Consider the following 46,185-nt stretch of genomic DNA (forward strand, 5'->3'; position numbering starts at 1 on the left):
CTGGAAATCCCGTATCCGAAGACCGGCGGCCCCGGCGGCAACTTCATCATCGTCGGCAGCTACACGCCGGTTTCGACGTCGCTTTCGTGCGCATTCCATTGGCGCGTGCGCAAGCTGGCCAAGGGCTGGGAGCGCGACACGTGGCGCTTCCTCTACAAAAACCGCCTCGAAGCGCGCCACTGGCACGTGCTGGAGCAAGACCGCGTGCTCATCGAGAACATGGAGCCCGATGCCAACCAGCACGAGCAGCTGTACCAGCACGACCTGGGCATCGTTCGCCTGCGCCGGCATCTGCGCAACCTGGCTTCGGAGCAGCTCGAAGGAACGACGGCCTGACCGCCGCGCCTGCCGTCGTGCGCACCGCCCCCTGAATCCGACTTTTCCCGAGGTTCCGCCATGTCATCCCCCACGCTGAACGCCCTGGTGCACACGATGCGCTACGAAGCGGACGGCATCGTCAGCGTCGAGTTCCGTCCGGCCACGCCGGCCGAGGACTTCCCCGCCTTCGAAGCCGGCTCGCACATCGACCTGCACCTGCCCAACGGGCTGGTGCGCAGCTACTCGCTGTGCAACCCCGCCACCGACCGCCAGCGCTACGTCGTCGGCGTGCTGAACGACCGCAAGAGCCGCGGCGGCTCGCGCTATGTGCATCAACAGTTGCGCGTGGGCATGACCTTGCCGATCTCGGTGCCGCGCAACAATTTCAAGCTGCAGGAAGACGCGCCGCGTTCGGTGCTCGTGTCCGGTGGCATCGGCGTCACGCCCATCTGGTGCATGCTGCAACGCCTGGTCGCGCTCGGCCGGCCGGTGGAAATGATCTACTGCGCCCGCGCCCGCAAGGAGGCCGCGTTCTGCGAAGCCATCACGACATTGGCGGCGGAGAAAGGCATCACGCTCACCTGGCACTTCGACGAAGAAAAGGGCGGCCCGCCCAAGCTCGCCGAACTGCTGGCAGGCAAGGGCGCCGACAGCCACTACTACTGCTGCGGACCCACGCCGATGCTCGACGGCTTCGAGAAGACCTGCGAAGAACTCGGCTACCCGAACGCCCACATCGAACGCTTTGCCGCAGTGCACGTGGAGGCGCCCAGCGCCACCGAAGCCTACGTGGTTGACTGCAGGAAGAGCGGCAAGAGCGTCGAAGTGCCGCCGGGCAAGTCGATTCTTGACAGCCTCATCGATGCCGGCATCAACCCCGACCACAGCTGCAAGGAAGGCGTGTGCGGCGCCTGCGAGACCAAGGTGATCTCGGTCGGCGAGATCGAGCACCACGACGGCATTCTCAGCAAGGCCGAACGCGCCGCCAACAAGACCATGATGATCTGCGTGTCGCGCTGCAAGCGCGGGCCGCTGGTGCTCGACATCTGAAAGAAAGCAGCCCATGCAGCCCAAGGCGTTTCGCTGGTATGGCGTGATCACGCTGTTCGTGATCGTGGCCATCTCGTACATCGACCGCATCAACATCGCGGTGCTGATCACCGACCCGCATTTCCTGCAGCACATCGGCATCGGGAAGTCGGACCGCGTGAGCCAAGGCCTGCTGGCAACGGCCTTCATGGGCGGCTACGGCATCTCGGCCTTCGTGCTGACGCCCTTCTGCACGGCCCTCTTCGGCGTGCGCAGGAGCCTCATCTACGGCCTGATCCTGTGGGGCCTCGTGACCTTCATGACGCCGTGGTTCAGCGGCTACGGAGAAGTGCTGGCGTCGCGCATCCTGCTGGGCGTGTCGGAAGGGCCGCTGTTCTCGCTGGCGTCCGCGTACATCAAGGCCCATTTTGAAAGCCGCGAGAACGGCAAGCCCAATTCCTTCGTGAACATGGGCACCGGCCTCGGCCTGGCGATCGGCTATCCCTTCATCGGCTATCTGCTCGCCACGTTCCACTGGGACACCTCGTTCTACGTGCTGGGCCTGGTGAACATCCTCATCGGCATTCCGCTGGTGCTCGCCTTCGTTCGCATGCCGCAGAGTGAAGTGGCCGTGAAAAAGCCCGAGTCGGTCGGTGCTGCGCTGTCGCAGGTCGGTGACATCGTGAAGGGCGCACTGCACACACGCTACCTCGTGCTGATCACGGTGCTGACGGCGGCGGCGCTGGCCTATCTCTGGGGCAGCAGCAACTGGCTGCCGACCTATCTGAAGGAGGCGCGCGGCTTCTCGCTCAAGGAAATGGGTTGGCTCGCGTCGCTGCCGCAATACGCGACGGTGCTCGCGGTGCTGCTCGGCGGCGTGATTATCGACAGGATCGAACGCCGGCACGTGCCCTTCATCTTCATGGCAGCGAGTGCGGGCGTGGCGCTGGCGGTGCTCACCGCCATCGAGGTGACCAACCCCTACGCCGCGGCCTACAGCCTGATCGCCGCCAACTTCTTCTGGGGCCTGATGAGTCCGGCCATTCCGAGCACGGTGCAGTACTGCTCGCGTCCGGAACACGTGGCCAGCGCCTTCGGCGTGGTCAACGGCACGGGCAGCCTGGTGGCGGGATTCATGCCGGCGCTGATGGGCGGCGTGATCGGCGCGGTGTCGGCCGGCGGCGCCGCGGGCAGCACCGCATCGGCGTCGGGCTTCTTTGCGGGGTTTGCGCTGCTGATCGGCACGCAACTGGTGGTGTTCGTCTGCGGCTTCATCCTGTGGGTGCGTGAGCGCCATCCGGTGGCGCCTGGAATGAGCGCAACGCCGGCCTGACGCATTCCTCGCTGAACTGCCGCGCCGTTCACGCAGGAGGCGCTGCCAAGTTCACCAACCAAGTTCACCATCCAGGGGCCGGGCGGGTCGCGGTCCCGCGGTATCTCAGTACGGCGTTCCGTCGTTCGGCCGCAGCTTCATGACGAACCAGTCCGAATGCACGGTGTTCGGATTGGGATTCGGCGTGCCGAATGTACCCAGCACCTCACCGGCGACGAAGACGTCGCCGTTGCCGTCCAGCGCGATGCCATGGCCGCTGTCGGGGTGGGTGCTGCCGACCGCCTGCGTCCCGCCGAACTGCTTGACCCAGACGCGCGTGCCGGTGGGCTCGTAGCGCGCCACGAAGATGTCCTGCGCGCCCCTGGAAGTGTCGCCCGGCATCACACCCAGCGTGAAGCCGGTGACGAACACCGCGGAGCCGGTCGCGTTGGTGGTGATGCCGCGCGTCTCGTCGCGGAAGTAGGTGGGACCGGGCTGGGTCACGGACGACAGGTTGGTGGCCCACTGGATCGCACCGTTGCCGTCGAGCCGGACAACAAAAGCGTCGTCGTGGCCGCAACACAGGAAGTCCAGGCTCGGGTACCCCGGCAGGTCGAAGTTGCTGTTGGTCTGGCCGGTCAGGTAGATCGAGTTGCCGTCGGCTGCCGCGGCGATGGCGAAGCCCTCGTCATGGTGCTCCCCCGCGACGCGTGAAAACCAGACCTGGTTGCCGCTCGTGTCGTACTTGGCCACGTAGGCATCCGTGTTGAGATTGCGCCGGGGCGAACTTCCGTAGTTGTGACCGACCCGACCCGTCATGTAGGCGTTGCCAGCCGCGTCCAGCGTAACGCCATTGGCGCTGTCGCTGGTGCCACTGCTCGTGCCCGACTGGCGGATCCACAACAGATTGCCGTTGGTGTCGAGCTTGGCGATGTAGAAGTCCAGGCCTTGGTTCGGCGCCTGGCCAGGCAACTGGCCGCCCGAGTTGCCCACCACGAAAGCGCTTCCTGACGCATCCACGGCAATTGCGTTGCCGGAGTCGTTGTTCGCATCCGAGCCGAACTGGCGCTGCCACAGCGGGTTGCCGGCAGGGTCGTACTTGACGACGATGATGTCCCGCCCGCCGGCACTGGTGTTGCCCGGCAGTGCACCCACCGTGTCGCCGACACCGTAGATGTTGCCGGCGCTGTCGGTCGCGACGCCCCGGATCGCGTATTCGCCGCTCAGCGCGCCGTGGTCGAACACCTGCCGCACCCACAGCAAGCTGCCACCGGCGCTGTATTTGGCGATGAACGGGTCGATGCCGACGCGGTTCTCCGGCGCGTTGAACACACCCTCGGTGTGCCCGCCGATGACCACGTTGCCCGAAGGATCGGTGGCCACGGCCAGCGCGGCGTCACGGACCAGGCCGACTGCGCCGTCCTCGCGGATGCCCGTCCATTGGCTGACCACCGTCAACGTGGCAGCCGCACTGGTGGCGGACGCGGGATGCGCGTTGCTGACCACCACCCTGAACAGGCTTCCGTTGTCGCCGATCACGGCGGGGGCAGTGGTGTAGCTCGCGGCGGTGGCGCCGGGGATGTCGACGCCGTTGCGTTGCCACTGGTAAGCCAGCGGGGCGGTGCCGGCGGCCAGGACGCTGAAGGTCGCGCTGTCGCCGATGCCGATCGATGCATTGGCCGGCTGCGTCGTGATGCCCGGCGCGACCAGCGCGGCCGTGACCGTCAGCGTCGCGCCGTTGCTGCTTGCGCTGGCGGCCGAGGCGTTGCTCACCACCACGCTGAACACCGCGCCGCTGTCGGCCAGCGTGCTGGCGGGCGTGGTGTAGCCGGCCGCGTTGGCGCCTGCGATGTTCGCGCCATTGCGGCGCCACTGGTAAGTCAGAGGCGCGGCGCCGCTAGCGACGACCGCGAAGCTGGCGGCCTGCCCGACGATCACGCTCGTGTCGGCAGGCTGCGTCACGATCACGGGCGGCTGGATCAGGGGAGTGACCGTCAGCACGGCCTCGCCGCTCTGTGCAGTGGTGCCCGAGGCATTGGTGACTTGCACACTGAAGACCGCGCCGCTGTCGGCATCGACCGCGGGCGCTGTCGTGTAGGTGGCGCCGGTGGCGCCGGTGATCGCCACGCCGTCGCGATACCACTGGTAGCCGAAGGGTGCGCTGCCGCCGGCGTCGACCGTGAAGGTGGCGGCCTGTCCGGCATTGACGGTGATGCTGGCCGGGTCGTTGACGATGCTCGGCGGCAGCACCGTGTCGGTGACGGTCAGCACCGCTTCGGCGCTGCTCGTTGCGCCTGAGGCATTGCTCACCTGGACCGCGAAGCGCGTACCGCTGTCGCCCAGCGCCGTTGCCGGCGTCGCATAGCTGGCGTTGGTGGCGCCGGCGATCGGCGCGCCGTTGCGCAACCACTGGTAAGCCAGTGGCGCCGTGCCGGTGGCCACGACGCTGAAGCTGGCACTGGCCGGCGCTGTCACGCTCACCGAAACCGGCTGCGTGGTGATGACCGGGGCCGCGCCGACCGGCGTGACCGTCAGCGTGGCGGCAGCGCTGGTGACGCGGTCGACCAGATTGCTGACGACCACGCTGAACTGGGCGCCGCTGTCGGCGGCAGTGGTGGCGGGCGTGGTGTAGCTGGCGCCGGTCGCGCCGCCGATGTCAACGCCGTTTCGCCGCCATTGGTACCTCAGCGGTGCGCCCCCGCTGGCCCTGACGGTGAACGATGCCGCCTGGCCGGTCGTGACGGTGGCGTCGGCGGGTTGCGACGTGATGGTTGGCGGCGAGAGCGGCCCGGAACTGCCTCCGCCACAGGCTGCGAGCACCATGACCAGCGCCGTGAAGAACGCTCGCGCGGTGGAACGAAAGCAAGTTGCCGGTGCGGCAGCCAGGGCATGGACCAGACCATCGACGTGCATAGCACCCCCGGCTTGATGATGACGACGCGTTCATGCTCGCGGACATGAACGGAAGCTGAAGTTGCGTAGTCTATAAGTATTACTTCTGTTGCGGTGCAGCGATTACGAAGTGACACAAGTCCGACGTGAGCCATTCGCGTGCGACTTGGGCAAAGCGGGCATGAATTCGATGCAGACCTGAAAGCCTGGGCCGCGCTGGGGGAGAGCAAAAGCCCGAAGTCCCGGCAGGGGCCATCGCGTGCATGATCCGGGCATCCGAGCCCGTCATTTCGCTTCTGATGGAGAGACCGTTCATGAAGTCCAGGCCCCGAGCCAGCACCTCCGTCACGCCGCAGCCGCCGGTCAAGCCCCTGATCGGCAACCTCGGAGAGATCGACTCCAAAGCGCCCATCCAGAGCATGATGCGCCTGGCCAGGGAGTACGGGCCGTTCTTCAAGCTCACCCTGGCGGGCAAGGACGTGCACGTGGCCAGTTCACAGGAACTGGTCAACGAGCTTTGCGATGAAACGCGCTTCGTCAAGCGCATCAGCGGCCCGCTCAAGGAAATCCGCGACTTTGCCGGCGACGGCCTTTTCACCGCCTACAACAGCGAGCCGAACTGGGCCAAGGCGCATCGGTTGCTGATGCCCGCTTTTGGGCCGCTCGGCGTGCGCTCCATGTTCGACCGCATGGTCGACATCGCGCACCAGATGTTCGTGAAGTGGGAGCGCTTCGGCGCTTCGGCCGTCATCGACGTGGCGGACAACATGACGCGGCTCACGCTGGACACCATCGCGCTGTGCGCGTTCGACGTGCGCTTCAACAGCTTCTACCAGAACGAGATGCATCCTTTCGTCGCGGCCATGGTCGACGCGCTCGAGGAAGCGGGGCAGCGCGGGCGCAGGCCCAACGTGGTCTCCGGCCTCATGGTGGGCACCAAGCGCCGCTACGAGGCCGACCAGAAGCTGATGGCACGCATCGCGGAACAGCTCATCACCGAGCGGCGCAGCGATCCAAAAGGCGCAGAGCGCAAGGACCTGCTCAACGTCATGATGAATGGCGTGGACCCGGTCACCGGCGAAAAGCTGTCGGACGAGAACATCCGCTACCAGCTCGTCACCTTCCTGATCGCGGGGCACGAGACGACCAGCGGCCTGCTGTCCTTCGCCTGCTACCTGCTCCTGAAGAACCCCGAGGTGATGCTGCGCGCGCAGGCCGTCGTCGACGAGGTCCTGGGCTCGGAGATGCCGCGCGCACAGGACCTGGCCGGGCTGCGCTACATCGAGCAGATCCTGATGGAGTCGCTGCGCCTGTGGCCCACCGCGCCTGCTTTCTCCGTGAAGCCGGTGGCGGACACGGTGCTCGGGGGACGCTATCCGCTCACGACGCGCGACACCGTGCTGGTGCTGGCGCCCACCTTGCACCGCGACCCGGCCGTGTGGGGCGACGATGCCGAGGAATTCCGCCCCGAGCGCTTTGCGCCCGAAAACGCCGAGAAGCTGCCGCCCAACGCCTGGAAGCCCTTCGGCAACGGTACCCGCGCCTGCATCGGCCGCCCCTTCGCCATGCAGGAGGCGCAACTCGTCATCGCGATGATGCTGCAGCGATTCGACATCGTGCTGGACGACCCGTCCTATCAACTCGAAGTGGCCGAGACGCTGACCATCAAGCCGCACGGCCTGATGATCCGCGCGCGCAGCCGCGGCGGCGACAGCTTTGCGATGAAGAGTGCGATTCCGTCCGTGACGCAGGCGCTGGTCAAGGACGCGCCCGAGGCCGTTCAACTGCAGGCCGATGCGCCGCGGCTGGCCGTGCTCTACGGCAGCAACACGGGTTCGAGCGAGATGTTCGCGCGGCGCATCGCCGCCGACGCGCCGCGGCAGGGCTATGCCGCGACGGTGGCCACGCTGGATGAACTGGCGGGCACGCTGGCGCCGGGCATGTCGGTCATCGTCGTCACCGCGTCGTACGAAGGGCAGGCGCCGGACAACGCGCGCAAGTTCCTGTCGTGGATCGAGTCGCGCCCGGCGGGCGAGTTGACCGGCGTCAAGTTCGCCGTGTTCGGCTGCGGCAATCGCCAATGGGCGCGTACCTATCAGGCCATTCCCCGGCGCATGGACGATGCCTTGGCCGCAGCGGGCGCCGCGCGGTTCCGGCCGCGCGGCGAGGCGGATGCGGGCGGTGATTTCTTCGGTGCGTTCGACAGCTGGTACGAGACGCTTTGGGAGGACGTGGGCCAGGCGCTGGGCCGCGAAGTGGCCGACAAGGCGCCCGCGCCCACCTTCGAGGTGGAGGTGCTCAAGTCGGCCCGCGAGAAGGCGCTGCAGCTCAATGAACTCGAACAGGGCGTCGTCGTCGAGAACCGCGAACTGGTGAACATGGCGCACCCCGGCGCGCGTTCCAAGCGGCACCTGCAGATCGCGCTGCCGCAAGGCATGAACTACCGCGCCGGCGACTACCTCGCCGTGCTGGCGCGCAACCCCGAGGCCAGCGTGGCGCGGGCGCTGACGCGCTTCGGCCTGTCCAGCGACACGCAGATCGTCATCCATCGGCAGGCCGGCGCGGCGACGTCGCTGCCGGGCGACTATCCGATCACGGCCTATGAAGTGCTGTCGGGTTATGTGGAGCTGGCCCAGCCGGCCACGCGCGCGCAGGTCGGCCAGTTGGCGCAGGCCACGCCGTGTCCGCCTGAGCGCAAGGAACTGGAGCGGCTCGCCACCGAGGAGACTTATGAAAAGGAAGTGTTGGGCCGGCGGGTCAGCGTGCTCGACCTGCTGGAGCGTGCGCAGTCCTGCGACATCAGCTTTGCGCGCTTCCTGGGCATGCTGCCTTCGCTGCGGCCGCGGCAGTATTCGATCTCGTCATCGCCGCTGGCCAACGAGGCGGAGGCCAGCCTGACGATCGCGGTGGTCGATGCGCCGGCGTTGTCGGGGCAGGGCACTTTCGAGGGTGTCGCGTCTTCCTACCTGGCGCGGCTCGAAGCGGGCGACCGTGTCTCGGTGGCGGTGCGGCCTTCGCAGACCGGTTTCCATCTGCCGGCGGATCCGCGCACGCCGATCGTGATGGTGTGCGCCGGCACCGGCGTGGCGCCGTTTCGCGGCTTCCTGCAGGAGCGTGCCGCGCAAAAAGCCGCGGGCCGCGAGGTGGGTCGCGCGCTGCTGTTCTTCGGTGTGAACGATCCGCAGGTGGATTACCTCTATCGCGATCAGTTCGCCGGCTGGGAGGCCGCCGGCGTGGTCGAGATGCGGCCTGCCTTCACGGACCGGCCGGATGGCGACGTCAAGTTCGTGCAGCACCGGGTCTGGCGCGACCAGGACGACGTGCGGGCCCTGTTCCTCGAAGGCGCGCAGTTCTATGTTTGCGGCGACGGCAAGCACATGGCGCCAGCCGTCAGGGAGACCTTCATCCGCATGTACCAGGGCGCCACGCAATGCGACGACGCGACCGCCCAGGCGTGGGCCGATCGCATGGAGCACGAGCGTGGGCGCTATGTGTCGGATGTGTTTGCCTGAGTGCTCAGTCGTGCGCCTTGAGCAATTGGCCTGACACGTAGATCGCGACGTTGACACCTTTGGGCTTGCAACTCAGCTTGAATGCAATGTCGCCCACGGCCTCGCCATGCCACTCCAGGTGCACGACCGGGTCGGTGCCGAAGGCGGATTCGTCGATGAGGCTGTGTCGGGTGAGATCCATGGTCACCGAGAGTTCTGTTCCGCTCTGGTGGATTTGCCCTTTGAAGAATTGAAGCGCGTCGGCGCCGAACACGGTGCCATTGCTGATCAACACAGCGCCCGTCCCCAGGATCCCTTGATCGGTCGTGAAATGGGCTTCGTAGATTCCGTTGCGCATGCTTGTTGTCCTGGTCGGTGAGCTTGCAGTCTCTACCAATGTGGAGGGGGCTGCAACCTGACAGGTTTTCGCGGGGGGGGCGCCGCGGCAGGTGGTCTGCGGCGCGGGCTCATACCGGGGCGGTCGATGCTGCGCATCGACTGCACTGCGGTGCTCGGTCGCGGGGCGCGGTGCAGAACTCACTGCGCGCGCCTTCGGCGCGCTCCGTTCAAACAGCTGCACCGAGTCAGTTTACGAAGCGCGTGTCCTTCGGCACGCGCCGCCCCGCGCCCTGCGCTCCTCATCGCCCCGGAAATCGCCCGCGCCGCAGACCACCTGCCGCGGCGAGATACGTCGTGCGTGTTCAAAGAAGGGGGGAGCGGACACCGCGTCGCCACGGCCGTTGCGGCGCTCGGTGCGGGCGTCGCACCCCACACCGTTTCCAGAGCAAAGGCGCCTGCGGGCCCGGCGTAACGCGCCTCTGCAGCGCCGAGAAGCGCAGCGCGACCGGCCTGCACGCGTGCCGAAGGACACGCGTGCTTCGTGATCTGACTTGCCGCGGCTGTCCGAGCTCAGTGAACGCAGTGAACGTCGCGAGTTCCGCGGCAGGCTGGTCGCGCGAGCATCGGAGGGAAGTCGGTGCGCAGCACCGACCGCTGCAGTGGCGCGTTACGCCGGGTCCGCAGGTGCCTTTGCGTCCGGCGCGAACTCAGCAAACAACGGACCCTCAGATGCCTTTGCGTCGCGCGCAAACGCAGCCAACAACGACCGACGCTTGCCCTTCAACCGCCAGCTGGGATCCCAACCGTCCGGATGCCCCAGCCACAGACCTCAAGCCGCCAACACAAAAGCCAACGCCGCCGACGCGTCGTACTGCCCCTGTCGACCCCATCCGTTGTTGATGGTCGTCGCCACGTACAGATACTCCGCAAAGCCCGCCACCGTGCACGCGCCCAGCAGCGTCGCGACCGGCGCCGTCACAGGCGCGGCCGGCGCAGGCACGGCCCCGCCCGTGCTCAGCACCTGATTCACGCCCTTGATGAGCGAGAACGACCAGTTCGCATAGTTGGCCGGATGCGTGGCCGACAACGCCATCGTCACCGGATTCGGGTTCGACGCGACGCCGTAGTGCAGCAGTCCGCAAACATTGTCGGCACCCACGCCGCCAATGGTGGGCGCTGACAGCGAGGCCGTGCACGACTGGTTGTTGACCATGATCGTGAGCGGCGTGCTGCTTTCGATCACCGCGCCCGCACTGGTGGTGAAGTCGATCGTGATCGTGTGCAGCCCGTTGGAGAGCGTGGTCGAGTCGGCCAGCATGCCCAGCGACGGATTCATCCACAAGAAGAGCTCCGCGATCGGATGCACCGGATAGAAGTTCGGATTGCCGCCCACGCTCACCGGACCGATGGTCTGCAACACGTAGGTCGTGCCGTTCCACTTGTAGTCGGTCCAGGTGTCCGCGCGCAGCACGCCGTCGATGCGCACGCGGTAGAACTTGGCCCCGTTGTTGGCCGCGCGCTGGAAGTTGATCATCAACGGCAGGGTGCCGCCAAAAGGCACGTTGGTCACGGGGTAGAAGTAGCCCGGGTCGGTGGTCGCCAGCCCGCTGGCCTGCACCTTGTCGAAGGGAATGAAGCCGATGCCCATCAAGAGCGGTCCCGCCGGCTGGAAGAGCACGAAATCGACCTTCTCGACGACTTGGTCGCTGCACACCAGCATGCGGCTCGACGAGATCATCGCCACCGACGACGGCCGTGCGGGCACGCCCCCCACCACCAGCGCCGTGCCGCCGTTGACACCGATGCTGGTGATGCGATTGGCCGGGTCGCGCTCGGCCACCAGCAGCGTGTTTTGCGAAGCGTCGGACCAGGTCAGGTGGAAGGGCGCGACGAGTCCCGTCGCGATCTTCGTCGTGGCGCCGTCGCTGATCTGGATGCGGCTCACACGGCCCTGGTCGGGTCCGGCGGTCTGCTCGCTCACATAGGCGAACTGCAGGTCGGCGCTGAGCACGACACCCACGCCGTTCTCGAGATTCGACACCACGGCCGTGCGCGCCCCGGTGCCGAGGTTGACGCGCCACAGATGGCCCGGCGAGGCGTATTCGATGACATAGGCCACGCCGTGCGCTTCATCCAGGAAGATCTGCTGCGGCGCGCTCATGCCCGTCGTCACCACCGTGGCCGATGCGCGGTTGGCGCTGGTCAACGTCACGCGCAGCAGGGTGCCCGTGCGCTCGGTAACGTAGGCGTGCAGGTTGTCGATGCTGACCTTGACGTCTTCGGGATTGGTGTAGCCCGTGCCGATCACCGCATACGCCGGGCTCGGCTTGTAGGTGATCCACTGGATCGTCATGTCGTAGCCGTAGCTTACGACCTTGACCTTGGCGAAGTTTCCCAGGCTCGTGCGCACGCAGAACACGTCGCCATTCACCAGCTTGTTGGTGGCGTCGTTGTTGCCCGGAATGGGCGCGGTGCCGTAGGTGAGCGTCTGCAGCGCGCTGGCCGTGACGCCGGTGAAGCTGACCACGCCGAGGTTGACGATGCGCGCGGTGTTGCGCACGGCCATCTGCCGCGCGGTGGTGGTCATCTGCTCCCACCAGATGTCGTAAGCCGAACCCGTGCCGCCCTGGACCCCCGTGTCCAGGTCGAACGTGAAAGTGCCCTTCAGCACCGTCGTGCCCTGCGACACGATGGTGGCCGAGGGCAGCAGGTTCAGCCGCGAGAGCTTGCCGGCGTACTCCACGAAAACGAGTTGATTTTGCGGACTGCGAAAGCTGCACCCAATGGCGCCGCCCAGCCCCGAGACGAGGGGTGTTTGTGTGGTCATGATGGCCTCCTTGATGAATTTGCTTGTTCGTCGGCATTGCGCCTGACGTGTTCGCAGAAGCTTTGTAGTCCTGCGTGCCCGCGCAGACCATCCACTTGAAGGCATAGCGTGGGCTCACTGGCGGCTTATTGGCCTAAGCCGTGGGACAAGAGCCGGTGAGCGATGGGTCGCAACATGGCGCTGACGCATTGGCGACGCGGGCGGCTTCGGCTTGCGGTTGTGCACGTCGCGACCGCGACGCACACTGCGCCCTGCGCGCCCCTATCATCCGGCTTGCCGAAGGCACCCAGTGCGAATGCGCGACACAACACCTGGAGACAAACCATGGACCACCTGAGCGGGCTCGACGCAACCTTCCTGCATCTCGAAACACCCGAAATGCCGATGCACGTGGGCTCGCTCAACGTGCTCGACCTGCCCGAAGGCTACGAGGGCGACTTCTACGAGGATGCCAAGGCCTTCCTGGGCCAGCGCGTCCACCTGGCCGACGTGTTCACGCGCAAGCTCGCGCTGATGCCCTTCGAGCTGTCGAACCCCGTGTGGGTCGACGAAGAAGAGCTGGACCTCGACTACCACGTGCGCCACATCACGCTGCCCAGGCCCGGCACCAATCGCCAGCTTCAACAGTACGTGGCGCGCTTGCATTCGACCCTGCTCGACCGCAGCCGGCCGCTGTGGGAATTCTTCATCATCGATGGCCTGCAGAGCGGCCAGGTCGCCCTCTACACCAAGGTGCATCACGCAGGCATCGACGGTCAAGCGGGCGTGGCCGTGGGCAAGGCCATCTTCGACCGGGAAGCGACAGGCCGCGTCGTCCATCCGCCGCGGGCGCGTCCGCGCACCAACAAATACCAGCTCGGCATGGCAGAACTCGCCGCTGCCGCGATGCGCAACACGGCGCAGCAATACGTCAAGCTGTTCAAGATGGTGCCGGCGGTTGCCAAGGCCATCGGCAGTCTCGCGCGGCCGGACGAGAAGGCTGTGGAAACACTTTTGTCGAAGGCGCCCGCGAAGTTCAACCTGCTGGCGCCCAAGACGGTGTTCAACGTGCCGATCACGAACCAGCGCAGCTTTGCGGGCCGCACGATCCCGCTGGCGGAAACCAAGCAGATTGCAAAGCACTTCGGCGTGACCCTGAACGACGTCGTGATGGCCACGGTGGCCGGCGCGCTGCGCCACTACCTGAAGGACACCAACGACCTGCCCGACAAGCCGCTGGTGGCCGGCGTGCCGGTGAGCCTTCGCGAAGCGGGCGACGAGACCGCCAACAACCAGGCGAGCATGATCCTGGTGGGCCTGGCGACCGACATCAAGGATCCGGTGGAACGCCTCAAGGCGATCAATGCGTCGTCGACCCGCGCGAAGTCGACCATGAGCAAGTTCAAGGCGGCCATACCGGACGACTTCCCCATGTTCGGGGCGCCATGGTTGATGTCTGGCGCCGCGTCGGCCTTTGGCCGGTCGAACATCGTGAAGCTGATGCCGGCGGTGGCCAATGTCGCCATCTCCAATGTGGCGGGCGCGCCGTTTCCGATGTATTTCGCGGGTGCGATGGTCACCTGCTATTACCCGGTGTCCATCGCCAGCCACGGCACGGCGCTCAACGTCACGGTGCAGAGCTACAACGGCCGGATGGACTACGGCCTGATCGCCTGCCGACGTGCGGTGCCCGACATCACGGAGATCGGAGACCACCTGCTGGCGGAGCACAAGCTGCTGCTGGGGTTGGCCGGTGGCGCGCATGCGGCGGAGGCCGCGCCTGCGGAGACGGCCGGTTCCGTTGTTGCGCAGGTGCGGGAAGAGCCCGTGGTCGCGCGCAAGAAGGCGGCGCCGCGCAAGCGTGTGGCAAAGGCAGTGGCATCCCCCGTGGCCAAAACAGTCGCCGATACACCCGCCAAGACTGGCGCCAAGACATCCGCCAAGACACCTGCCAAGCCTGTCCTCAAGACGGTCGCCAAGCCCGCGGCCAAGCCCACAGCCAAGACGGCGAAAAGCCCGACCGGGCGCGTACGCGCCACAGGCACCACCACCACTGCCAAGCGCACCGCCCGCCCGAGCGGTAATCAAGGCAAGGCAGCACCGTGATGGCTTCCGCGACCACGCACGATGCGGAGGGCGACAAGCTCGCGCCGCCCTCGCGTCTGCTCCTGCTGGCCGAATGGCGCGCGCTCTGGGAACTGGGCGCAGGCATTGCCGCCTGGCCGTTGTTGCAATTGGCGCCGCGCGGCGACGGGCATCCAGTCCTGGTGCTCCCCGGACTTGCCGCGGGCGATGCGTCGACCGGGCTGCTGCGCCGCTATCTCAAGAGTCGCGGTTACGACGCGCACGGTTGGGGCCTGGGCCGCAACCTGGGACCGCGCAAGGGCGTGGAACAGGGCATGTCCAGCGCATTGCGCCGGCTGCACGATGACAGCGGCGCGAAGGTGAGCTTGGTGGGCTGGAGCTTGGGAGGCGTGTATGCCCGCCTGCTCGCATCCAGGCATCCGGAACTGGTGCGCAACGTCATCACGCTGGGCAGCCCTTTTGTCGGTCACCCCCGGGCCACCAACGCGTGGCGCCTGTATGAATGGGTGAGCGGCCAGAAGTCCGATGACGCCAGGCGCAGGCAGCACGTGAGCCCGACACCTCCCGTGCCCACCACCTCGATCTTCAGTCGCTCCGACGGCATCGTCGCCTGGCGCAGCAGCATCGAGAAAATCGGGCCGCAGTCGGAGAACATCGAGGTCATCGCCAGCCACATCGGCCTCGGCGTGCACCCCGCGGTGCTCTATGCCCTGGCCGATCGGCTCGCGCAGCCCGAAGGCCAATGGAAACCGTTCAACCGACAGGCGTTGGCGCTCCTCTATCCAGACCCGGGCCGCGCCGGCTGACATCGGCCAGTCGACGGGTCAGGTCGCCGCAACTCACCGTTCGGCCGAGCCATCGACGTAAACGGATAGCACTTTTGCTTTCCAAATAGTGGATCCCACAGGGGGCACCTTCGCCTATGCTGGCGGCGGATGTCAGTGCCATTGGTTGCTGGCTTACATGCCCATACACCTTGCCATGGAACCATGTCCCCATGAGCCAATACCTACTTGTAGCAAGTCTTGCCATCGCATCTGCCACGGCGTTTGTTCTTGTGGCGCCGGCTGATGCCGCGTCCGTGCAATGGGAGGTGCCGGCGCTCGCTTCGACGAAGTAAGCAAAAGCTGAAAGCGTGACGGCACAATCCGTTCAGGATGCCCACCACGCGAACAACCACCGCAGCTTCCGCTCCATCCTTCGCAGCCCTGCGCCATCGCGGTTACTTGGCCCTCGCCGGCACTTATCTGCTGGCGATGATGGCCGACAACGTCGAGCACGTCATCAGCTACTGGATGGCGTTCCAGAAGTTCCAGTCGCCCGCGCTCGGCGGCTTTGCGGTGGTGTCGCACTGGCTGCCTTTCCTGCTGTTCTCGGTGCCGGTGGGCGCGCTGGCCGACCGGGTCGATCCGCGTCGGCTCATCCAGTGCGGCATGGCGCTGTTCATGATCGCCTCGGCGGGATGGGCCTTTTTCTTCATCACCGATTCGCTGCAGATGTGGCACGCGATGGTGCTCTTGGTCATCCACGGCTGTGCCGGCGTGCTGTGGCAGGGTGCCACGCAATTGTTGCTGCATGACGTGGTGCCGCCGGCGGACCTGCCCAGCGGCGTGCGTCTGCTCGCAACGGCGCGCTATCTCGGTGTGCTGGTCGGCCCTGCCGTGGGCGGCGCCATCATGCTGACCATCGGGCCGCGCTACGGCTTGCTGCTCAACACGCTGTTCTTCCTGCCGGCCTTCCTCTGGTTGTGGCGCGCGCCGTACGGGCCGCGTTTTCGGGCCGTGGCCGCGGCGCCGGCGCGTGCGGTTCGCGGGCTGGCGGACATCGTCCAGACGATCGTGGAAGTGCGCTCCAACCGCGTGCTGGCTTCGATGATCCTGCTGGCCGGGATGGCGTCTTTCTTCGTGGCCAACAGCTACCAGGCGCTCATGCCCGGCTTTGCCCGCGACCTGGGCCACGGCGACCCCGGCACGACCTACAGCATGCTGCTGGCCGCCGACGCAGCCGGCGCACTGATGGCCGGCCTGTTGATGGAAAGCCGCGGCGGCCTGCTGCGCGCCGCGCCTTCCACGGCGCTGGGGCTGTGCATGCTCTGGTGCCTGGCGCTTGCCGGCTTCGCCATGACCACGGCCTATCCGGTGGCGTTGCTGTTGCTGTTTGCGGCCGGCGTGTTCGAGCTGTCTTTCAGTGCGATGGCGCAGACGCTGGTGCAGCTCAATGCGCCGGCCGCATCGCGCGGGCGGGTGATCGGCCTGTTCAACATGTCGGCGCTCGGGCTGCGGGCCTTTGCCGGCGTCACGGTGGGGTTGGGCGGCAGCGCGATCGGCATTCATGCCTCGCTGGCGGCCGCGGCCATGAGCCTGTTCGCCTTGCTGGTGTTGCTGCATCTCTGGCTCGCGCGACGGGCACGCGCCTGACGGGTCTGACGGGCAACAGCCCTGTCGGGCCATCGGTACCGAAACATCCCGAGCGCCCATCCCTTGGGGCGATTACCAAGAGCGAAGTAAGACGAACGTAGTAAGCTTTGAGCGAGCGCGCTCGGCGCTCACATAAAAAATTCAGGGGGAGACAAATCGTGCAAGCCTTCATCGGTATTGAACGCGTTCGGCTTGGAAATCTGCGCTGTGCAGCGCACGGCCGACTTCAAACGGGTGCCTTTCTGGCGCACCCACACCACGACTTGGCGCCGTCAGTGCGCCTGGTTCCCCGAGTCGATCGCTGAGTCTTCTCACCGCGTCTTCAGCCCGCTTGCCAAAAGTTTTTGGCCTCAATGTTCGCGAATGCTTTGCAGTTTGCAAACGCGATGGGCCCGTGCGTTACATCGCGACCTGCATGAGCAGACGCAAGGCAGCCACGATGCCAGCATTCTTGCGACAGCGCGCCCATTGAAGACGCCTTCTTGTCCTTGCTGAAATTGCCGATGCGTATCTGGTTTAACCGCCCCTTTGCCCTTGCCTACCGTGTGTTGTCCCTGATTCGCGAGGCCGATGCGGCCCGGCAATTCACGCTGATCTGTACCCACAAGCAAGCCTTTTTCACGGGCTATGCGGCCGCCGACGAATGGCAGGTGGAACCCGCCGACCTGGACCTGGATGCTGACGCGTATCGCGACTGGTGCCTGGATTTCGCTGTCCGGCAAAAGATCGATGTCATCGTTCCCGGCCACGAAACGGCCGCACTGGTGCGTGCAGGTGACATGTTTGCCGCTCACGGCATTCGCCTGCTGGCGCCGGCCCATGCCGAAACGCTGCCCAAGCTGCATGACAAATCATGGGTGTATGGGCAGTTGGCAGATCAGCATTTCCTGGCAAGTTCCGTGGACCTGCACCACCCCGGCCAACTCGCTGAAGCGGTGGAATCGATATGGGCGCAAGGCCACCGCGCCTGCATCAAGCCCACCGTGTCGGTGTACGGAAAGGGCTTCTACCGGCTGATGCACCCCGACGACACGCGCAGGCCATTGCGCGGCTTGTCACTCGACGAATGGATGCGGAAGTCGGTCGCCGAAGACGGCACTTGCGCTGCGCAGCAAGTGCTGGAGTATTTGCCGGGCCACGAATTCAGCGTGGACTGCGTTGCGGACCAGGGTCATTGGGTGGCGGGCGTCGTCAGGAAAAAAGCCATTCTCAGCAACACCCAATTGCTGGACGACAACCCGCTCTTGCTGCGATACGCGCAATGCCTGATCGAGCGTTTCGGCCTGAACGGCATGATCAACGTGCAGTTCAAGGAAGACGCCCAGGGCATGCCCAGGCTGCTGGAAATCAACCCGCGAGCCTCCGGTGGCATCGCCATGAGTTGCCTGTCCGGCATCAACTTGCCGTACCTGGCCTTGCGCGGCTTTGTGGATGGCTACGCCGGGCTTGCCATTCCCCCGGCCCGCCTGGGCCAGCGCGTGACCGAGATCGGCGTGGCCATCAGCCTGCCGACGGACCATGCGGGATAAGGGGCAGGCCGTCATGCAAGAAGACGCGATGCGCGCGCAGGTCGAACTGCCGACCGGCTGCCTGAAAATTTCCCTGGACCGTGCGGACTGGCCCTTGCACGAACTCTGCGGCTTCGCTGCGCGCCACAACCCCAAGCGCGGCTTCCTGTTCGTCAGCAAGGTGTTGGGCAAGCACTGGCCCTGCAAGCCGTCCGTGATGCGCGCCGCGCACTTCGCGCTGGCAACCAAGCTGGCTGCACCAGGCGATGCGCCTGCCTTGTTCATTGGCCTTGCCGAAACGGCGACCGGCTTGGGGCAAGGCGTGTTCGAACAGTACCTGGAGCGATTCGGGCAGGGGAGTGCGCTTTATGTACAGACCACCCGCTATCCGTTGTCCGGCGCCCAGATGCTGCCCTTTCTGGAGCGTCACAGCCACGCGCAGAACCTGCGCCTGCATGTGCCCGAGCGTGAGGATTGGGCAGGCATGTTCAAGCGGGCCCGCCTGTTGGTGCTGGTGGACGATGAACTGAGCACGGGCGACACCTGCCTCAGCCTGATTGCCGCCTATGGCGCACAGAATCCAGCGCTTGAAGAAATCGCCGCGGTGTCGCTCAGCAACTTCATGGGCGAGGCGGGGCAGGTCCGCTTTCGCGAGCAACTGGCGCTTCTGGATGTTGCGGGTGCAACGCCCAGGAAGGTGAGCTTTCCCGCATTGGTGGAAGGCCAGTTCAACTTCTCGCCCAACGCGAGTTTTTTTCAGGCGCCACCGCCGCCTGCGGCCCAAGCGGACATGGGGTGCCGTCGCGCGTACAACAGCGCGGCAAGCGCACGTCTGGGGAGTGATTCATTCCTGGCATTGCCGGAGTCGCTGGTTGACGGGTTGGCAGAAACGCTGCCTCGCGACAAACCGGTGCTCGTGTTGGGCAGCGGCGAGTTCATGCATCCGGCCTACGTGCTGGGCACTGCACTGGAAGAGGCGGGCCTGGACGTTCGCATCCAGTCCACCACGCGCTCACCGGTGCTGATGGGCGCCAGCATCGGCTCGCGTCAGCCCTTGCCGGATCTCTATGGCGAAGGCATCCCCAACGCGCTCTACAACTTCAAGGCCGACGATTACGGCGCCGTGCTGCTGTGCCATGAATGCCCTGAGGGTGCCGACGACGGCAGCCTCGCCACCAGCTTGCAGCTTCTCGGCGCACGCGGCATCGCCTTCAACCGGGGGATTGACGCATGAAGGATGCGCGCCATCTGCCCTTGTTCGTGTTCAGCGACCTGGACGACACGCTGTTTTGCAGCGTGCGCAAACGTGCGCTCACCGCCGACTCGCAGCCCGCCGCCTTGCTGAAGAACGGCGACGTCATTTCGTACAGCAATGACCGCCAGCGTGCATTCTTGAACTGGTTGATGCGCGATGCCCGGTTGGTGCCGGTGACCGCTCGCAGCGTGGAAGCCTATCGCCGTGTCTTGATGTCGTTCCCGGGGCCTGCCATCGTGAGCTTTGGTGGTGTGCTGCTCGACGCCGATGGCCGCGAAGACGCGCAATGGGCTGCCCACATGGCGCAAGTGTTGGCGCCGGCCGAACCTCAATTGGAGGACGCCTGCACGGTCTTGCAAAGAGGGATCGAAGCACGCGGATTGAACGCCTGGGCGCGCGTGGTGCGCGAAGGCGGACTGGCGCAATACGTGGTCGCCAAACACCGCGACCATGACGTCCATGCGTTGACGCAACTCAAGGTCGAGGTGCTGCAACCGTGGTTGGCGGCACACCCCGGCTATCGCGCCCACCAGAACGACAACAACCTCGCATTGCTGCCCCCCGGGCTGGACAAGGCTCAAGCCCTGGAATTCCTGTTGGCCCGCTTGCGTCAGGAGCATGGCGCCATCGTGACCGTCGGCTTTGGAGACAGCTACAGCGACGCCGATTTCATGGCCCTGTGCGACTACGGCCTGACGCCTGGCGGTACCCAACTGGGGCATCGGCTGGCAGGCAGGGGAGGGATTGGCCATGCTGGATGACCGCGTGCCGCTGCATGGCAGCTATCTGGCGGATGACGTGCGCTTTCTGCTGAAGCCCCTCACGTTGGCGCCGATCTCGGACACCGCGGAAAAGGAGCGCCTGATTCAAACAGGGCAACGCCACTACAGCGAAGTGATCGGCCGCGAGCAGTTGCCGTCGCCACATTATTTTTCGCTGTTCGAGCAGGCCGTGGAAATGAACGCTGCGAGCATGGCGCGCGATGTCATGCTGCTCGCGCGGCACATCGTTGGCGCCCGTGGCAAGGGCATCACGCTGGTGTCCTTTGCCCGCGCCGGCACGCCGGTGGGTGTGCTGTTGCGGCGCACGCTGGCCCGATACTTCGGCATCGACGCGCCTCACTATTGCGTCTCCATCATTCGTGATCGCGGCGTCGATCCCGTGGCGCTCGACTTCATCTTGTCCAGGCATGCGTCCGAGTCGCTGGTGTTTGTGGATGGCTGGACCGGCAAAGGCGCCATTGCGCGCGAGCTGGTGCGTTCGCTGGAGGCATTCAACGCCAGCCGTCAACTGAACATTCCCGCGCAATTGTTCGTGCTGTGCGATCTGGCCGGGCAGGCCTGGGCTGCTGGGTCGTCCGATGACTACCTCATTCCTTCTGCCGTGCTCAATTCGACGGTGTCTGGCCTGGTGAGTCGCTCGATTCTCAACGAGCACATTGGACCCAAAGATTTTCATGGCTGCCTGCTGTACACGCAGTGGCAGGCGCAGGACCGGTCTCAGTGGTTCGTTGACCGCATTGCGCAAGCCGTGCACGCCAACGCGTCTCTTCACTTGGCACAACCATTGCGCGTGCATGAGCCAAATCGACTCCGGCAGCAGTCGCAAGCCCTGCTCGACCAGCTTGCCCGCAACTACGACATTGCCAACGTCAACCTGATCAAGCCGGGCATCGGCGAAGCCACCCGTGTTCTCTTGCGCCGTGTGCCTCGGATGCTGCTGTTGCGCGATCGCGCCGCGCCCGCCACGGCGCATCTGGTGTGGTTGGCGCAATCGGCCGATGTGCCCATCGAGGTGGACCCGACACTGCCGGTGCATGCAGTGGCCGTTATCAAAACATTGACTGAAGACTGAGTTCCCTTTTATGAAACCTGCCACTGCCTGCGCGCTGCATTTGGGAGCATCGCTTTATGTGCCGGCGACCCGATCCAAGTTGGCTGCGGTGTTGTCCGGCAGCGAGATACCGGCCTTGCGCTCGGTCATCGCCTGCACGGAGGATGCTGTGTCCGATGGCGAACTGGAAAGCGCGCTGGCCAATCTGGCTGCTGCGCTTCGGGTGCTGGACCCGGCTGTCATGCGGCGCAATTTGCTGCGCTTCGTGCGCGTGCGAAATCCGGCGGTGATGGCGCGCGTCCTGGCGATGCCGGGCGTCGAAAAGCTGCACGGCTTTGTGCTGCCGAAATTCACTCTCGATGTTCTGCCCGAATACCACGCGTTGCTCCATGGCAAGAATTTCTGGCTGATGCCAACGCTGGAAACATTCGAGGTGTTCAACCAGGACGCCATGCGCGAACTTTCGCTGGCGCTGAGCCGCGACGAATGGAAGGCGCGCATATTGGCGTTGCGGGTGGGCGGGAGCGACTTGCTGCGCTTGCTCGGTTTGCGCCGCACGCGTGGAATCACCCTGTACGACACGCCGCTGGGCAGCTTGCTGTCGCAGTTGATCCTCACCTTCAAGCCGCTGGGATTTGCGCTGACCGCACCCGTCTTCGACTTCATCGAAGACGAACACCTGCTGGCTCAAGAGGCCAAGCGCGACGTGGCTTTCGGCTTTTGCGGCAAGACCGCCATCCACCCCGCGCAGATCGCAACGATCGAAGCCGCCTTTCACGTCAGCGCCAGCGAATTGTTCGCCGCGCGCAGGTTGATGGAGCCCGATTGCCCTGCCGTTTTCAAGCACGACGGCACGATGTACGAGGCCGTGGTGCATCGGGACTGGGCGAGGCAAGTGATCGCCAAGCGCGAGATGTTGGCGATGTAGTTTGTCGATTCCGTTCGCTTGACCGCACGCGCAGAGGCCCGCGAGTGGAGGGAGCATCGCAGCAGGCCGACAATGGGCGGCATGCATCGACAAACTGGATCTTCTTTCCGGCTGCGACAGCCGCGCCTCCACATCTCGGCCCTCTGTGCACTGGCCGCCGCGCTTGTGGCGGGTTGCGCCTCTGCACCGCCGACCGAGCCTTCAAAGCCGGGCGTGCCAACCACGGCTCCCCGGACATCGACGGCGACTCCGGTGCCTGCCGGCACCCAGGATGCGGGGCGCCAACAGGCCTTCGCACAATGGGTCGCGGCCTTCCGCGCCTCCGCGCGCAGCGAGGGCATCAGCGAAGCGGCGCTCGACAAGGCTTTCAGCAACGTTCAATACCTGCCGCGCGTCATTGAACTCGACCGTGCGCAACCGGAGTTCACGCGCCCGGTGTGGGACTACCTCGACAACACCGTTTCGTCACAACGCATTGCAGCGGGCCAGGAGAAGCTTGCGCAATACCGTGCCGAAACCGACGCTGCGGCCGCGCGCTACGGCGTGCCGCCGGCGATCGTCGTCGCCATCTGGGGCATGGAAAGCAACTACGGCGGCAACTACGGCAACACGCCGACCATCGATGCGCTGGCAACCCTTGCCTTCGACGGCCGCCGTGAAGACTGGGCCCGGCGCGAGCTGCTGGCCGCGCTGAAAATCATCGACAAGGGCGACATCGACCACGACCACATGATCGGCTCGTGGGCAGGCGCCATGGGCCAGACCCAGTTCATGCCGTCGAACTTCCTCGCCTACGCAGTGGATGCGGATGGCGATGGCCGCCGCGACATCTGGGCCAGCATGGCGGACGTCACGGCCTCCACGGCGAACTTCCTGGCGCGAGCGGGCTGGCGTGCCGGACAGCCCTGGGGCGTCGAAGTGCAGTTGCCGGCCGGCTTTGACCTTTCGCGTGCGGACGACGCCTTGCGTCAAACCTCTTCGCAGTGGGCCGCCGAGGGCGTGCGCACGATGAACGGACAGCCCTTGCCGGAACTCGCGGACGCCTCGATCCTGCTGCCTGCCGGTGCACGCGGCCCGGCCTTCCTGACCGGCCAGAACTTCCGTGTCATCCTGCGCTACAACAACTCGACGAACTACGCGCTTGCGGTGGCCTTGCTGGCGCAACAGATTGCAGGTGGGCCCGGTGTACAGGCGTCGTGGCCGCGTGACCTGAAGCCGCTCACGCGCAGCGAACTGATGGAACTGCAGACGGCGTTGAACCAGCGGGGCTTTGCCAGCGGCACGCCCGATGGCGTGATGGGCCCGGCGACGCGCAATGCCATTCGCAACTATCAGCGCAGCGTGGGCATGCCGGCGGATGGCTTTCCAACGACCAGCATCCTTGAGCGCTTCAGAGCGCCGTGATGAGTTTCTCCCTCTCCCTCCGGGAGAGGGCAGGGGTGAGGGCTCCGGGCCTTTGAACGCGTGGGGCGGTGGATAGGCCCGGCGCCCCTCACCCTGACCCTCTCCCGGAGGGAGAGGGGATGAATACCGAAGGGACGAATACCGAAGGAATGAAGACCGAGGCCATCACACCTTGATCGCAAGCAACTCCTTCAACGTCGCATCAATCTGCGCCGTGCATTCCGGATCCGCGCCGAACAATCCCAGGTGCCCATCGATGCTCCGGATCGGCCGGAACTGGCTTCCCGGAATCATCTTCTGCTCTGCCTCGCAGTCGCGCGGGGGAAAGAACATGTCTTCGCTGATCGGCATGACAAAAGTCTTGGCCTTGATGCGGCCCAGCGCTTCCTTCAGGTCGCCGCCGGTCAGGCGGCTCACGTCGCCGCGCTGCCATTTCCAGGCCATGCACAGCAGGTCGTTGGGATCCATCGGCGCAAAGTAGCCGGTCATGAAGTTGTCGATGAACTCGCGCACCGACGCGAAGCCCAGCGCGGCGGGGCGTCCCTGCTTGTAGAACTCGGTGCTCCAGCCCATCACCGCCCACATCTTGGCGTGGCGCTTCAGGCCCGCGTGCACGTCCGCGGACTGCGCGTAGTCGCCGCCGTTGAAGGCCGGGTCGGACGTGATGGCTTCCACCAGCGTCTCGGTAAAGAGGAAGTCGTGCTCGGTGTTCTTCGCGGTGCCGGCGATGGGAGCGGCACGCTTGACCATGTCGGGATAGCGCACCGCCCATTCATAGGTCTGCTGCGCACCCATCGAGCCGCCCACCACCAACGCAAGGCTCTGGATGCCGAATTTTTCCGTCAGCAGCCGGTGCTGAGCCCGCACGTCATCGCCGATGCGCACCTTGGGAAAATTGGCCATGCCGTCGCGCCCCGGCGTGTTGTGCGGCGAACTCGACAAGCCGCTGCCAATCTGGTTCACCACCACGATGAAGTACTTGTCGGGATCGAGTGCGTGCGTGTTGCCGATGTAGACCTGCTCCAGCAGCTTGCTGGTGCCCGAGTACCAGGTGGGCATGAGGATCGCGTTGTCTTTGGCGGCGTTCAGCTTGCCGTGCGTGGCGACGGCCAGCTTGCAGCCGCGCAGCACACCGCCTTCTTCGAGGTCGAGGTCGCCGATGTCGTGCAGTTCATAGGGGCCGTGGCCTTCTTGCGAGTAGTAGCTGTTGGTGATCATGCTGTCTCCAGTGCTGGTTTGAATGGTGCTTGGGTCACGCGGACAGTGAGAATCCTTCGTACCCCTTGGCGGCGACTTCATCGCATTTCCTGCGATACCCGCCCACCCCTTCCGGCCCCAGGTAGGGCAGGAAGCGGCGCGGCTTTCCGGGGATATTGGCGCCCATGTACCAGGAGTTGGCGCCGGGCATCAGCGTCATGTTCACGATTTCGTTCACGTGCCCGACCCATTGCTGCTGCGCCTGCGGCGTCGCTTCGATGACGGTCAGCTTGTTCCTTCGCATGTGGTCGATGCAATCGGTGACCCACTCGACGTGTTGCTCGATGGACACCGGCATGTTCGACAGCGCGGAAGGGCTCTGCGGCCCCGTGATGGTGAACAGGTTCGGAAAGCCCGCCACCATCAGGCCCAGGTAGGCCTGCGGACCGTCCTTCCATTCGTCGGCGAGCGCGCGGCCCCCGCGGCCCCGGATGCCGAGCTGCTTCAGCGATCCGGTCAAGGCATCGAAGCCCGTGGCGAACACGATGATGTCGAGCTCATGCTCCTTGCCGCCGGCACGGATGCCCCTGGGCGTGATCTCCTCGATGGGCCCGTCGGTGCTGGCATCGACCAGCGTCACCGTGGGCTTGTTGAAGGTCTCGAAGTAGTTGGTGTCCAGCGGCTGGCGCTTGGTGCCGTAGGCGTAGGTCTTGGGAATCAGCTTCTCGGCGACCTCCGGGTCCTTGACGGTCGCGCGGATCTTGCGCTTGAGGTAGTCGGCAATGATGTCGTTGGCTTCCTTGCTGAAGAGCATGTCCTGGTAGTTGGAGAGCCAGAAGTCAAAGCCGCCGTTGCCCCACATGCGGTCGAACTCGGCCTCGCGCTCTTCGGGCGTGGTCTGCAGCACCGACTTGGGAATGAAGTTCAGCTCGAAGCCGAAAAAGGATCCGCGGATGTTCTGCACGATCTGGTCGTAGCTGGCCTTGCGCGCCTTCGTCACCTCCGGATTGACCTTGCCGTTGCGCGCCGGCACACAATAGTTGGGTGTTCTCTGGAACACCGTCAGGTGCCTTGCCTGCTGCGAGATTTCGGGAATGGCCTGGACGGCCGTCGCGCCCGTGCCGATGACGCCAACGCGCTTGTTGGTGAAGTCCACGCCGTCATGCGGCCAGCGGCTGGTGTGATAGGCCTTGCCCTTGAAGGTCTCCAGTCCCTTGTAGTCGGGGAGGTTGAGCATCGACAGGCTGCCCACGGCGGCAATGACATAACGCGCCGTGATGACGTCGCCCTTGTCCGTGCGCACGGTCCACTGGTTCTTCTTGTCGTCGTAGACGGTCTCGGTGACGCGCTTGCCGAAGAGGATGTCGGGCTTCAGGTCAAAGCGGTCGGCGCAGTGTTCCAGGTAGCGCAGGATCTCGCCCTGCTCGGGGTAGCGCTCGGACCACTCCCATTCCTGCAGCAGGTTCTTGTCGAAGGTGTAGCAGTAGATGTAACTGTCGGAGTCGCAGCGGGCGCCGGGGTAGCGGTTCCAGTACCAGGTGCCCCCGACGCCGTTGCCGGCCTCGATGACCTTTACCTTCATGGCGAGCTTGTCGCGCAATTGCCTGAGCATGTACATCCCCGAAAAGCCGGCGCCGATGATCACGGCATCCAGGTCGAGGTCCACGCTTGCGCTGGACGCCGGAGCGTCCCGGGTCGATGTCGTCATGTGCATGTCTCCTGTGTGCCTGGCACTCGCGTCTTGTGGTGTGCGGCCGGAGAGCGAACGATAGGCTTGGGCCTGCTCGCCGGGCACAGCGAATTCGGCGATTTCAACAACAGTTGTTACAAGGCGGTACAGGGCGTGACTGGCAACTGTTGCCAGCCCGGGTCGCCTTGGCGCGGCGGCCTCAGCGCAGGAACACGCCGACGAGCATCACCACCACGCCAGCGGCGAGAACGCCGAGCCAGCGGTATTCGATCCGGGCACATTGCCGGGCTTCGCGCTGAAGCTCGGCGCAGGCGTGGCGCACGGTGTCGCCGATCTGCTCGGCCAAGGCGCTGTCCTCGTTCATCACACTGTCGCCGAATCCACCCGTGGTCGCGGACTGAATCGGAGATGTGGAACGACGGCGCATGGTCGGAGCCTCTGGTGGTGGGATGACTGCGAGAAGTAGTAACTTCTTCTCATAGACGAATTTATGCGCCACCTTTGGTTTAAACGATCAACCAGTGCACAGGCTCGATGTGACTTTTTTCACATCGCTGGCGAGTTCAGGCCGGAATCGACGTCGGCAAGGCCCGGACCATGGCCCGCAGGTAGGTGGTCAGCTCGGATTCGTCGGTGCGGCGCCGGTTCATGACGACCGGCGTGGTCACGTCTTCGTCGCCCAGGGGCAGGTAGAGCACGCCCTCCCGATGCAGGTTCTGCACCGAATGCGGCACCAATGCGTAGCCGAGGCCGGCGACCACGAGCCCGATGGCGGTTTGCACCTCGTTGGCCTCCAGCGCAATGGTGGGCTTGAGGCCGCGTGACTGGAACATCTCCAGCACCTGGTCGGCATAGCTCGGCCGCGGCTTGGCGGGATAGAGCAGCAAGGGCTCGGCCGCCAGCTTGGCCAGGGTGATGCTCTTGTGCTTGACCAGGCGATGGTTCACAGGCAACGCCACCACCACCGCTTCGTTTCGCACCAGTTCGCCGACCACGTCATCGTCGTCGGGGAAGTGAAGACGGCCAAAGCCCATGTCGATGCGGCCGGCCTTGAGCGCTTCCATCTGCTGCACCGTCGTCATCTCGTAGAGGTTGAGCTCGACCATCGGATGCGCTTCGCGGAACTGGCGGATCACGTCGGGCAACTTGCCATAGAGCGTGGAGGGCGCGAAACCGATGGCATACCAGGTGCGCTTGCCGCCGGCAATGCGCATCGTCGCTGTCTGGATCTCGACCATGCGGTCGAGCAACTGTTGCGCCTGGATCTGGAAGAAGCGACCGGCCGGCGTGAGCCGCAGTGGGCGTGATGTCCGGTCGAGCAGTTCGGCGCCGAGCTCGTCTTCCAGCGTGCGGATCTGCCGGCTCAGCGGCGGCTGCGCGATGTGCAGTTGCTCGGCTGCGCGGCTGAAGCTCAGCTCGCGGGCGACGGCGCAGAAGTAGCGCAGGTGGCGCAGTTCGAGGTGCATGGCAACTTCCCTCGTGGAGTAGGGGTGGCTAGTGGAAACCCGATGGCTCTATACCTTGAAGGTATTTTGCCGGACCCAATCGATATTGGACCGCAAGGCGCGTGAAGAGGACCATTCAGTCCATGAACACGAGCCCCACCATCCACTCCATCGAGGCCATCCTGGTCGACCTGCCGACCATCCGCGCCCACAAGCTGGCGATGACGACCATGATGCGCCAGACGCTGGTGATCGTGCGCCTTGCCTGCAGCGACGGCTTCACCGGCATCGGCGAGACCACGACCATCGGCGGCCTGGCCTACGGCGACCAGAGCCCCGAGAGCATCAAGAGCGCAATCGACAACTACATCGCACCGCTGCTCGCCGGCACCGATGCCACCCGCATCAATGCCGCGATGCAGCGCGTCGCTGCGGCGGTGCAGGGCAACTCCTTTGCCAAGTCGGCCGTGGAGATCGCCTTGCTCGACGCACAGGGTCAGCGCCTCGGTCTGCCGGTGCACGCCCTGCTGGGCGGCGCAATGCGCAGCGCGCTGCCGGTGCTGTGGACGCTTGCCAGCGGCGATGCCACCCGCGACGTCGATGAAGCACTCGCCCTGATCGAAGCCCGTCGCCACAAGGTCTTCAAGCTCAAGATCGGCAGCCACCCGCTGGCCGAAGACATCGCCCACGTGCAAGCCATTCGCCGCGGCTTGGGCGATGAGGTGATGCTGACGGTGGATGTGAACCAGGCGTGGGATGAAACCACCGCCGTGCAAGGCATCGCGGCGCTCGAAGCCATCGGCGTCAGCCTGATCGAACAACCCGTGGCGCGCCGCAATCGCCGCGCCCTCAAGCGCCTTGCCGCACGCTTCGACGTGGCCATCATGGCCGACGAAGCGGTGCATGACGCCATCGATGCATTTGACCTTGCCGCGGACGCCGCAGCGGATGTCTACGCGCTGAAGATCTCGCAGGCCGGCGGCCTGTGGCCCACCCTGCGCGCCGCCGCCGTTGCCGATGCGGGCGGCATGGGCATCTACGGCGGCACGCTGCTCGAAGGCAGCGTCGGCAGCATCGCCGCGGCGCATGTGTTTGCCGCCTGCCCGACGCTGGCCTGGGGCACCGAACTGTTCGGCCCGCTGCTGCTGAAGGACGACATCGTCGTGCAGCGTCCCGAATACCGCGACTTCGAACTGCAGCTGCCGCAAGTGCCAGGGCTGGGCGTGCAGCTGGATCCCGACAAGCTCGCCTTCTATCGCCGCGACCGCGCGTCGCAGGCCGTCGCCGTCACCGCCTGAGGACCACCACCATGCTGTTCCACGTTGAAATGACCGTCAACCTGCCGCACGACATGACGCCGGCGCTAGCCGACCAGCTCAAGGCGCGCGAGAAGGAAATCGCCCAAGGCCTGCAACGCGATGGCGTGTGGCGCCACCTGTGGCGCATCGCCGGCCGCTATGCCAACGTCAGCATCTTCGACGTGGCCGACAACGGAATGTTGCACGACACGCTGATGACGCTGCCCCTGTTTCCCTACATGGACATTGTCGTGCGGCCCTTGTGCCGCCACGGCTCGTCCATCCGCGACGACGACCGCTGATACCCATCCTCGCCTCTTTTTTTCAACCCCACGATCCCAAGGAAGACAAAGCCATGAACGAACTCACCCAAACCCAACTGCTGGAACGCGTCACGCTCGCCAATCGCCCCAACGGCAATCCGCGCGTGCAGAAGATCACCGCGCGCATCGTCGGCGACCTGTTCCGCGCCATCGACGAACTGGACATCCAGCCCGACGAGTTCTGGGCCGGTGTCGACTGGCTCTCGCGCCTGGCGTCGAGCGGGCAGGCCGGGCTCATCACGGCGGGCCTGGGCTTCGACCGCCTGCTGGACATCCGCCTGGACGAAGCCGATGAACGCGCCGGCCGCAACGCCGGCACGCCGCGCGCCATCGAAGGGCCGCTCTACATCGCCGGCGCGCCGTTGTCCAAGTACGAAACGCGTGTCGACGAAGAGGGCGACGAACAGCGCGGCGAGACGATGGTGATGGAAGGCCGCGTGCTCGACGTCAACGGCAAGCCTGTGGCCGGTGCCATCGTCGACGTGTGGCACGCCAACGAACTGGGCCGCTACTCGCACTTCGACCCGGACCAGGCCGAGTACGCGCTGCGCCGCAAGATCGAGACCGATGCGCAAGGCCGCTACCGCTTCCGCAGCTTCCTGCCGCCGGGTTACGCGATCCCGCCGAACAGCCCGACCTCGGAACTGTTCAGCGCCATCGGCCGCCACGGCAATCGTCCGGCGCACATCCACTTCCTGGTGGTCGCGCCGGGCCTGCGCACGCTGACGACGCAAGTCAACGTGCCGGGCGACAGCTTCATCGACGACGACTTTGCCTTTGCCACGCGTGACGGGTTGATCCTGAAGCTCGAGCGGAACACGCCGCCCAAGGGCTACGAGTCGCTTGGCGTGACGACGCAGTTCACGCGCGTGCCGTTCGACTTCGTCATGCAGCCGGCCGTGGACGAAAGCGAAGCCGATCCGCAAGCCCGCGTCGCGCGCGCACTCGCCTGAACTGAGTCAGGCACTCCTGCGCCGGCGTACAGCCCGGCCAGGAGCTCTCTCCCGAAACCGATCGTCGACAGGTGAAGCAGGGTGCTTCGGCTTTGCGACGACCTCCTTTCAGCAAATCGCCATTCCGCAGCCTTTCCGGAGACACAACATGATCCCCATCTACCCCGTCAAGTCCACGCCGAACCTCGCGAAGCTCGACGCCTTGCTCGAAGACGATCCGGTCGAGCACAAGTACCGTCTCGACCGCTCGGTGTTCACCGACGAACAGTTGTTCGATCTGGAGATGAAGCACATCTTCGAAGGCAACTGGGTCTACCTCGCGCATGAGAGCCAGATCGCCAACGTCAACGACTACCTGACCGTGTACGTGGGCCGCCAGCCGGTGGTCATCACGCGCAGCAAGGACGGCAAGCTCAACGCGCTGGCCAACACCTGCACGCACCGCGGCGCGATCCTGTGCAGGCATAAGAAGGGCAACAAGTCGAGCTTCACCTGCCCCTTTCACGGCTGGACCTTCAACAATGCGGGCAAGCTGCTCAAGGTCAAGGACAACAGCGCCGAGGCCGGCTACCCGCCCAGCTTCAATTGCGAAGGCAGCCACGACCTGGCGAAGCTCGGCGCGTTCGAGAACTACCGCGGCTTCCTGTTCGGCAGCGTCAACCCCGACGTCGTGCCGCTGAAGGAGCACCTGGGCGAGGCCGCCAAGATCATCGACATGATCGTCGACCAGTCGCCCGAAGGCCTGGAAGTGCTGCGCGGCGCATCGACCTACACCTTCGACGGCAACTGGAAGCTCGGCGCGGAGAACGGCGCGGACGGCTACCACGTGTCGTCCGTGCACTGGAACTACGCGGCCACCACCAGCCGCCGCAGCGTCGACGGCAAGGTCGACACCGTCAAGGCCATGAACGCCGGCAAGTGGGCGCAGCAAGGCGGCGGCTCCTACACCTTCAAGCACGGCCACCTGCTGCTGTGGACCAACTGGGCGAACCCGGAAGACCGCCCGCTGTATTCGAAGCGCGACGAGTGGATCGACAAGTTCGGCGAAGCGAAGACCGACTGGATGCTGGGCAAGTCGCGCAACCTTTGCCTGTACCCCAACGTCTACCTGATGGACCAGTTCAGCTCGCAGATCCGCATCGTGCGGCCGATCTCGGTCAACAAGACGGAAGTGACGATCTACTGCATCGCGCCCAAGGGTGAGGCGCCCGAAGCGCGCACGCGGCGCCTGCGCCAGTACGAGGACTTCTTCAACGCCACCGGCATGGCCACGCCCGACGACCTGGAGGAGTTCCGCTCCTGCCAGCACGGCTACGGCGCACGGGCCGTGAAGTGGAACGACATGAGCCGCGGTGCCACGCACTGGATCAAGGGGCCCGACGCGACGGCCGACCTCATCGACCTCAAGCCGGACATGAGCTGCGTGAAGACGGAGGACGAAGGCCTGTACATCGGCCAACACGAGTACTGGCTCGACACGATGAAGAAGGCCGTGGTCGCCGAGTCGGAAGGAGCGCTGTGATGATTTCCTACCAGGCCATCCAGTCCTTCGTGTTTTCGGAGGCGCGCGCACTCGACGAGCATCGCTGGGCCGACTGGCTCGCCCACTACGCGGACGACGCCGAGTTCTTCATGCCATCGTGGGACGACGACGACAAGCTGACCACGGACCCGCAGAACGAGGTCTCGCTCATCTACTACCCCGACAAGCAGGGCCTGGAAGACCGCGTGTTCCGCATCCAGACCGAGCGCTCCAGCGCCACGATGCCCGACACGCGCACCGGCCATGCGATCAACAACCTGGAGGTGCTGTCGCAGGACGACAAGCAATGCGTCGTGTCCTTCAACTGGACCACGCACAGCTTTCGCTACGACATCGTGGACGTGTACTTCGGCAGCTCGCAGTACACGCTGGACACGAGTGGCGAGAGGCCGCTGATCAAGCGCAAGTACGTCGTGCTGAAGAACGACTACATCCACCACCTGCTCGACATCTATCACATCTGATTTCAGGGACAAGGAGACAACACCATGACGTACAACATCGCCTTGCAGTTCGAAGACGGCGTCTCGCGCATCATCCCGTGCGAGCCCAACGAACTGGTCGCCGACGCGGCCTACCGCGCCAAGATCAACATCCCGCTGGACTGCCGCGACGGCGCCTGCGGCACCTGCAAGTGCCACTGCGAAAGCGGGTCCTTCACGATGGGCGACTACATCGAGGATGCGCTCGCCGATGACGAAGCCGCCAACGGCTACGTGCTGACCTGCCAGATGAAGCCGACCTCGGATTGCGTGGTGCGCGTGCCGGCTTCGTCGGCCGCGTGCAAGACGGAAGTGGGCGCGCATGCGGGCAAGCTCACGAAGATCGAGCGTGATTCGGCGACGACGGTTTCATTCGCGCTGCAAGCCGAAAGGCCGCTGGCTTTCCTGCCGGGGCAGTACGTCAACCTGATGGTGCCGGGCAGCAAGGAGACGCGCTCGTACTCCTTCAGCTCCGCGCCGAACACATCGGAGTTGGCCTTCCTGATCCGCGACGTGCCCGACGGCCTGATGAGCACCTACATGCGCAAGCAGGCGCAGCCCGAGGACTTCATGATGTTCACCGGGCCGTACGGCAGCTTCTACCTGCGGCCGGCCGTGCGCCCGATCCTGATGCTGGCCGGCGGCACGGGACTCGCGCCCTTCCTGTCGATGCTGCAGTGGCTCAAGGACAACCCGACGGACCATCCGATTCGCCTGGCCTACGGGGTGAACACCAACGACGACCTGGTCGAACTGGAGACGCTGCACGAACTGAAATCCACCCTGCCGGACTTCGAGTTCTTCACTTGCGTGGTCGACCAGGAGAGTGGCCATCCGAAGCAAGGCTACGTGACCAATCATCTCTCGGGCGACGACCTGCACGACGGCAATGTCGACGTGTACGTGTGCGGCCCGCCGCCGATGGTGGAGGGCGTTCGCAAGTGGATGTCCGGCGTGGGCGTTACGCCCAAGAGCTTCCACTTCGAGAAGTTCTCGTCGGCCAACGAAGCGGTGGCAGCATGAGCCCCGGTCGCTTCAACAACAAGGTCGTCATCGTGACGGGGGCGGCGCAGGGCATCGGGCGCGGTGTCGCGTTGCGGGTGGCAGCCGAAGGCGGGGCCGTGCTGGCCGTGGACCGCGCCGACATCGTCAGCGAAGTCGTGGCGGAAATCGAGGCGGGCGGCGGAACGGCTGCTGCCTTCCAGGCCGACCTGGAAACTTTTGCCGGCGCGCAGGCCATGGTCGCGCAATGCCTTTCCGTGTTCCAGCGCGTCGACGTGTTGATCAACAACGTCGGCGGCACGATCTGGGCCAAGCCCTATGAGCACTATGAAGAGGCGCAGATCGAAGCGGAGATCCGGCGCTCGCTGTTCCCGACGCTGTGGTCTTGCCGCGCGGTGCTGCCTTTCATGGTGGAGAAGCAGCACGGCGTCATCGTCAATGTGTCGTCGGTGGCCACGCGGGGCGTGCATCGCGTGCCCTATTCGGCGGCCAAGGGCGGGGTGAATGCACTGACCGCCTCGCTGGCGATGGAGCACACGCACAACGGCATCCGCATCAACGCCACCGCGCCGGGCGGCACCGATGCGCCACCGCGTCGGATCCCACGCAACCAGTCGCAGTCCACGACAAGTGCGCAAGACGCGCAGTGGTACCAGGGCGTCATCGACCAGACGGTCGCTTCCAGCCTCATGCATCGCTACGGAACCATCGACGAGCAGGTCGCGCCGATCCTGTTCCTGGCCTCCGACGAGTCGTCCTACATCACCGGGACTGTCGTTCCTGTTGGTGGCGGTGACCTCGGCTGATTCCTTCGTTCATCCAACCCACGAGAGACAAACATGCGCCACATCGACCTGCACAAGCTGTCAGACGAAGCCCGCTTCAACCGGTTCCACGCGGGGGTGCTCTTCTGGTGTGCCCTCATCATCATCTTCGACGGCTACGACCTTGCGGTCGCCGGCATCGCCTTGCCGTCGATCATGAAAGAGATGGGCGTGAGCCCGACCAACGCGGGCTTCATGGTGAGCTCGGCGCTCTTCGGCATGATGTTCGGCGCCATCTTCCTGGGCACCATTGCCGACAAGATCGGCCGGCGACGGGCGATCGCAATCTGCATTGGGCTCTTCAGCGTGTTCACCGCGGCCGCGGGCCTGACGCATGAACCGGTGACTTTCAGCGTGATGCGCTTCCTCGCGGGGCTGGGCATCGGCGGCGTGATGCCGAACGTCGTCGCGCAGATGACCGAGTATTCGCCGCGCAAGATCCGCAGCACGATGGTGACGCTGATGTTCAGCGGCTATGCCGTCGGCGGCATGCTCGCCGCGCTGCTGGGGAAGGGCTTGATCGAAGCCTATGGATGGTCGTCCGTCTTCCTGGCTGCGGGCCTGCCGGTGCTCTTGATTCCCGTCATCCTGCGCTCGATGCCGGAATCGATGCCCTTTCTGATCAAGTCGCAGCGCATTGACGAATTGAAAGTCATCGCATCCCATCTCGACCCCAGCTATCGCGCCGACGCGGCAGACCGCTTCGAGCTGCCGCGCGAAGACAAGGCCCACAGCGCGCCCATCGGTCGGCTGTTCCAGGAGGGCAGGGGCTTCAGCACCATCATGTTCTGGGTCGCCTTTTTCATGTGCCTGTTCATGGTGTACGCGCTCAGTTCGTGGCTCACGAAGCTGATGGCGGGCGCTGGCTACAGCCTGGGCTCGGCACTGACCTTCGTGCTGGTGCTGAACTTCGGCGCGATGATCGGTGCGGTGGGCGGCGGCTGGCTGGCGGATCGCTTTCACATCAAGTACGTGCTGGTGGGCATGTATGCGTTGGCGGCGGTGTCGATCACGTTGCTGGGATACAAGGTGCCGCCCGCCGCGCTGTTCCTGCTGGTTGGCCTGGCGGGTGCCTCGACCATCGGCACGCAGATCGTGACCTATGCCTATGTGGGGCAGTTCTATCCGCTGGCGGTACGTGCCACGGGCATTGGCTGGGCATCGGGTGTGGGGCGCAGCGGGGCGATCCTTGCGCCGATTGCGATTGGTTCGCTGGTGGGCATGGCGCTTCCGCTCGAACAGAACTTCATGGCGATTGCGATTCCGGCGGTGATTGCGGCGGTGGCGGTGGCTTGCATCCGGCACGGGCTTTCGAGCGGGGCGCAGCGCGTCGAAGACAACACGGACGTCGCACCTGCGCATATCCGTACGGCGATCTCCGCGAAGTGATGAACATCATGCGCCGCGCATCGCATCGCCTGACGCACTGGCTCGCAACCATTGCAAGGCGGATCGATCGCGGCGTGACGGCATCCGGTGCGCTGATCGACGCCGGCACGCCGCATCCCGGGGAACAACGCTGAAGCACTCCCCGCGCATGCACGACGCACCAAGGTCTATTTCAGCGTTGCCCCCGATCACTCCGGCAACGGCAACGAACTCGTGCACTTGAACTCATCCAGGCAAACGCTCGAGCGCACGCCGTCCACCCCCGGCAGCCGCATCAGCTTGTCGATCAGGAACTGCGACAGCGCTTTCAAATCCTTCGCGATCACCTTGATGACGAAGTCGTAGTCGCCGGTGATCGAGTAGCACTCCAGCACTTCCGGCAAGTCCACCACCACGTCGGTGAACTTCGACATTTCGCGGATGTGCCCCTTTTCCATTGCCACGTGAATGAAGGCGACGACGTTCAGGTCAAGCCTTCCGGCCGCCAGGCGCGTTTCGTAACGGGCGATGAAACCCGCTTCTTCCAGCCGTTTGTGCCGCCGGTGGCATTGCGCCGGCGAGAGGCCCGCAGCCTCGGCCAATTCGAGGTTGGAGGCGCGTCCGTGCTCCTGCAAAAACGCCAGGATTTTGCGGTCGATGCGGTCGAATTCAACGTCGTACAACATCGTCTCCTAATGTGACTTTTCGGCGCAATCATATTTCATGCATGAGGGTTCCTCCTGGCCCCGGATGAAAGCAGATTGTTCGTGCAAAAGTTCACACTTCTCCTCCTCGAAAGCAGTTCGGCGACGGGAATCACAAGCTTCCTCATTCGGGCGGCGTTTTCGACTTCGAGCCATCCGCTCCCAATCACATCAGGACCTCAACGTGAAATTTTCTTTCTTGCGTACCCCTCTGTCCCTGTTGGCCGTCGCACTCGCTGCCAGCGTCACCGTTTCCAGCCATGCCGCCGAAAAGTCCGTCGCCGTGACCTCGATCGTTGAACACAAGGCCCTCGACGCGGTGCGCGACGGCGTTCGCGACGAACTGAAGGCAGCCGGCTTCGAGCCGGGCAAGAACCTGAAATACGAATTCCAGAGCGCCCAGGGCAACAACGGCACGGCCGCGCAGATCGCCCGCAAGTACGTCGGCGAGCGTCCGGACGTGATCGTGGCCATCGCCACGCCGTCGGCGCAGGCCGTGGTCGCGGCCAGCAAGGACATTCCGGTCGTCTACAGCGCAGTGACCGACCCGGTCGCCGCCAAGCTGGTCAAGAGCTGGGACGCTTCGGGCACGAACGTGACGGGCGTGTCCGACCTGTCGCCGCTGGACAAGCACCTCGAACTCATCAAGCGCGTGGTGCCCAACGCCAAGCGCGTCGGCGTGATCTACAGCCCGGGTGAAGCCAACTCGGTGGCCATCGTCGATTCGCTCAAGAAGGCGATGAACGGCTCCGGCATGACGCTGGTTGAAGGCGCTGCCGCACGCACGGTGGACGTGGCGAGCGCGGCGCAAAGCCTGGTCGGCAAGGTCGACGTGATCTACGCGCCGACGGACAACAACGTGATGTCGGCCTTCGAAGGCATCGTCAAGGTTGCGCAGCAAGCGAAGATTCCGGTGGTCGCAGCCGACACCGACGCCGTCAAGCGAGGCGCCGTCGCGGCGCTGGGTCTGAACTATTACGACATCGGCCAGCAGACCGGCAAGATCGTCGTGAGCATCCTGAAGGGCCAGAAGCCCGGCACCATCGCCTCGCAAACCAGCAACACCTTCGAACTGCACGTGAACCCGGCGGCCGCGCTCAAGCAGGGCGTGACGCTGTCGGACGAACTCGTGAAGTCGGCCCAGGTCGTGGTCAAGTAAGCAACGCGGCAGGAATCCCCACATGTCGCTCATCGCCTCGCTTGGCGCCATCGAGATCGGTCTGATATTCGGACTGGTCGCGTTGGGTGTCTACCTCTCGTTTCGCATCATCAACTTTCCGGACCTGACCGTTGACGGCAGCTTTCCGCTCGGCGGCGCCGTTGCGGCGGCGCTGATCGTCGCGGGATGGAATCCCTTTGCCGCCACCGCCGCTGCCATCGTGGCCGGTGCGCTCTCGGGCTATCTCACGGCGTGGCTCAACGTCAAGCTGCGCATCATGCAGTTGCTCGCCAGCATCCTCGTGATGATCGCGCTCTATTCGGTCAACCTGCGCATCATGGGCAAGCCGAACGTCGCGTTGATCAACGACCCGACCGTGTTCACGATGCTCGACGCCGGTGGCGTGCCCGACTACGTGCTCAAGCCGCTGGTGCTGCTGGCCATCGTGGCCGTGGTCAAGCTGCTGATCGACCTGTTCTTTGCATCGGAGATCGGCCTGGCGATGCGTGCCACGGGCGGCAATGCGCGCATGGCGCGTGCCCAGGGCATCTCGACAGACCGGCTGACGGTGTGGGGCTTGGCCATTTCCAACGGGCTGGTGGCGCTGGCCGGTGCGCTGTTCGTGCAGTCGCAAGGCGGCGCGGACATCTCGATGGGCATCGGCACCATCGTCGTGGGCCTGGCGGCGGTGATCATCGGCGAGACCATTCTCCCTGCCCGCAGCCTCGTCATCACGACGCTGGCCTGCGTGCTGGGTGCGGTGCTCTACCGCTTCTTCATCGCGCTGGCACTCAACAGCGACTTCATCGGCCTGCAGGCGCAGGACCTGAACCTGGTGACCGCGGTGCTGGTGGCCATTGCACTTCTGGTTCCCAACTTCAGGCGCAAGCTCGCGGGCTTCTTTCCCGGCGTGCGCAACACCCCTTCAGCAGCAGCCATCAAGGAGGCCAAATAATGTTGCGCGCAAAAGGTCTGGAGATCACTTTCAACCCCGGCACGCCGATTGAAAACCGTGTGCTGCGTGGATTGAACCTGACGATTCCCACGGGGCAGTTCGTCACCGTCATCGGCTCCAACGGAGCTGGCAAATCGACCTTCCTGAATGCCATCAGCGGCGACCTGATGGTCGACCGCGGCAGCATCAAGATCGATGAGGCCGACGTCACGCGCCGCTCGGCGTGGCAACGCTCGGATCTGGTCGCACGGGTCTTCCAGGACCCGATGGCCGGCACCTGCGAAGCGCTGACCATCGAAGAGAACATGGCGCTGGCCTTCAAGCGCGGCGCGCGTCGCAGCTTCGGATTCGCGGTCAAGCGCAGCCTGCGCGAGTTCTTCCGCGAGAAGCTCAGCATGCTCAACCTTGGGCTGGAAAACCGGCTGGCCGACCGCATGGGCTTGCTGTCCGGCGGACAGCGCCAAGCCGTCAGCCTGCTGATGGCATCGCTGCAGCCTTCGCGCATCCTGCTGCTCGATGAGCACACGGCGGCACTCGATCCCAAGACGGCGGCCTTCGTGCTCGAACTCACCGCCAAGATCGTCGAAGGCAGCAAGCTGACGGCCATGATGGTCACGCACAGCATGCGCCAGGCGCTGGACTACGGCACGCGCACCGTGATGCTGCATGAAGGCCGCGTGATCCTCGACGTCGAAGGCGAAGAGCGCGCCGGCATGGACGTGCCCGACCTGCTCCACATGTTCGAGAAGACCCGCGGCGAAAAGCTTGACGACGACAAATTGCTGCTGGCCTGAACCCAACACCGAAAGATTGAAATGAGAGAACTCCTGAATCGCTTCGAAAACAAGGCCCCGGAAATCGTGTTCGAGTGGCACGACGCCGAGACGCCAGCCAAGGGCTGGGTGGTCATCAACTCGCTGCGCGGTGGCGCGGCCGGTGGCGGCACGCGCATGCGCCCGGGCCTGGACCGTCGCGAGGTCGAATCGCTGGCCAAGACCATGGAAGTCAAGTTCAGCGTCTCGGGTCCGGCCATCGGCGGTGCCAAGTCGGGCATCGACTTCGACCCGGCCGATCCGCGCAAGGCCGGCGTGCTGCAACGCTGGTACAAGGCCGTGACGCCGCTGCTCAAGAGCTACTACGGCACGGGCGGCGACCTGAACGTGGACGAAGTGCACGAGGTGATCCCGATCACCGAAAGCTATGGCCTGTGGCATCCGCAGGAGGGCGTGGTCAACGGCCACTTCCAGCCGAGCGACAGCGAGCGCATCCAGAAGGTGGGCCAGTTGCGCATGGGCGTGGCCAAGGTGGTCGAAGACGGCCGCTTCACGCCGGTGGGCGCCAAAAAATACCTCGTGGCCGACCTCATCACCGGATGGGGCGTGGCCGAGTCGGTGCTGCACTACTACGGCCTGTATGGCGGCGAAGTCACCGGCAAGCGCGTGGTCGTGCAGGGCTGGGGCAACGTGGGCGCCGCAGCGGCGTACTACCTGGCGCAGGCCGGCGCGAAAGTGGTGGGCATCATCGACCGCCAGGGCGGCCTGCTGAATCGCGAGGGCTTCAGTTTCGAAGAGATCCGCACGCTGTTCCTGAACAAGAACGGCAACCAGCTTTCAGCGAAGGGCATGCTGTCTTTCGACGACATCAACCGTTTGGTGTGGAGCGTGGGCGCCGACGTGTTCCTTCCGTGTGCCGGTTCGCGCCTGGTCACGCAAGAACAAGTTGAGCAGCTCATCGACGGTGGACTCGAAGTGGTCTCCAGCGGCGCCAACGTGCCCTTTGCCGACAAGGAAATCTTCTACGGCCCGATCTATGAACACGCCGACGCGCGCGTGGCGGTGATCCCCGACTTCATCGCCAACTGCGGCATGGCGCGTGCGTTCGCTTTCTTGATGGAAGGCAGCGCGGAGATCTCCGACGAGGCGATCTTCGGCGACGTGTCCAGGACCGTCGCCAGCGCGCTCGAACGCTGCCATGCGCGCTCCAGCGCCCGCACCGCCATCGCGAAGACTGCGTTCGAGAATGCGCTGACGCAGCTGGTCTGAGGCACTGCTGCGGCGCGCCGGGTTCCGCGGGGGCGCGGGGCCGGATGTAACCAATCCGAAACCCGGCCTTTCAGGTGCGGTCAAAATGTCAATCTTCGTGACTTTTTGGGCGCACCCTTTCCGCGCGGCGCAGCAGCAGCATCCTCATGAAAAGCTTTTTCGATTTTTCCGCGGCCAGCGTGGCCGAACTGGCGCGTGCCGATGTGCGCCGTGCCCTTGAAGAAGACGCCGGCGACGGCGACCTGACCGCCGCCCTGGTGCCCGCCGCGCGAAAAGCCAGGGCCCGCGTCATCGTGCGCGAGGCCGCCGTGCTGTGCGGGGCACCGTGGGTCGAAGCCGTCGTGGCACAACTCGATCCGCGTGCGAGTGTGACGTGGCACTGCGGCGAAGGCGCGCGCTGCGCCCTCGACCAGGCCGTGCTCGAGATCGTGGGCGATGCGCGCAGCCTGCTCACCGCCGAGCGCACGGCGCTCAATTTCCTCCAGATGCTCAGTGCGGTGGCGACACGCACCGCCACCTACGTCGATGCGGTTCGCGGCACGCGCGCGCAGATCGTCGACACGCGCAAGACGCTGCCGGGCCTTCGGCTCGCGCAGAAATACGCGGTGCGCACGGGCGGCGGCACCAACCACCGCATCGGCCTGTACGACGCCATCCTCATCAAGGAAAACCATATCGCGGCGGCTGGCGGTGTCGCTGCCGCACTGCGGGCCGCGAGCGAAGTGGCATCGCAGGCGAAGTTCGTCGAGATCGAAGTCGAGACGCTGGCGCAACTCGACGAGGCGCTGGCCCACGGCGCCCGCATGGTCCTGCTCGACAACATGGACCTGCCGACCTTGCGCGAGGCCGTGCGCCGCAACGACGCGGCCGGCGACGCACGCGCCGTGCTGGAGATCTCCGGCGGCGTGACCCTGGACAGCATTCGCGCCCTGGCTGAAACGGGCGTGGACCGCATCTCCGTCGGCGCGCTCACCAAGGACGTGAAGGCGGTCGATTTCTCGATGCGCTTCCTGGAGGACTGAGATGGAATCCGCAGTCATCGACGTCGACTACGAACAGCCCGTCGCCTTCATCAAGGGCGATGGCGCCGCCTGCGACACCCGCCACGCCTGGGCACGCGTGCCGGCCGAGCCGACGCCGGCCGAACGCACGGCCCTGAAGGACCGCATCCGCCGCCTGCTGCGCGAGCGCAACGCGGTGATGGTGTCGCACTACTACGTGCACCCTGACCTGCAGGACCTGGCCGAAGAAACGGGTGGCCTGGTCAGCGATTCGCTCGAAATGGCGCGCTTCGGGCGCGACCATGCGGCGCAGACGCTGGTGGTGTCGGGCGTTCGCTTCATGGGCGAGACGGCCAAGATCCTGTCGCCTGAAAAGCGCGTGCTCATGCCCGACCTGGACGCGACCTGCTCGCTCGACCTGGGCTGCCCAGCCGATGCCTTCAGCGCCTTTTGCGACCAGCACCCGGACCGCACGGTGGTGGTCTACGCCAACACCAGCGCCGCCGTGAAGGCGCGCGCCGACTGGCTCGTCACGTCGAGCTGTGCGCTCGATGTGGTGCGCGCCTTGCACGCCAACGGCCAGAAGATCCTGTGGGCGCCCGACCGGCACCTGGGCGACTACATCCGCCGCGAGACCAGCGCCGACATGGTGAGCTGGCAAGGCGCGTGCATCGTGCATGACGAGTTCAAGGCGATCGAACTCGAACTGCTCATGAAGGACCATCCGAAGGCCCGTGTGCTCGTGCATCCGGAATCGCCGGCCGATGTGATTGCGCTGGCGGATGCGGTGGGCTCGACCTCCGCCATCCTGAACGCCGCGCAGCGCATGGACGCGACCGAGTTCATCGTCGCGACCGACAGCGGCATGCTGCACAAGCTGCGTACGCTCAACCCCGGCAAGACCTTTATCGAGGCACCCACGTCGGGCAACAGCGCCACGTGCAAGAGCTGCGCGCACTGTCCGTGGATGGCGATGAACGGGCTGGCCGATCTGGCACGCGTGCTCGAAACGGGTGCCGGCGAAATCCATGTCGATCCTGCACTGGGCTTGCGCGCACGCGTGCCGATCGACCGCATGCTGGCGTTCACGGCGGGGCTCAGGAACGGCCAGGCGCCGGGCAGCCTCGTCGCGGGCATCGGTGCAGCCTGATTGCGCGCGGCCGCTGTGATCGAGCCCGCGGATCTAAATCAACGAATGAGCAACGCACTCCGCGCAGGTCAAGCTGGAAACTTCAGCCGTTCGACGAAGGCCGTGAACCTGGGGTCGTCGCGAAGCGTTTTCCAGCGCGGGTCCAGCCGCAACCAGACGAGCCAGTTGGAGCGTTCCTCGAACGCCTTGTCGAGCCATGCGAAAGCTTCATCTTTCTGGCCGAGTCCCGCATGCACGAGCGCCACTCCGTAGGCGGTGACGAAGCGATGCGTTGACAGGGCCTGCATCTCCAGCAGCACGGATCGCGCTTCATCCCTGCGTCCTGCCACGCCGAAGGTGTAGCCGCGGGCAGCAACCAGCACAGGCCACTCGCGTGCCACGCGTTCGGCGCTGGCGGTCTCCGCAAGCGCCTCTTCATAGCGGGCCGACTCGACAAGGGCGCGCGCCATCCAGAGATGCGCCGGCAGGAAATCGCCTTTCATGCCGAGCACTGATTGCAATTGCGCAATCGCCTGGGCCTCGCGGCCGTTGTAGTAATGGTGGAATCCAATGTCGGTGTTGATGGCGAGCGACAGCGGATCGAGGCGCTGCGCGATGCCGATCTCGCGAGAGGCTGCGTCGGGGTCGCCTGTCGCCAGCAGGTACACCGCATGCCACTGGTGTGCAAGCGGATCTGCAGGGTTCAGGGCAATGGCCCGGGTGAATTCCTCGCGAGCTCCCGCCCAGTCCCAGTCGAAGTAGAACTTGATGTAGGCCAGCGACGCGTGCGCCTGCGCCAGCGAAGGGTCGAGTTCAAGCGCCTTCAGGGCATAGGGGCGGGCGACGGGAAAGGTGCCCACGGGCGCCACGTAGCTCAGGTATCCCAGCGCGGTGTGCGCATCGGCCAGTGCGGCGTACGCGAGCGCGAAGTCCGCGTCGAGTTCGATCGCGCGGTGGAAGTGTCCGATGGCGCGTTGAAGGCCGTCTTCGCTGCGTTCGTTCCACAGGAAGCGGCCCTGCAGATAGGCGCGGTACGCCGCGTCATTGGTGGTGGGCCTGTTGCCCAGGGCGTTGATCTGCGCGTCGGCAGGATGTACGCGCAGTTCGCGGAGCAGGTCTGCGGCGAGGCGAGCCGGCAGATTCGGGAGGTCGGTGGCCGGAATTTCGTAGGTCGACTTCCAGACGCTGTGCTGGCGCGCGACATCGAACAACTCGAGCTTGAGTTTCAGGTCTTTCCCGCGCTCCTCCAGCGTTCCAGTGACGACGGTTGCCGCATTCAGCCTGCGCCCGGCATCCCTTGCATCGATGAGCCTCCCCTTGAAGCCCAGGGTGGAGGCGCGTGGCGTGACGCGGAGCTCGCGAACCAGCGTCAGCCTGTCGATCAGGCTGTCCGAGATCCCATCGGCGAGGTATGCGCTTGCGGGTACATCGACGGAGAAGGGCAACAGCGCGACCGAATCGTAGGGGGCGGATCGTCCAGCCGCCTGCCAGGCGATGAAGGCGGCCACCAGCACTCCCAGCGCACCCGCAAGCACCCAGGCGAGTGTCCGACGCGACGACCCCGTTGCCACTGGCGCAGGCGCCGCAGTCACGGGTGGGCCTGCGCTCACACCACCGCGCAATTGCGCGAGGTTCAAGGTCGCGATGTCTTCGAACTCGACGGGGCCGACGAAACGGTAGCCCTGGCGCGCAACCGTTTCGATCCAGCCGGCGCCACCGGTCGATCGCGCCAGCACCTTGCGGATCGCCGATACGTTCACGCTGAGGTTGACTTCTTCGACGACCAACCCCGGCCAGACCTGCTGGAGCAGTTGATCCTTGCTGACGAGGTGCCCCGGATCGCGCATCAGCGCCGCCAGGATGTCGAAGGCCTTGCCGGTGATCTCGACCGCCTGGCCGCCTTGCAGGAGCAGGCGTTCGCTGGGCACCAGCAGGATGTTGCCGCATCGAAAGATCGACTCTTCGTGACCCTTCATGTCGCCTGTCCCCGTGCCTCAGGGCTTTTGCAGGAGAAATCCAGCCCTTGTGCAGGGACTGGCGCGAGCGAAACGCGAACCATCGTAGCACCGGCATCTGCCGGGGCCTGACGATCCAAAGGAGTTGTTCATGAACATCCTGCCCAGACCCTGTTCGATCGCGTTGCTTGTCGCCGCGGCCATTTGTTACGGCGGCGCAGCCCAGGCTGCCGCAGAAGACGAGGTGAGGGCGAGCTTCGAGCGATTCGTGCAAGTGCAGAACGAGCACGATGTCAAAGCGCTGGAAGGCTTGCTCGCCGACTCGCCCGGATTCTTGTGGATCACACGCGGAACGGTCATCTGGGGGCGAGACGCAGCGTTGCAGCAGTTCGCAAAGCTCTATGCGGGCACCTGGCGGCTGGACCCGGAGTACGGCGGGCTTCGCGTCGTGCCGATCGGCAACGACGTCGCCGAGGTCCATGTGCCGGTCCAGTTCACGACCGGTCCGGCCGGGCAGGCACCGCAGTCAACCCGACTCTTCCTGAACCAGGTGCTTGTGAAATCGGGGGGCGCATGGCGCGTGTTGTCCATCTTTCCGATCGCAGCGCCGGCGCCTTGACTCGATCGTTGAAGGGTGCTGCGCCTGCGATCGGGAAGGAGCAGCAACCCAATGGGCGCTCATCGCCCTGTCCTGGTCGGGTCGGGCGGATGCAGTCTCCTGCTCCATCCGCTCAAGGGTGATGACCGACGTCGCGTCCTTCCCATCCAGGAGCTTGTGCGGCGGCGACTTCCAGGTGAGCGTCTTGCCTGAAACCTGCATCTCTGCCTTCCGTTCCGTGCCGGTCCATATCTGGTGCGACGCGACTAAGCCGCGCCTGGAACCGACCTTTGCGGTTCGCCGTCGTAGCGCCAGATGTACTCGCGTGGAATCGGCCCTTTGTTGCGCCCGCCCTGTTGCGTCTGTTCCCACGCATGGGCCAGGATGCCGACCGAGCGCGACAGGCAGAAGAGGCCGCGGGCCAATGGCGCGGGGAATCCCAGTTCGGCGTAGATCACAGCCGTGGCCCCGTCGATGTTCATGGGGATGCGCTTGCCGTTCTTCCGCGCCGCCAACTCGTCTTCAACGCCTCGCGCAATCAACGCGAAGCGCCCGCCGACGTGACCCGCCTGAGCGGCTTGGTCGACCAGTTCCAGCAGCCGCGGTGCGCGAGGATCGACTGGATGAAAGCGGTGGCCAAAACCCGAGACGAACTTCCCGTGCAAGGCGATCGCATCGTCCAGGCCCGCACGCACTGCGGTGGCAAATACCTCGCCGGCGTCGATGCGCGCCGCGATGTTCTGGTACATCTCGACCGCCTGCTCGCCCGCGCCGCCATGGATGTCGCCGAGCACGTTGAGGGCCGAGGCCATCGCATTGTTGAGGCCGACGCCGCAGGTGGCCGCCATGCGGGCGATGGCGATGCTCGGCGCCTGCGGGCCGTGGTCCACTGCGGAGACC

Annotated in this window: 39 protein-coding genes (1 of these 39 only partly in view); 29 read left to right on the top strand and 10 right to left on the bottom strand. The window is 65.2% G+C overall.

The window, feature by feature from the left end:
• The 3 genes in view from QTI66_RS23695 to QTI66_RS23705 are tightly spaced (at most 60 nt apart) and all read left to right on the top strand, a layout consistent with a single transcriptional unit that may run on beyond the window.
• Positions 1–336, top strand: partial view of a Rieske 2Fe-2S domain-containing protein gene (locus tag QTI66_RS23695; RefSeq protein WP_286562421.1) — the 3' end only. 687 nt of this gene lie to the left of the window's left edge; only the last 336 of its 1,023 coding nucleotides appear in the window; its start codon lies beyond the left edge, outside the window; it ends in the stop codon at positions 334–336.
• Positions 337–396: 60 nt separating this feature from the next.
• Entirely contained in the window at positions 397–1,368 is a 972-nt protein-coding gene (locus tag QTI66_RS23700) for a PDR/VanB family oxidoreductase (protein ID WP_286562422.1), read from the top strand.
• A 13-nt stretch (positions 1,369–1,381) separates the two neighbouring features.
• Positions 1,382–2,680: an MFS transporter gene (locus QTI66_RS23705; protein ID WP_286562424.1), complete on the top strand. Its 1,299-nt coding sequence runs from the start codon at positions 1,382–1,384 to the stop codon at positions 2,678–2,680.
• Between the two features lie 105 nt (positions 2,681–2,785).
• Here the strand turns inward: QTI66_RS23705 and QTI66_RS23710 are convergent, their stop codons facing one another.
• Complete coding sequence (locus tag QTI66_RS23710; protein ID WP_286562425.1) at positions 2,786–5,572, bottom strand: SBBP repeat-containing protein; 2,787 nt, start codon at positions 5,570–5,572, stop codon at positions 2,786–2,788.
• A gap of 293 nt (positions 5,573–5,865) precedes the next feature.
• Here QTI66_RS23710 and QTI66_RS23715 point away from each other — a divergent pair, with 293 nt between their 5' ends.
• Positions 5,866–9,063, top strand: a complete 3,198-nt coding sequence (locus QTI66_RS23715) for a bifunctional cytochrome P450/NADPH--P450 reductase (RefSeq protein WP_286562426.1) — start codon at positions 5,866–5,868, stop codon at positions 9,061–9,063.
• A 4-nt stretch (positions 9,064–9,067) separates the two neighbouring features.
• Here the strand turns inward: QTI66_RS23715 and QTI66_RS23720 are convergent, their stop codons facing one another.
• Entirely contained in the window at positions 9,068–9,400 is a 333-nt protein-coding gene (locus tag QTI66_RS23720) for a hypothetical protein (protein WP_286562428.1), read from the bottom strand.
• An 810-nt stretch (positions 9,401–10,210) separates the two neighbouring features.
• Positions 10,211–12,208 (bottom strand): hypothetical protein, encoded by a 1,998-nt coding sequence (locus QTI66_RS23725; RefSeq protein ID WP_286562429.1) that lies wholly within the window; start codon positions 12,206–12,208, stop codon positions 10,211–10,213.
• A 324-nt stretch (positions 12,209–12,532) separates the two neighbouring features.
• Between QTI66_RS23725 and QTI66_RS23730 the strand changes: the two genes are divergently transcribed.
• The 9 genes from QTI66_RS23730 to QTI66_RS23770 all read left to right on the top strand — a co-directional run bounded on the left by QTI66_RS23730 (position 12,533) and on the right by QTI66_RS23770 (position 23,617).
• Positions 12,533–14,293 carry a wax ester/triacylglycerol synthase family O-acyltransferase gene (locus QTI66_RS23730; RefSeq protein ID WP_286562431.1) on the top strand — a complete coding sequence of 587 codons (1,761 nt, stop codon included), beginning with the start codon at positions 12,533–12,535 and terminating at the stop codon, positions 14,291–14,293.
• Positions 14,293–15,078 carry an esterase/lipase family protein gene (locus QTI66_RS23735; protein ID WP_286562433.1) on the top strand — a complete coding sequence of 262 codons (786 nt, stop codon included), beginning with the start codon at positions 14,293–14,295 and terminating at the stop codon, positions 15,076–15,078. Before QTI66_RS23730 ends, QTI66_RS23735 begins: the two co-directional genes overlap by 1 nt.
• A 351-nt stretch (positions 15,079–15,429) precedes the next feature.
• Positions 15,430–16,689, top strand: coding sequence for an MFS transporter (locus tag QTI66_RS23740; RefSeq protein WP_286562435.1), 1,260 nt, complete (start codon positions 15,430–15,432; stop codon positions 16,687–16,689).
• Between the two features lie 482 nt (positions 16,690–17,171).
• Positions 17,172–18,218 (top strand): ATP-grasp domain-containing protein, encoded by a 1,047-nt coding sequence (locus QTI66_RS23745; RefSeq protein WP_286562437.1) that lies wholly within the window; start codon positions 17,172–17,174, stop codon positions 18,216–18,218.
• Positions 18,219–18,231: 13 nt separating this feature from the next.
• Positions 18,232–19,431, top strand: coding sequence for a phosphoribosyltransferase domain-containing protein (locus QTI66_RS23750; RefSeq protein ID WP_286562438.1), 1,200 nt, complete (start codon positions 18,232–18,234; stop codon positions 19,429–19,431).
• Positions 19,428–20,213: an HAD family hydrolase gene (locus QTI66_RS23755; protein WP_286562440.1), complete on the top strand. Its 786-nt coding sequence runs from the start codon at positions 19,428–19,430 to the stop codon at positions 20,211–20,213. The genes QTI66_RS23750 and QTI66_RS23755 overlap by 4 nt, the downstream gene beginning before the upstream one ends.
• The gene (locus QTI66_RS23760) at positions 20,203–21,306 is read left to right on the top strand and encodes a cysteine protease StiP family protein (protein WP_286562441.1); all 1,104 of its coding nucleotides are present in this window, start codon (positions 20,203–20,205) and stop codon (positions 21,304–21,306) included. Before QTI66_RS23755 ends, QTI66_RS23760 begins: the two co-directional genes overlap by 11 nt.
• Before the next feature lie 10 nt (positions 21,307–21,316).
• Entirely contained in the window at positions 21,317–22,213 is an 897-nt protein-coding gene (locus QTI66_RS23765) for an HpcH/HpaI aldolase/citrate lyase family protein (RefSeq protein WP_286562442.1), read from the top strand.
• 81 nt (positions 22,214–22,294) lie between these two features.
• A complete protein-coding gene (locus tag QTI66_RS23770) occupies positions 22,295–23,617 on the top strand; it encodes a lytic murein transglycosylase (RefSeq protein ID WP_286562444.1) in 1,323 nt (440 codons plus the stop codon).
• A 165-nt stretch (positions 23,618–23,782) separates the two neighbouring features.
• Here the strand turns inward: QTI66_RS23770 and QTI66_RS23775 are convergent, their stop codons facing one another.
• The 4 genes from QTI66_RS23775 to QTI66_RS23790 form a co-directional block, all read right to left on the bottom strand.
• Positions 23,783–24,835 (bottom strand): alpha/beta fold hydrolase, encoded by a 1,053-nt coding sequence (locus tag QTI66_RS23775; RefSeq protein ID WP_286562445.1) that lies wholly within the window; start codon positions 24,833–24,835, stop codon positions 23,783–23,785.
• A 34-nt stretch (positions 24,836–24,869) separates the two neighbouring features.
• A complete protein-coding gene (locus tag QTI66_RS23780; protein WP_286562446.1) occupies positions 24,870–26,522 on the bottom strand; it encodes a flavin-containing monooxygenase in 1,653 nt (550 codons plus the stop codon).
• A 181-nt stretch (positions 26,523–26,703) separates the two neighbouring features.
• Positions 26,704–26,868: a hypothetical protein gene (locus QTI66_RS23785; protein ID WP_286562447.1), complete on the bottom strand. Its 165-nt coding sequence runs from the start codon at positions 26,866–26,868 to the stop codon at positions 26,704–26,706.
• Positions 26,869–27,067: 199 nt separating this feature from the next.
• Positions 27,068–27,970 (bottom strand): LysR family transcriptional regulator, encoded by a 903-nt coding sequence (locus QTI66_RS23790; protein ID WP_286562448.1) that lies wholly within the window; start codon positions 27,968–27,970, stop codon positions 27,068–27,070.
• A 122-nt stretch (positions 27,971–28,092) separates the two neighbouring features.
• Here QTI66_RS23790 and QTI66_RS23795 point away from each other — a divergent pair, with 122 nt between their 5' ends.
• From QTI66_RS23795 to QTI66_RS23835, 9 genes are all read left to right on the top strand, one after another.
• Positions 28,093–29,247: a muconate/chloromuconate family cycloisomerase gene (locus tag QTI66_RS23795; RefSeq protein WP_286562449.1), complete on the top strand. Its 1,155-nt coding sequence runs from the start codon at positions 28,093–28,095 to the stop codon at positions 29,245–29,247.
• 11 nt (positions 29,248–29,258) lie between these two features.
• Entirely contained in the window at positions 29,259–29,549 is a 291-nt protein-coding gene (catC, locus tag QTI66_RS23800) for a muconolactone Delta-isomerase (protein ID WP_286562450.1), read from the top strand.
• 53 nt (positions 29,550–29,602) lie between these two features.
• On the top strand, positions 29,603–30,523 hold the full coding sequence (locus QTI66_RS23805) for a dioxygenase family protein (RefSeq protein WP_286562452.1): 921 nt from the start codon (positions 29,603–29,605) through the stop codon (positions 30,521–30,523).
• A 148-nt stretch (positions 30,524–30,671) separates the two neighbouring features.
• Positions 30,672–32,045 carry a benzoate 1,2-dioxygenase large subunit gene (gene benA / locus QTI66_RS23810; RefSeq protein WP_286562454.1) on the top strand — a complete coding sequence of 458 codons (1,374 nt, stop codon included), beginning with the start codon at positions 30,672–30,674 and terminating at the stop codon, positions 32,043–32,045.
• Positions 32,045–32,530, top strand: a complete 486-nt coding sequence (gene benB / locus QTI66_RS23815) for a benzoate 1,2-dioxygenase small subunit (RefSeq protein WP_286562455.1) — start codon at positions 32,045–32,047, stop codon at positions 32,528–32,530. Before benA ends, benB begins: the two co-directional genes overlap by 1 nt.
• Before the next feature lie 24 nt (positions 32,531–32,554).
• A complete protein-coding gene (gene benC, locus QTI66_RS23820; RefSeq protein ID WP_286562456.1) occupies positions 32,555–33,571 on the top strand; it encodes a benzoate 1,2-dioxygenase electron transfer component BenC in 1,017 nt (338 codons plus the stop codon).
• Positions 33,568–34,356: a benzoate diol dehydrogenase BenD gene (gene benD / locus QTI66_RS23825; protein WP_286562457.1), complete on the top strand. Its 789-nt coding sequence runs from the start codon at positions 33,568–33,570 to the stop codon at positions 34,354–34,356. The genes benC and benD overlap by 4 nt, the downstream gene beginning before the upstream one ends.
• Positions 34,357–34,389: 33 nt before the next feature.
• Positions 34,390–35,763: an MFS transporter gene (locus QTI66_RS23830; protein WP_286562458.1), complete on the top strand. Its 1,374-nt coding sequence runs from the start codon at positions 34,390–34,392 to the stop codon at positions 35,761–35,763.
• Complete coding sequence (locus tag QTI66_RS23835) at positions 35,763–35,897, top strand: hypothetical protein (protein WP_286562459.1); 135 nt, start codon at positions 35,763–35,765, stop codon at positions 35,895–35,897. The genes QTI66_RS23830 and QTI66_RS23835 overlap by 1 nt, the downstream gene beginning before the upstream one ends.
• Positions 35,898–35,951: 54 nt before the next feature.
• Here QTI66_RS23835 and QTI66_RS23840 read toward each other — a convergent pair whose 3' ends face one another.
• Positions 35,952–36,428 (bottom strand): Lrp/AsnC family transcriptional regulator, encoded by a 477-nt coding sequence (locus QTI66_RS23840; RefSeq protein ID WP_286562460.1) that lies wholly within the window; start codon positions 36,426–36,428, stop codon positions 35,952–35,954.
• A 202-nt stretch (positions 36,429–36,630) separates the two neighbouring features.
• Between QTI66_RS23840 and QTI66_RS23845 the strand changes: the two genes are divergently transcribed.
• From QTI66_RS23845 to nadA, 6 genes are all read left to right on the top strand, one after another.
• Positions 36,631–37,605, top strand: a complete 975-nt coding sequence (locus QTI66_RS23845; RefSeq protein WP_286562462.1) for an ABC transporter substrate-binding protein — start codon at positions 36,631–36,633, stop codon at positions 37,603–37,605.
• 22 nt (positions 37,606–37,627) lie between these two features.
• On the top strand, positions 37,628–38,560 hold the full coding sequence (locus QTI66_RS23850) for an ABC transporter permease (RefSeq protein ID WP_286562464.1): 933 nt from the start codon (positions 37,628–37,630) through the stop codon (positions 38,558–38,560).
• A complete protein-coding gene (locus QTI66_RS23855; RefSeq protein WP_286562465.1) occupies positions 38,560–39,354 on the top strand; it encodes an ABC transporter ATP-binding protein in 795 nt (264 codons plus the stop codon). Before QTI66_RS23850 ends, QTI66_RS23855 begins: the two co-directional genes overlap by 1 nt.
• A gap of 21 nt (positions 39,355–39,375) precedes the next feature.
• Complete coding sequence (locus QTI66_RS23860; RefSeq protein WP_286562467.1) at positions 39,376–40,602, top strand: Glu/Leu/Phe/Val dehydrogenase dimerization domain-containing protein; 1,227 nt, start codon at positions 39,376–39,378, stop codon at positions 40,600–40,602.
• Between the two features lie 146 nt (positions 40,603–40,748).
• Entirely contained in the window at positions 40,749–41,624 is an 876-nt protein-coding gene (gene nadC, locus QTI66_RS23865; RefSeq protein WP_286562468.1) for a carboxylating nicotinate-nucleotide diphosphorylase, read from the top strand.
• Between the two features lies 1 nt (position 41,625).
• The gene (gene nadA / locus QTI66_RS23870; RefSeq protein WP_286562469.1) at positions 41,626–42,753 is read left to right on the top strand and encodes a quinolinate synthase NadA; all 1,128 of its coding nucleotides are present in this window, start codon (positions 41,626–41,628) and stop codon (positions 42,751–42,753) included.
• A gap of 68 nt (positions 42,754–42,821) precedes the next feature.
• Here nadA and QTI66_RS23875 read toward each other — a convergent pair whose 3' ends face one another.
• Positions 42,822–44,708, bottom strand: a complete 1,887-nt coding sequence (locus QTI66_RS23875) for a winged helix-turn-helix domain-containing protein (RefSeq protein WP_286562470.1) — start codon at positions 44,706–44,708, stop codon at positions 42,822–42,824.
• 130 nt (positions 44,709–44,838) lie between these two features.
• On the opposite strand from QTI66_RS23875, the gene QTI66_RS23880 reads away from it, so the two are divergent.
• Entirely contained in the window at positions 44,839–45,306 is a 468-nt protein-coding gene (locus QTI66_RS23880) for a nuclear transport factor 2 family protein (RefSeq protein ID WP_286562471.1), read from the top strand.
• Between the two features lie 245 nt (positions 45,307–45,551).
• Here QTI66_RS23880 and QTI66_RS23885 read toward each other — a convergent pair.
• On the bottom strand, positions 45,552–46,185 hold a 634-nt coding region (locus tag QTI66_RS23885), incomplete at its 5' end, for a citryl-CoA lyase (protein WP_286562472.1).

It is taken from the genome of Variovorax brevis, from assembly GCF_030317105.1.
In the GTDB taxonomy this organism is placed as follows: domain Bacteria; phylum Pseudomonadota; class Gammaproteobacteria; order Burkholderiales; family Burkholderiaceae_C; genus Variovorax; species Variovorax brevis.

Bases quoted from the DNA above. Each gene is read 5' to 3' on its own strand.
- QTI66_RS23790 (WP_286562448.1), bottom strand. From the start codon at position 27,970: ATGCACCTCGAACTGCGCCACCTGCGCTACTTCTGCGCCGTCGCCCGC.
- QTI66_RS23775 (WP_286562445.1), bottom strand. From the start codon at position 24,835: ATGATCACCAACAGCTACTACTCGCAAGAAGGCCACGGCCCCTATGAA.
- benC (WP_286562456.1), top strand. From the start codon at position 32,555: ATGACGTACAACATCGCCTTGCAGTTCGAAGACGGCGTCTCGCGCATC.
- QTI66_RS23760 (WP_286562441.1), top strand. From the start codon at position 20,203: ATGCTGGATGACCGCGTGCCGCTGCATGGCAGCTATCTGGCGGATGAC.
- QTI66_RS23860 (WP_286562467.1), top strand. From the start codon at position 39,376: ATGAGAGAACTCCTGAATCGCTTCGAAAACAAGGCCCCGGAAATCGTG.
- QTI66_RS23795 (WP_286562449.1), top strand. From the start codon at position 28,093: ATGAACACGAGCCCCACCATCCACTCCATCGAGGCCATCCTGGTCGAC.
- QTI66_RS23835 (WP_286562459.1), top strand. From the start codon at position 35,763: ATGAACATCATGCGCCGCGCATCGCATCGCCTGACGCACTGGCTCGCA.
- benD (WP_286562457.1), top strand. From the start codon at position 33,568: ATGAGCCCCGGTCGCTTCAACAACAAGGTCGTCATCGTGACGGGGGCG.
- catC (WP_286562450.1), top strand. From the start codon at position 29,259: ATGCTGTTCCACGTTGAAATGACCGTCAACCTGCCGCACGACATGACG.
- QTI66_RS23785 (WP_286562447.1), bottom strand. From the start codon at position 26,868: ATGAACGAGGACAGCGCCTTGGCCGAGCAGATCGGCGACACCGTGCGC.
- QTI66_RS23705 (WP_286562424.1), top strand. From the start codon at position 1,382: ATGCAGCCCAAGGCGTTTCGCTGGTATGGCGTGATCACGCTGTTCGTG.
- nadA (WP_286562469.1), top strand. From the start codon at position 41,626: ATGGAATCCGCAGTCATCGACGTCGACTACGAACAGCCCGTCGCCTTC.
- nadC (WP_286562468.1), top strand. From the start codon at position 40,749: ATGAAAAGCTTTTTCGATTTTTCCGCGGCCAGCGTGGCCGAACTGGCG.
- QTI66_RS23755 (WP_286562440.1), top strand. From the start codon at position 19,428: ATGAAGGATGCGCGCCATCTGCCCTTGTTCGTGTTCAGCGACCTGGAC.
- QTI66_RS23770 (WP_286562444.1), top strand. From the start codon at position 22,295: ATGCATCGACAAACTGGATCTTCTTTCCGGCTGCGACAGCCGCGCCTC.
- QTI66_RS23830 (WP_286562458.1), top strand. From the start codon at position 34,390: ATGCGCCACATCGACCTGCACAAGCTGTCAGACGAAGCCCGCTTCAAC.
- QTI66_RS23880 (WP_286562471.1), top strand. From the start codon at position 44,839: ATGAACATCCTGCCCAGACCCTGTTCGATCGCGTTGCTTGTCGCCGCG.
- QTI66_RS23855 (WP_286562465.1), top strand. From the start codon at position 38,560: ATGTTGCGCGCAAAAGGTCTGGAGATCACTTTCAACCCCGGCACGCCG.
- benB (WP_286562455.1), top strand. From the start codon at position 32,045: ATGATTTCCTACCAGGCCATCCAGTCCTTCGTGTTTTCGGAGGCGCGC.
- QTI66_RS23720 (WP_286562428.1), bottom strand. From the start codon at position 9,400: ATGCGCAACGGAATCTACGAAGCCCATTTCACGACCGATCAAGGGATC.
- QTI66_RS23805 (WP_286562452.1), top strand. From the start codon at position 29,603: ATGAACGAACTCACCCAAACCCAACTGCTGGAACGCGTCACGCTCGCC.
- QTI66_RS23850 (WP_286562464.1), top strand. From the start codon at position 37,628: ATGTCGCTCATCGCCTCGCTTGGCGCCATCGAGATCGGTCTGATATTC.
- benA (WP_286562454.1), top strand. From the start codon at position 30,672: ATGATCCCCATCTACCCCGTCAAGTCCACGCCGAACCTCGCGAAGCTC.
- QTI66_RS23840 (WP_286562460.1), bottom strand. From the start codon at position 36,428: ATGTTGTACGACGTTGAATTCGACCGCATCGACCGCAAAATCCTGGCG.
- QTI66_RS23750 (WP_286562438.1), top strand. From the start codon at position 18,232: ATGCAAGAAGACGCGATGCGCGCGCAGGTCGAACTGCCGACCGGCTGC.
- QTI66_RS23780 (WP_286562446.1), bottom strand. From the start codon at position 26,522: ATGACGACATCGACCCGGGACGCTCCGGCGTCCAGCGCAAGCGTGGAC.
- QTI66_RS23875 (WP_286562470.1), bottom strand. From the start codon at position 44,708: ATGAAGGGTCACGAAGAGTCGATCTTTCGATGCGGCAACATCCTGCTG.
- QTI66_RS23700 (WP_286562422.1), top strand. From the start codon at position 397: ATGTCATCCCCCACGCTGAACGCCCTGGTGCACACGATGCGCTACGAA.
- QTI66_RS23735 (WP_286562433.1), top strand. From the start codon at position 14,293: ATGGCTTCCGCGACCACGCACGATGCGGAGGGCGACAAGCTCGCGCCG.
- QTI66_RS23710 (WP_286562425.1), bottom strand. From the start codon at position 5,572: ATGCACGTCGATGGTCTGGTCCATGCCCTGGCTGCCGCACCGGCAACT.
- QTI66_RS23730 (WP_286562431.1), top strand. From the start codon at position 12,533: ATGGACCACCTGAGCGGGCTCGACGCAACCTTCCTGCATCTCGAAACA.
- QTI66_RS23715 (WP_286562426.1), top strand. From the start codon at position 5,866: ATGAAGTCCAGGCCCCGAGCCAGCACCTCCGTCACGCCGCAGCCGCCG.
- QTI66_RS23740 (WP_286562435.1), top strand. From the start codon at position 15,430: ATGCCCACCACGCGAACAACCACCGCAGCTTCCGCTCCATCCTTCGCA.
- QTI66_RS23765 (WP_286562442.1), top strand. From the start codon at position 21,317: ATGAAACCTGCCACTGCCTGCGCGCTGCATTTGGGAGCATCGCTTTAT.
- QTI66_RS23725 (WP_286562429.1), bottom strand. From the start codon at position 12,208: ATGACCACACAAACACCCCTCGTCTCGGGGCTGGGCGGCGCCATTGGG.